This is a genomic window from Mucilaginibacter sp. RCC_168 (assembly GCF_041355315.1).
Lineage (GTDB): Bacteria > Bacteroidota > Bacteroidia > Sphingobacteriales > Sphingobacteriaceae > Mucilaginibacter.
In genome coordinates, this window is record NZ_JBFUPN010000029.1 from 1 (window position 1) to 57,671 (window position 57,671).

Sequence of the window (57,671 nt, forward strand, 5' to 3'; positions counted from 1 at the left end):
TTATGGTGGAGACCCTGACAAACCGCCTCCGAACGGCCATCATTCCCCTTTCTGGTAACTCTTCCCAACACCTGTGGTTTGCAACGAGTGCTTAACATGGGTTCGCGTTTAAAACGCAAGGGCGATGCAATCGCCTCTCCACAATAAGCACTCGTTGCAAACGAGCGCAAGGCTGAAAGAGGGGGCTGAAACAAAATAAAAAATATGTCATTGCGTAGCGTATCGTGGCAATCCCCTCGCGTTCTCATCGGCAAGAATAGCTACGAGATTGCTTCGTCGTACCTCGCAATGACATGAAGGGGATTTGGGGAGTATCGTACCTTAAAACGCCAGCAAAAGCCCGCCAGAGGCCTGTATTTTTACCTCTACCCCATTTCTGATATCATCGGTATTGAACTTTGCTTCGCTAAGCAAATCGGTAAATGCTGTTTTACCGCTTACGTTTAGTTTACCAAGCAGGTCATCGGGTAGTTTAACAACCAGTGTACGTTCGGCACGGTTAAAGTTGGCGATAACCAGTACACGTTGCTGGTCGGTGTAGCGCAGATAAATATATAATAATTGATCAAAGCCGGGCTGATGCTCATTGGCCATCATCAGTTCATAAAAAAGTCCGTTGCTTAAAGCCTCGTTACCGCTCACACTGACCAATAATTTTTGATAGAAACCGCGCAGGTTATTCTGGCTTTCGGAAAGGTTTGCGCCATCAAATGCCCCATTATGGAGCCATTTCTGATGCTCGGGCAGGCCGCAATAATCAAATATAGAGGTTCGACCGTCATCACCGCTGAAGCCCTGATTGCCCAGAGCCGGTTCGCCTACTTCCTGACCCGAATAGATCATGACCGGACCGGTGTTCATGGTAGCCGTTACGATCATACCTGGGACGGCCAGCCAGGCATCACCGGCAAAATAGCGGGAGGCGATGCGCTGCTCATCGTGGTTTTCCATAAAGCGCAGCATGTGCTGGTCGATACCATGACAATGGGTGTTCCATACGTTGTTGATCTCCCAGGTGCTGGCGCCGTAGTCGTTACAGGTTAAGCGCCGTATGGCATCGTACAAACCCACCTTATCATACAGGTAATCAAATCCGCCTCTGGAAATATAGTCGCCGTATTTATTTTTATCATAGGCTTCGCCGATGAATATGGTGCCGGGATAAGCCGCTTTTAACTTAGGAATAACCCAGGCCCAGAATTCGGTGGGTACCATCTCTACCATATCGCAACGGTAACCGTCAACACCTTTCCGGCTCCAGTACGTCAGGATATCATAGATCTTGTTCCACAACGGAGGTATAGGGTCGAAATGACCATAGCGGCCGTTCATATAGTCAACCCCGTAATTCAGTTTCATGGTCTCGAACCAATCGTTTATAGATGGCGTGGCGCTGAATACATCATTACCTGTAGCTTTTGCGGGATTCTCGTCAAAACGGCCATCTTTCAAGGGACTGTGGAATTCATCCCCGCCTGGGTTATAACCAGCCGGCACTACAAAAGGCTGACCGGGGATATAGTAAAAATCGTTCCGTGGATCAAAAGCTTTGCTCTTATCATCATCCTGCCCAAAATCGCGAACATCGGGTGGTTTTACATCCGAAGCGTAGGTACGGGCCACATGGTTGGGCACCAGGTCCATGATCACCTTTAATCCATTATTATGGGTTCGTTGGATCAAAGCCTCATATTCGGCCATACGGTTGTTCACGTCAACAGCCAGATCGGGTGCGATGTCATAATAATCCTTAATGGCGTAAGGTGATCCTGCCCTGCCCTTCACAATATCCGGATCGTCATTGGCAATACCATGGGCAGTATAATCTGTCATGGTAGCGTGCTCAATAACGCCGGTGTACCATACATGGGTAAAACCCATGGCCTTAATTTCCTGCAGGGCTTTGTCGTTGATATCGTTCAGTTTGCCAACACCGTTTTCTTCGATAGAACCATTGACTTTATTGCGCGTTTGTGTATTGCCAAACAGGCGGGGCAATAGTTGATATATGATGAGTTTGTTCATTTTTCTTTTAGTATCAGGTAGTTAGTATCAGGTATCAAGACTTTTTTCCGGGATTTTGTTTAAAATGATTGTTTTGTTGTTCGGCGTTTACTGTAGTTGCAAACTACAGGCATAGTCGTCCGAAGTCAGAGACTTCGGACAGTGCATGTATGATTTTATTTTCTTAGCTTATATCACTATGCCTGTAGTCTTCAGACTACAGGGTCAGAGACTTCGGACAGCGCATGTATTATTTTATTTTCTTAGCTTATATCATTAAAAGTCAGGCGCTGTTCGAAGTCTCTGACTTCGAACCACTATGCCCGTAGTCTTCAGACTACAGTATATTCAAATACAAACAATCTACGTCTATGATCTTGTCAACTTCAGCATAATTTGAGGCACTTGAATAAACATAATCTTCAGCCCGATAAACCAGGCCTGCTTTAACCGGATTCTGGTGAATGTAATCAATCTTTTGCTGCATAAAAGCCGGTGAACTCAGTTCAATAAAATGATTATCATGCTCCCATAGCTGATACCGTTCATTGCGGCTATGCCTCGAAGCATAATATTTAAACTGGTGCAACATCCATTCGCGACGACTCTCGCCATCATTTACTTCTATATCATCCAGGATACGTTTGGCCGTAAACTTTTTGCAATCTCTCACAAAATCACTTATGGTAAATTTCTCATCTACAGAAACTACAAGGTGCATATGATTCGACATGATTACGTAAGCATGTAAATGCAACCCTTTGTGCGTCTGACAGTATTTTAGTGATTCAATTATTATATCTCGGTATTGCTGCCTGGAAAAGACATCTATCCAACCAACTACCGTAAATGTCATATAATAAATGGCTTGTTGATCGTGAATGATATAGCCTTTTCGCGTCATATAGTTATAAGCTTTGTTTAAATATATCAAAGCATTACTGTAGTTGCAAACTACAGGCATAGTCGTCCGAAGTCAGAGACTTCGGACAGCGCTGAATTTTGTTTGGACAGCGTACTTTTTCTCATTTATATACGAATGGCACTGTTCGAAGTCTCTGACTTCGGACAGCCCATAATTTATTATCTAATATCAAAAAGTTGCTGTTCGAAGTCTCTGACTTCGAACGACTATGCCTGTAGTCTTCAGACTACAGTGACCAATCTACTTTTCAATCAACACCTCACTACCAGCTTCTACCACATGCTCCTTCCCATAAACCACCACACTTGTTTCCTTATCCGAGGCATTTTTAATCTGCACACCATCCTTACTTACCTTAATATTCAGCAATGCCCCACGGAAACCGATATGAAACGAGAACGACGACCACTTTGCTGGGATAAAAGGCTGGAATGACAACTTACCATCACGCACGCGCATGCCCCCAAAACCTTCCACTACCGACATCCAGGTGCCGGCCATCGACGTGATGTGGCAGCCATCTTCGGTATCATTATTATAATCGTCCAGATCCAGGCGGGCGGTGCGCAGGTAAAACTCATAGGCACGGGCTTCATCGCCCAGTTTGGCGGCTAATATGGCATGCACACAGGGTGACAACGATGACTCATGCACAGTACGCGGCTCATAAAAATCAAAGTTGCGGCGGATGGTTTCCAGATCATACCTGTCTTCAAAAAAGTAAATCCCCTGTAATACATCGGCCTGTTTGATATAGCACGACCGCAGGATCCTGTCCCAGCTCCATTTCTGGTTCAGCGGACGGTCGGCAGCTGGCAGATCTTTCACCAGGATCTGTTCTTTATCCAGGTAGCCGTCCTGCTGTAAAAACATCTGTAGCTTTTCGTCGTAACCGTAGTACATTTTTTCGATGATATGTTTGTACCTGGATGTTTCGGTAGCTTCGTCAAAATTGATCCTGGCAGCCAGAGCATCGTATTTGGCTTTATTGGCGGCTTTTACTTTTTCAATTACTTCTATAGTGTAGGTCATGCACCAGGTAGCCAGGGTACTGGTGTACCAGTTATTGTTGATGTTATTTTCGTACTCGTTTGGCCCGGTTACGCCCAGCATCACATATTGTTGCTTAGCCTGCGACCAGCTTACCCTTTGCGACCAGAAACGGGCAATGGCTATCAATACTTCCAGGCCATAATCGGCCAGGTAGGCTTCATCAGCAGTATAACGCACATAATTAAAAATGGCATAAGCGATAGCTCCGTTGCGGTGGATCTCTTCAAATGTGATCTCCCACTCATTATGGCATTCGGTGCCATCCATGGTGACCATGGGGTACAAAGCCGCGCCATCCTTAAAACCAAGCAGGGTGGCATTCTCAATAGCTTTACCCAATTGTTTATAGCGGTACAGGAGCAGGTTACGGGTTACCTTTTGATCGGCAGTGGCGAGGTAAAAGGGGACACAATAGGCTTCGGTATCCCAATAGGTAGAGCCGCCATATTTTTCGCCGGTAAAACCTTTAGGGCCGATGTTGAGGCGGTCGTCCTCACCTGTATAGGTTTGGTTGAGCTGGAATATATTAAAGCGGATGGCCTGTTGCGCCGATACATCGCCTTCGATAATGATATCGTTATGTTCCCATTTTTTGGCCCAGGCAGCGGCTTGTTCCGCCAGTAGGGTATCAAAGCCTTTGAAGGAAACCCGGTTAAGGGTATCGTTCAAATGGGTTACCAATTCCCCGGGTTTGTGATTTTGGGAGGATAGATTAGCCACATATTTTATGATACTGATGCTTTGCCCCTGCTGCGCCTGTATAGTTATCGCCGAAGCCACATATTTTTCTTTGGTGATGGCTTCTGCATTTGGTTGAATCAGCTGCTCATTCTGCAAAAGGCTGAACTTCATGCCTGTGGCAACCTCAAAGCCTGTTTTCTTGGTACGCATCACCACGTAGCCACCATCAGGTTGGTTGGCTTTGCTTACCTCGTCCCAAAACTTTTCGTCGTAGTTGGAGTCTTTGTTTACTACATCACCATCGATAGCAGGTGTCAGCGTAATGTTACCGCTAAAGTTTACGGGGGTAATGGTATATTTTATGGCCGCTGCCTCATCGTCAACCATACTGCAAAAGCGAATGGCTTCTACCTCTACCGCTTTGCCACCGGTTGTTTTGGCGCTGAAGTTTCTTTTCAGGTATCCCTCCTTCATATTCAGTTCCCGGCGAAAATTGCTTACTTCGCACTTAGCCAGGTCGAGTTGTTCGCCGTCGATGCTTACATCGATGATCGTCCAGTTGGCTGCGTTGAGCACTTTGGCAAAGTATTCGGGATAGCCATTTTTCCACCAGCCTACACGGGTTTTATCGGGATAATAAACCCCCGCTACATAGTTGCCCAATAATGATTGTCCGCTGTAAGCTTCTTCAAAATTAGCCCGCTGACCCATGCGGCCATTGCCCAGGCTAAATATACTCTCCGATATTTGATGATGCTGCGGGTCAAAGCCTTCTTCAATAATGCTCCACGCGTTAGGTTGTATGTAGTTTTTCATTTAAAATTTCTACTCTACCGTCATTGCGAGGTACGAAGCAATCTCTATGCTGTACAGAGCAGTTGTAAGTGACCTGCCTATGTAGAGATTGCTTCGTACCTCGCAATGACGCGTTTGGGGTTAGTATATAAAAGTTATAATTTATCTAAAGTCATCTCGTTAAGCCCACTCACCACCAGATCTGCCTCATACAACACCTTGGGGTCGCCTATACCGATGGCTTTCATCCCGCCTGCTTTGGCTGCCTCCACACCGGCAATGGCATCCTCAAAAACCACGCAGTATTTTGGTTCGATGCTCAGTGCTTCCGCTCCTTTTAAAAAAACCTCCGGATCAGGTTTGGCTTTGGTTACTTTGTTGCCATCGATAATGGCGTCAAACAGGTGTACTATCTGCAGCTTCTCCAAAATGGTCATGGAATTTTTACTGGCCGACCCAAGAGCGGTTTTGATGCCCGCGTCGCGACAGCTTTGCACAAACTCGCGTGCGCCGGGCAATATTTCGGCAGGCGTCATCTGGTTTACCATTTCCATGTACCAGGCATTCTTTTGCGCGGCTAATTGATCCTTTTCGGCATCAGTTTTTGTTATCCCTCCGGCTTGCAGCACAATCTCTAACGACCGCACCCGGCTTACACCTTTCAATTGTTCGTTCTGCTGTTCCGTAAAATCAAAACCCAGTGAATTGGCCAGGCGTCGCCAGGCTTTATAATGGTATATGGCTGTATCAACAATTACACCGTCAAGGTCAAAAATACAGGCTTTAATGTTGTTCATTTTATACTGAGTATGTGGACCCTAAAGTATTAAAAACTTTTTTGGAATAAGGATTTTTGGAGCAAGGAACAAAGATTCTTTTATTGTTCCTTGCTCCAAAAATCCTAAAGTCCAGCATCCGGCATCAGCTTTCCATATCCCTTTGAGCCTTGTTAATAAAAAATAGAGTGCTTTATTTGGATTAATTATAAATAATAATAATCTTTGTGCCCAGATATGATTACCACCATTACAACAAGCACTCCATGGACAGATGTTTTTAAAACATCGGCAGGGGCCATTTACCAATGCGACGCCGAGCGTTGCTGGTATGTTGATTTTGCGGGTAAGGTGGCCAAATTCGATTATCGTTGCCTGTTAAAGCTGCGCAAGTCGGTTTATCATATCGATATTGAGCAAGCCCTGCTCAATACTACTAAAGATCCCGATGTAGAGATCATCTTTATCTGCGCCTGCGATCATTGCTATGTATTATCACTCATACAAATCATAGCCCTGAAAGAATTATTGGAAGGCACTTTTGTGATGCTGGAGTTAAATCATATCCTGCACGAACGTCTCTGTAACATAGTTAGTTAACTATTTAGACTAATACTAAATTCATATTATCTTTAAATTATAGTTATATTAACATATAGCACTATTATTGCATCATAATACCTGCAACAAGCTATTAATTTAAAACTATGAAAGATCTGCTCCGCATAAAAAGCCTTATTTCAACAGAAATTGAAGCGCTTTTAAATCAACAGGTTAGAAAAGAAGCTTTGTCTTCATCTATATATTTATCTATGGCTTCCTGGTGTAACCGTAATGGCTATGATTTTTCGTCCGACTACTTTTTTAAACAGGCTGAAGAGGAAAGGGTTCACCAGTTAAAATTTTATAAATACATCCTGGATATGGGCGGCAACGCTATATCTCCGGAAGTTACCGGCATCAAACAGGAATATAACTCTTTTCGCGAGGTGTTTGAAGAAGCTTTGGACCAGGAGATCAGCGTTACACAATCTATCAAAAACATTTATGCCCGTTGCATGAAAGAGCAGGATTTTGTGACTATGGAGTTCCTGAACTGGTTTCTGAAAGAACAACGCGAAGAAGAATACAAAGCCCGTCGTGCCCTTGAACTGTTTGAAGTTATCGGCGAAGAAGGTACCGGCAGATGGCAGATCGACAAACACGTTGGTCAGATCAAATATGACAGCGAAGCGTAAAAAGCGCCCCCTAAATGGCGTAGTCCTCATGAACGCCAAAACAAATAATATTGTGAATAATCTGCCCCTAAAGGGTGAGACTTTTGATAAGCAAAATTGAAAATTAAAAGTCCCTTGCATTTAGCGAGGGGCTTTCTAATTATTAAACCCTTCCCCTTCAGGGGAGTAATAGCCCATGAAAAGCATAAGGCGCAAATTAAGCATCTATCGACTCACCCCGACATCGCTGCGCTCGTCACCCCTCTCTACGCTTCGCGCATAGAGGGGATTTTTAATTCTTTTTTCTTTACCCTCTTTGCGGCAAAGCCGCAGAGAGGGTGGTCCAGCGAAGCGTAGACCGGGTGAGTCGGCTATGCGACTTTGTTTTTAATCTTGCAGGTTTAAACCCCGCCTTCATGGGCTATTACTCTTCAGGGGAGGGTTCAATGTCATTCAGTAAGTAATTTTACAAACTCCATGGGGGTTAAAACTGTAGAAAAATTCGGTTACCATTCAGTGCCATCGGTACTGTACCCGGTTGTATACATTCGGCATGCTACATGATTGTTGTTTGTTTCCTATAAAGCTTTTACTCCTCCGGAGTATCCTTAACTTGCGGGAAGGATTGGATAGAGCCTATATCAGATCCATCAGCTTCAATACGTCCTTAGGATGATATTCTTTCAACCAGGTATTACCCGGCTGAATACTACAAACAGGGGCATATTTACACCTGTCGGTGCATTCTGTTTCTATCACTTCTATCTCTTCGGGTCCGTGATGATGTTTGGCGTATGATTTAGCCAGCTTAAACATATCCTTGCCACCCCTCTTGCCGCATTTGCTACCAACGCATACATACAGTACTTTGTCTGGTATGGTAAATTTACCCATCAGGATACTTAATTTATGGTTAACATTAAAGCAACAAAGATAAGCTAATAAAGTTCCACTTGAATAATCTACGGGTTATTCAAAACTTTTAAGATAGGCAGCAAGTGGCTCAAGACCAACCTCCTTACGAAGCTTATCAACAGATTTGGGGTATTTCAGAGGGAAGGGTGTGGCTTTATGCGTTTTCGGATCAACATTTACTTGAGTACCGTAAATTTGCTTTTGATGTTTACCAACAAGTACCCTATCGGTCAGTAAAGCATAATTTTCTTTGTCGGCGTTATTCTTATCTACCTCCTTCTTCATCAAAATAAGCACCTGTTCCTGGAAGGGGATATCATCATCGCAATGTTGTACAATGGCCCAAAAGCTATCGCTTGAACCGCCAACCAGGTCATAACCCGGATAGCCGTACTTTTTGATAATAGCCTTGGCTTTTAACTCGTTGATACGATCCGCTTCTTCCCATTTACTTTGGATAGTTTCATCACTATAGACTGATTTTTCCTTTCGCCGCGTTTTCACAAATTCTTTACGCCAGAACTGATCGGTCTTAAACATGGAGTCGATCTGTTTTATTAAGGCAGCATTCTTTTTAACAACCTGTGCTGAAGGGGCAACAGCAAGATACCCGCAGAGGAGCGAGATGATAAGCAGCGTTTTCATCAATAATATTTTCATGAGATATTTTATAACTAAAGATATAGTTATAAATTAACTTTTCAAATAAAATAAATTTCATTTGCGTAACTCAAAAGTTACTTATATATTTACGTAACCCAAAGGTTACACATAAATGAAAAGAGATCTTGTTATCAAGTGGCATTTTCCCCATGCTCCTGAAAAGGTTTGGGAATGCCTCACTAACCCCGAGCTGGTTAGCCAGTGGCTCATGAAGAATGATTTTAAGCCTGTAGTTGGTCATCAGTTTCAGTTTCATAGCAAACCACTGCCTAAAATGGGTTGGGATGGTATTGTTTATTGCGAGGTACTGGAAGTGATACTTAATCAAAGGCTGGTATATACCTGGAAAGGCGGTCCCCGGCCCGGTGTTATAGGTTTGGATACTTTACTTACCTGGACGTTAACCCCCGATGGCGATGGCACCCGTCTGGTATTGGAACATAGTGGCTTCAAAGGGCTTAAAAATATATTCTCCAGTATATTTATGGAATCCGGATGGAAAAAAGGTATTACCCGCAGAATGATTCAAATATTAAATGAAATGCCAGGAGCTTAGACATTAGCTTTTAAACACCAACATAAAACCAACTCAAATGAAAGCAATTGAAGTTATCTCTATCCCGGTTACCGACCAAACCAGGGCCAAGGAGTTTTATCAAAAACTGGGTTTCGAAATCTTAGTCGATGCCCCTTTTGCCCCGGATCAGCAATGGGTGCAGTTGGGTTTCCCTGGTTCGCCGGTTTCTATTACGCTGGTTACACGGTTCCCTGAAATGATACCCGGCTGCATCCGTGGCTTTGTGATTAAAACCGATAACCTGGATGCCGATATTAAAGATCTCACCGCCAAAGGCATTGAACTGGGTACAATTGATGAGACCCCATGGGGGAAGTTTTTGGCCGTAAAAGACCCGGATGGTAATGTGATGAGCCTGCATGCGGAATAAAGAGTATCTGAATCAAAATTTTGACAATCATGTAAACAGCGAAGCCCTCAACGAAGTTAATTCTGATTCAGACAAAAAATCTGCACATTTGAAAAATGTTCAAAAAGTATCACACCTGCCTTCTCATCTGTCTGTTCATACTATGGGGCTGTAACCCCAAGCCAGCTAATCAGTATAAAGTAGTTAAAATAAAAGATGGTGATACGCTGGGCCTGCTCAGCAACGAGAACCAGCAAATTACCGTTCGCCTGGCCGAAATTGATTGCCCCGAAAAGTCACAGGCCTTTGGTAAAGCGGCTAAAAAATTCACTTCCGATCTTTGCTTTGGCAAGGATGTTACCCTGATAGGCAATACTAAAGACCGCTATGGCCGCACCGTTGCTATGGTTATTTTGCCCGATGGCACCAATGTAAATTATCAGCTGGTAAAAAATGGTTTCGCATGGCAATACAAAGCCTATTCACAAAGCGCCGAATTAGCCAGCCTGGAGCAAAATGCCCGCGAAAATAAGCTGGGCCTATGGCAGGATGCCAATCCTACCCCACCCTGGGAGTACCGCAAAGAGGGCCGCTCATCCGGTTATGATAATAATCCCTACAAAAAACATTATAAGCATAAACCAAAGCTTGAGGATGTATATTAAAACATTAACTTTGGTTAAGTGGTGAGTAGTGAGTGGTGAGTAGTTAACATCATGATTATTAATAGTCATAATTTTCTACTCATTATTCACCAGTCCCCGCTCACTGCCCAACTACTTGATACTGAAACCACATGAAGTTTACAAAAGCGTTTTTATCCATCGCCTTTACCCTTGTATTGATTTGGGCATTGCAACATAAATTTGGCCCGGTACCACCATTCGGCGATTTTTTAAGTCCGGCGGATGGATTTTGGCAAAATGCCGAAAGCAAGAATATTTTATCAACCACCCATTTAATGCTTCCGGGCCTTACGGATAAGGTAACCATCAAATACGATGAGAACCGTATCCCGCATATTTTTGCCGATAACGAGCACGACCTGTATTATGCACAGGGCTATATAACTGCTACAGAACGCCTTTGGCAAATGGATATACAAACCCGGCAAGCGGCAGGCCGCCTGGCCGAGGTACTTGGCCCGCAACTACTGGAGGTCGACCGTTATCACCGCCGCATGGGTATGGTTTATGGTGCCGAAAAAACTTTAAAAGCCATGATGAGCGAACCGGCCGTACGCCAGATGATACTGGCTTATACCGATGGTATTAACGCTTACATCCATCGCCTGCATCCACGCCAGTATCCTATTGAATTTAAACTGCTGGATTATGCACCAGAAGACTGGAAACCGATCAACTGCGCCTTTTTGCTCAAACTCATGAGCGAAACCCTGGCCGGTGGCTCCAACGAGTTTGCCATGACCAATATTTTAAAACGCTTTGGGGCTAAAACCACTAATGATCTGTTTCCGGATTACCCCATGCACGAGGATCCTATCATTCCGGTGGGTACCAAATGGGATTTTAAACCGCTGCCCATTCCCAAACCGTCGGCAAATTTTATGGCTTTGATGAATGATAGTATTAAAAGCGTGATAAAGGAAGAAGGCATCGGCAGTAATAACTGGGCGGTATCTGGCAGTAAAACAGCCAATGGTTATCCTATTTTAGCCAACGACCCACACTTAAATCTTACTTTCCCATCCATATGGTATCAAATACAGCTTTCGGCGCCATCTGTAAATGTTTATGGGGTTTCGTTACCAGGTTCGCCCGCCGTTATATTAGGTTTTAACAATAATATTAGCTGGGGCATTACCAATGTAGATGCAGATGTGCTGGATTGGTACCAGGTAAAGTTCAGAGATAATAAAAAGGAAGAATATTGGTACAATAACCAATGGAACAAAACCAACAGGCGGGTAGAAGTGATCAACATCCGCGGGCAACAACCTTTATATGACACGGTTATATACACTCATCACGGGCCGGTGGTTTATGAAGATAAAACCAAAAAAACTTCAGACTCATATGATTTTGCACCTGTAGGCGCCGCGCTAAGATGGATTGCGCATGATGAATCGGACGAGCTAATGACCATGTATATTTTAAACAAGGGAAAAAATTATGCCGATTACCGTAAGGCGCTTACCTATTTTAACGCTCCTGCATCCAACTTTGTATTTGCCAGTAAGGATAACGACATCGCCATCACCCCTAACGGTAAATACCCTTTAAAATACCGCGACCAGGGTAAATTTATACTGGACGGCACCGATCCGGCCGATGACTGGCATGGCTGGATTCCCTTTGAACAGGATCCTACCGTCAAAAACCCGCCACGTGGTTTTGTAAGCTCGGCCAATCAATCCTCAACAGATCCAACCTATCCATATTATATCAACTGGTCGTTTGCTCAGTATGAGCGTGGCAAGCGCATTAATGACCGGCTTACCATAATGCAAAAAGCTACCGTTGATAGTATGCGGATCCTGCAAACCGATACTTACAGCATCCGTGCGCAGGATATTTTACCTGCTATGCTAAAATATATCGACGCCTCCAAACTTGATCAAACCCAGTCGGCAGCTCTCAGTATGATCAAAAGCTGGAACAAAGATTTTAGCATCAATTCAACCGGGGCCTCTATTTTTAATGCCTGGTGGATTAAAATGTACAAAATGATCTGGAGTGATGATTTTGCGGCTAAAGACCTGCAGGAAAACTATCCATCGGTTGACCGTACTGAGCAACTTTTACTAAAAGAGCCCAATTCCAAATGGTTTGATGATATCCGTACCCCAACAAAAGAAACCTGTACCGATATAGTAACCCTGGCCTTTAAAACCGCTATAAATGATCTAACTCATGAATACGGTAAACCGGGCGAAAAATGGCAATGGGGTTCGGTCAAAAAAATGGAGATCAAGCACCTCACCCGCCAGGAAGCATTCAGCTCTGGCAATTTTGCTACAGGCGGTACAGGCTCAACCATTAACGCGTTGAACAACGGGCACGGCCCATCGTGGCGCATGGTGGTACAAATGGGGCCAACAGTAAAAGGCTATGGCATTTTACCCGGCGGCGAATCGGGCAATCCAGGCAGCTTTTTTTATGACGATATGCTAAAAACCTGGCAAAAAGGCCAACTAAAAGAACTATTGTTCTTGCAGTCGCCCGATGAAATGTCAAACCGTATTAAAACAACACTAACAATAGGCAGTAAATAAAAAAAGTATCAAGTAGTTAGTATCAAGTATCACGACTTTTGAAAAACTATCAACAAATACAAGTATCTTGATACTTCATACTAACTACTTGATACCCAAAACTAAAAATAAAAGATTATGTTATTCCTCATCATACTCATACTATCATTTGCAAGCGGTTTCTTTTTGCCTTGGTGGGTAGTGGCTATAGCGGCATTTTCGGCAGCATTTTTTATTGGCAAAACATCAGGCCAGGCGTTTTGGTCGGGTTTTTTAGCGGTGTTTATTGTGTGGATAGTATTGGCACTATTTAAAAGCATCCCTAATGATCATATACTGGCTAAAAAAGTGGCTGTATTATTACATTTACCGGGCTGGGGTTATTTGCTGGTGATCACCGGGATAATCGGCGGGTTGGTGAGTGGCTTCGCAGCGCTCTCGGGCGTGCTGCTACAAAAAGCTTTCGGAAAAGAAGAACACTAATTACACTGATTACTTCGAATTTCACGAATTGAATAGTTCAATTTTTGTTGTGTAATTCGACGCAATTCGTGCAATTAGTGCACAATCTTAGAATGCGCTTACAGCCTCTTTCAACACAGCAACTCCATCTTTATCACTTTTTGATGAAGCAAAGATTTCCTGCGAAGTTGATTTATCGCCATAAAAATTAGCGATGGCATTTTTATCAATAGCCAGGTTTGAACCATTAATAGTTATACCGGCAAATAAACCGCGGCTGCGTGAATACGAGTAAACTTCGGCCTCCAGCTTATAATCGGTACTGGCAGATGAGCTTCGGCCAACCGGGCCTGCCGCCGCCGAAATGTCGCCACCAATGGTAAAGTCGCCATTTTCAACCTTAGTCAATACACCCTTGTGATGAAATACCAGGATCAGATCTACAGATTGTACACCAATCTGCAAACCAAAACTACCACCAGTTAAAGTTACAAACACCGGGTCGCTCCATTTGCCGCTTGCCAGTTTTACCATGGCAACGCCTCTGCCCCGTTTACCGCCAATGCCAAAACCGGCATTGATCATTTTAGGGATAACAACAATTCCTTCCGACTGCTCCATCAACTGATGCGGAATGGTTTCACTCATTTTGCTGAACTCTTTTAATACGTTGGCAGCATTATGTACGCGTTCCGTTTCCTTATCGCCTGCTTTGGCCGATATCAGGACAAAAAACAAGCTTAGGATCAATGGGAACTTCAAAAATTTCAATGTTTTCATGGGGGTAAAATTACAATTTGTACAATGTTATATTAATTACTAACCCCCAAAACGCATACTTGTTTACATAATTGTGCAAGCGCATGGTCATTTGTTTTTGTTGTCTGAATCAGAATTTACAGAATTGATGAATTCTCAGAATGCTTTTCAATCTGAAATCTGCACATCCACATATCTGCACATCAATATTCTTATCTTTGCTAACAATGAGCACACCGACTAAACAGCAGGTATTTTCTATCAACAGCACCGACGATTTTGATCAAACAGCCCTACAGATCTTTCGCCACCAGGCTAAAAATTGCAGCGTTTACCGGCAATTTATTTCGGGACTAAGGTTAAATGCAGATAAAATTACTTCGGTTGAGCAGATTCCATTTCTACCCATAGAATTTTTCAAATCGCACCAGATACTGAGTACCGGAGCCCCGGTTCAATTAATCTTTACCAGCTCTGGCACCACAGGCATGGTTACCAGCAGCCATTTGGTAAGCGATAAAACCTGGTACGAGAATAGTTTCCGCGATGCATTTCAATTGTTTTATGGCGATATCAGGAATTATACAATACTGGCCCTGCTACCATCTTACCTGGAGCGCGAAGGTTCATCGCTTATTTACATGGTTGATGATCTGATCAAACAATCCGAAAACCCCGACAGTGGTTTTTTTTTATATAACCACAACGAACTATACCAGCAACTACAAAAACAACAGGCAGCTAAACGTCCCACACTTTTAATCGGCGTTACCTTTGGCCTGCTTGATTTTATCGAAACCTATCAGATCAATTTCCCGGAATTGATTGTGATGGAAACCGGCGGCATGAAAGGCCGGCGTAAAGAGATGATTCGCGAGGAGCTGCATAATACTTTATGTAAAGGCTTCGGTGTAAGCCATATCCATTCAGAATATGGCATGACCGAACTGCTATCACAGGCCTATTCCAAAGGTGATGGTATTTTTGAATGCCCTCCCTGGATGAAAATTATCATTCGTGATACTAATGATCCCATCAGTACGTTAGCAAAGGGCAAAACAGGCGGTATCAATGTGATCGATCTGGCTAATATCAACTCCTGCTCATTTATTGCTACGCAGGATCTGGGCAAGATCAACAGCGATGGCGCATTTGAAGTATTAGGCAGGTTTGACCAGTCAGACATTCGCGGATGTAATTTGCTGATTGCTTAGTCCATTTTAGTATCAAGTAATTAGTATCGAGTATCACGACTTTCCCTTGTGACCAGATCGGTTTTCAAAAAATCTTGATACTTGATACTCAACACTAAAATCTTGTCTTTTGACAGGTATTATTATTATTTTTGCACGCATCATAAATGCTAAAAACATGATTGAGAAATTTTTAAACGAGGAACAAGATCCTAAAGCAGTTGAAAAAGTATACTCCCGCCTGGTGGATCTGCTATCTTCTGGCGAAGAGATCATTTATATAGCGGTTCAAAAAAAGCCATTAGTAAACTTATTTCCGGATTGCATTGCCATTACCAACAAACGTGTATTGTTTTTTACCCCGGCCAACCTGGGTTTATCTATCAAGTTTGTTGATTTTGTTTGGAAGGATATTGTTGATGTACATACCAAGGAAGAAATCATTGGTGCTGTATTCAGTGTAAAAACAACCAACGGCGCCGAAATGGCTGTTGATTACCTGCCAAAGATCCAGGGTCGTAAATTATATCAATACGCACAGGAACGTAAGGAAATTGAGCGTGAAGCCCGCCGCCAACGCGATCTGGAACAAAAACGTGCCGAGTCAGGTTCTATCCAGTTTGATAATCCTGCTGCTGCGCATGCTGCTACAGCACAACAAACTTATACTGCACCAGCTCCAGTAGTAACGCAACAACCAGCTCCCGCTGCGCCGCCAGCGCCAGCACCGGCCCCTGTTGTGCACGAAGTGCCAAAGCCGGATGAGCTTACCGAAAAACTAAAAAAATTAAAAACATTGTTTGATAACGGCCTGATATCCCAGGAAGAGTACAATCACAAAAAACTCGACCTGTTGAGCGATTTGTAATTATCATTAAAGCATAACAGAAAAGGCGATGGATTAAAATCCATCGCCTTTTCTGTTATAAATAATTTGAGCTATTCTCAATTTAAAAGCCGGTCATCAAAACTAAAAGATTCTTTATTAACTATTTTGATATTCCTGGCTTCGGGGTGCAAAGGGTTAAGGATGTAGTTAACCTCTGCCGGTACAATGGCCGATGGCACCCGCATGGCCAGGTATTCTTGTTTTTTCAAAAACTCGTCGCCCAATTTTCTTAATGCTACCGGCCCCGAAACATCCTGCCAGTTATCGGGTAGCAAAGCGTGGTTTAATTGTGTGATACTATAATCTGGCACATCAATTTGCGCAATGCAAAAATTGGCCGGGACAATCAGGGGATCCAAATGCACCAGTACTTCCAAAATCGCCAGCGACCTCGATGATGCCAGGTAAAGCATCGGCTTGCCCTCACTATTCCAGCGGCCGCCATACAAACGGGCACCCGTTCCACTCAGGTCATCGGCATAATGGCATTTTGCAATACGATATAAAACCATCAGGCAAAAATACCATGTTCAATACGCCCCAACTCCCTGAAAACCATATCAAAACCGGCGGAAGTATCCAGGATAGTTACTGGTGCCTCGCCTTTAAACACATAACCCGGCGTTTTTACCCAAATTTTAAATTTATCCATGGAACCAAAAACTTCCTCGCCGCGGGTATACAGACGGGCAAGCTCAACGGCCTTTTCGGCGTACTCTGTTTTAATGATGGCGTTATCATCATAACGCTGTAAGGTGCGCTCCGAGATATGTAATATATTGGCCAGCTCCTGTATATTGAGAGATATTTTTTTGGCTAATGAAAGTAAAACGCTTTTTGGGAAACCTTTACGTGCCAGATTAATGATATCAAAATCTGTAGAAAATTTGACAGACCTTGCCCCTTCCAGTAAATGGTAAAATGAAGGAACCGGAGCCTGAACAACGTACGCTGCCATGGGCTCATTTACCTCATTTTTTTTGCTATCAATTTTTGTTTTATACGACATATATACAAATATATGTACCATTTGTCGTATTTCAAAATTTATAACAACAAAAAAAGCGATGAGTGCAAAACCCATCGCTTCCAGATTATTGATCTAATACCTTCTTATTCAGCAATAATCAAAAAGTAATTCTTTTTACCTTTTTGTACCACCAGGAATTTATTATTGATCAATGCATCAGCAGTATAAATATCATCGGCGGTACCTATTTTAACTTTATTAATTGCCGAACCTCCACCTTGTATCATTTTTTTAGCTTCACCCTTTGATGAGAATATAGCTGTTTTAACAGCCAGCAGATCGCTAACATTGATACCTTGTTGTAACTCCCTTAAATCTACGGTAAAATTAGGCACACCGGCAAACAGGCCTAACACCTCATTTTCATTCAACTCATTTAAAAACTCGATACCTACGTTACCAAATAAAAATTCAGACGATTTAATGGCTTTTTCATACTCAGCTTCGCCATGTACACGTATGGTGATATCTTTTGCCAGTGCTTTTTGTAATATCCGGGTATGCGGCGCTGCATCGTGCTCCGCTTCCAAAGCTTCAATTACATTACGTTCAAACAGGGTGAATATGCGGATATATGCCTTCGCATCAACATCGGTAGTATTTAACCAGAACTGGTAAAACTGATATGGCGATGTGCGCTCGGCATCCAGCCAAACAGCGCCGCTTTCGGTTTTGCCAAATTTGGTACCATCGGCCTTTTTGATCAGGTTGGTAGTTAAGGCAAATGCCTCGCCGCTATCTTTACGACGGATGAGCTCGGTACCGGTAACAATATTACCCCACTGGTCGCTGCCTCCCATCTGGATACTACAGTTATGATGTTTCCACAGGTAATAAAAATCGTATCCCTGCACCAACTGATAGGTAAACTCGGTGAATGACATCCCGGTATCACCTTCCAGCCGTTTTTTTACCGAGTCTTTGGCCATCATATAATTAACGGTAATATGCTTACCCACATCGCGGATAAAATCAAGGAAAGTAAAGTTCTTGAACCAGTCGTAATTGTTCACCATTTCGGCGCTATTGGCACCGCTGTTAAAATCCAGAAAACGGGTCAATTGCTTTTTAACCGACTCCAGGTTATGTTGCAAAACATCTTCCGACAATAAATTACGCTCCTGCGATTTACCCGACGGATCGCCAACCATCCCGGTAGCGCCGCCCACCAAAGCATAAGGTTTATGACCAGCCCGCTGAAAATGGATCAGCGTCATGATCTGGGTTAAGTGGCCCACATGCAATGAATCGGCAGTTGGATCAAATCCTATATATCCCGAGGTCATGCCTTTATTCAGCTTTTCTTCGGTACCCGGCATTTCGGTATGCAGCATACCGCGCCAGCGTAATTCTTCAACAAAGTTCATATTCAATATTTCAAAGGCTGCAAATATAAGAGAATAATTGGCTGAGCCGAATAGCTATATTATGCCAAAGCAGGGTTAACTAAAGGTAAAATCCATTTCAAATAATTACTTATTTTTTGTACCTTGAGCAAAAGCCACTATTTTGCACAGCAGCGCCTATGAATTTTTTATCGCATTATTACTTTGATCGTGATATAAACAACTGTTACCATATATTAGGTATCGTTTTACCCGATCTTTTAAAAAATGCCGATAAAAACATCATTCTTCATCCAGAAAAACTGCACCATACCGATAAAAACATCAATTCCATCATAGCCGGCTGGAATAAACACCTCGCGGTCGACCGTTATTTTCACTCCTCCGATTTTTTCACCATCCATTCGCACCAGTTAAAAAAACTATTATTACCTGCCATTGAAGGTTCGCCGGTAAAGCCGTTTTTCCTGGGGCATGTAGCGTTAGAACTGATCATTGATAACTTACTGCTCACCACCGGCAAAATACAGGTTGATGATTTTTATGCGCACCTGGCTGGCTGTAAAACATCGGTGATAGACGAGTTTTTAACCTTTTCGGGATTACCGGACAGCACTGTTTTCTTAAATTTTTTTGACGATTTTAAAAGCAGTCAGTACCTGCATACCTACGCCGAAACACACCAGATAGCCTACGCCTTAAAACGCATTTGCATGCGCATATGGCAAAACCCATTTACCCCGGAGCATGAGGCTCAAATGAACGAGGTATTGAATGATTACCGCGACTATCTGCTCCCCGATTTCATGTCGATATTTGAAGAGATAGCTAATAAGCTGATCGCTATTTAAGAGAATTCATCTACCTGAAGGCATTGATCAAGGCCGCAAAGTCTTCTTTTAAAAGCAAATCGTAAAGCTTTTCAACCTCCGCCCAGTTTTTAGCCTGATAATTTAATTGCTCCCCGTTTATAACACAGATCATTTTTAATGCCTTATCTGTTTCCAAAATATACTCTTCTTCTTCTGTCCCAACCCAAAATGCGCCATGTTCATCATCCATTTCTTTGGTTTCAGCAATAGCAATCCGCACATCTTTAATACTAATATCATCTTCACTATCTGACCATGCTCGTTGTAAATATTTCTTCATAATCTGTTCATTTAACAGTCCATATCGGCAAATCAACTTCAGGCGACAAGTTATCCGGGCATCATAAAATTGCATTTTTTTAATGAATAGCCACCCACCAGGCAGTAAAATATTTAAAAACCACCTAATTATCAGCAATTAACATTTAAAAATTCTTTTATTTAATAAAATTATATACCTACCTTTGCAGTCCCAATTAACAAATTGGGAAAAGGAGAAAAATTATTTAATGGCAAAAAAACAAGAAGCAGAAAAAGAATTAAAAGCGAAAGAAGCTGAACTGGACACAGTTACCGCATCTGGCGAAAAAGAAACCATTGAATCAGAAGCTGATTCAATATCTATCGAAGAGATCAAATCAAAAATTGCAGCTACTCCAAGTGCGGATTTCGACTGGGATGCAGATGACAAAAAATTTGGTAACTATACCGATAGCGACCGTGAGAAATTCGAGAAAATGTATGATGGAACTTTCAGCTCTATCACCAAAGGCGAAATCATCACCGGTACTGTTGTTAATGTTAACAACAAAGATGTGGTATTGAACGTAGGGTTTAAATCAGACGGTTTAGTTTCAGTATCAGAATTCCGTGATACACCTGATCTGAAGATCGGTGACAAAGTTGACGTATTTGTAGAGTCACAGGAAGATGCTAACGGTCAGTTAGTACTTTCACGTAAACGTGCAAAAACTCAAAAATCATGGGAGCGCATTAATTCGGCCCTTGACAATGATGAGATCATCACTGGTTTTGTGAAGAGCAGAACTAAAGGTGGTTTAATTGTTGACATCATGGGTGTTGAAGCCTTCTTACCTGGCTCACAAATCGATATCAAACCTATCCGTGATTACGATGTGTACGTAGGTAAAACAATGGAATTCAAAGTTGTCAAGATCAACCACGAGTTTAAAAACGTAGTGGTATCGCACAAAGTGCTGATCGAAGACGATTTGGAAAACCAAAAAACAGAAATTGTTGCACGCCTTGAAAAAGGACAGGTATTGGAAGGTACCGTTAAAAACATTACCGACTTTGGTGTATTTATTGACCTTGGTGGTGTTGACGGCTTACTGCACATTACTGATATATCTTGGGGCCGTATCGAGCATCCACGCGAAATTCTGGCATTGGATCAAAAAATCAACGTTGTTGTGCTTGACTTTGATGACGAGAAAAAACGTATTGCTCTGGGCTTAAAACAATTAACACCTCACCCTTGGCAAAGCCTTTCTGAAGATATTCAGGTTGGTTCAAAAGTTAAAGGTAAAATTGTTACCGTTGCTGATTACGGCGCATTCCTTGAAATCATCCCTGGTGTTGAAGGTTTGATCCACGTATCAGAAATGTCATGGTCACAAAACCTGCGCAACCCTCAGGAATTCCTGAAAGTTGGTGACGAGATCGAAGCACAAGTGTTAACACTTGACCGCGAAGAACGCAAAATGTCATTAGGTGTTAAACAATTAACTCCTGATCCATGGCAAAATGCTGGCGAGAAATACGCTATCGGCACTCAGCACATCGCTACAGTTAAAAACATGACCAACTTTGGTGTGTTTGTTGAACTGGAAGATGGCATCGACGGCTTAATCCACATCTCTGATCTTTCTTGGTCTAAAAAAGTAAATCACCCTAACGAATTCACTAAAGTTGGTGAAAAATTAGACGTGGTTGTTTTAGAGCTTGATATTGAGAACCGTAAATTAAGCTTAGGTCACAAACAGCTGGAAGAAAACCCTTGGGATACTTTCGAAACCGTATTTACCATTGATTCAATTCATGAAGGTACCGTACTGAAAGTAACTGACAAAGGTGCTATCGTAGCTTTACCTTACGGTGTTGAAGGCTTCGCGCCAACCAAACACCTGGTTAAAGAAGATGGTAAATCAGTAAAAGCTGAAGAAACCGCTGAATTCAAGATCATTGAATTTAACAAAGAGAACAAACGTATCGTTATTTCACACTCACGTATCTGGGAAGAAGCTCGCGCTGACGCTCGTGTACAGGAATTTGAAAACCGCAAAAAAGAAGCAAAATCTGCAAGTAACGCGGTGAAAAAAGTGAAAGAATCAGTTGAAAAATCAACCTTAGGCGATCTTAGCGTATTAGCTCAGTTAAAAGAGCAAATGGAAGGTGCTGAAAACAAAGCCCGCAAGGCTGCACCAGCCGCTAAAAAAGCTGAAGGATCTGAAGAAGAAGCATAAGCTTTAACTGAAGCAATATTCTCACAAAGCTCTTCCGTTTATTCGGAAGGGCTTTTTTGTTGCCTCTTTAAAACAGGTTGTTATGCTGAGCATCGTCGAAGTATGGTGGGCCGGCCTCTGCGCTCTACTCTTCTACGGAGCTCAGGGTGACACCCTTTTTGGGACAGCAGTTATCCCCATAGATCATTAATCTCCAAAGCAAGCATTCTTTAATTTCTATATTTACACCATGACCGGCGAAACCAACCTCACTACCTTACTCAAAAACATGACACCCGTATTAAACGAAGGCGATTATGTTTATTGTACTGTATCATCCCTCCAATCCATCGATCCTGCTGATATTTTAGGTCTTTTTAAAGAGGCGGAAGGGTTTACCTTTATTCTGAAAAAAGAGATCGCCGATCAGCTTCAACTGGAGTATAGTTATATTGCTGCCTGGATCACACTTACTATACATTCCTCATTAGAGGCTACCGGGTTAACCGCTGCATTTTCAACAACATTAGCACAGGAAGGGATCAGTTGTAATGTGATTGCAGCCTATTATCATGACCATATTTTTGTGGCGAAAGCGGATGCAGCTAAAGCTATGGACGCGCTTAAAAAGCTATCAAATCAATAAAAGTCTCCTCTTTCGGGGGAGATTTAGAGGGGGCTTTTCAAAACTATTTACTATTTTTGCCCAAATCCACCCATACGATGCAAAATCTTACACTGCTCGACGGACAAAAGTTTCAGATCACCATACAACGTTTATGTCGCCAGTTGATTGAAAATCACGATGATTTTTCAGGATCGGTATTGATTGGTATTCAACCACGAGGTATATACCTGGCCAAACGTGTAGCCGAAGAACTAAGAAAAATATTACCCGGCAAAACCATTTTACAGGGCGATCTGGACATTACCTTTTACCGCGACGATTTTCGCAGGCGCGAATCGCAGCTGGTACCGAATCAAACCAAGATAGATTTTATTATTGAAGGCAAAAAAGTGATCATGATGGATGATGTGCTCTGGACAGGCAGAACCATTCGCGCCGCTATGGATGCCATGCAGGCTTTTGGCAGGCCGGAAAAGGTAGAGTTACTGGCCCTGGTTGATCGCCGTTATTCGCGCCATATACCGGTATCGGCAGATTATGTAGGTATAGAAGTGGATTCCATCGCATCGCAAAAAGTAGTAGTAAGCTGGAAAGATACCGACGGCGAAGATAAAATTGTGCTGGTATCGGAAGCGCAAGACTAATATTATTTCGGAATTCGGATGTTCGATTTCGGATTTATTAAAATTTGATTTTTGATTTAAAGGATTTGGATAAAGCAGAACTAAAACGAAGGACTCAAAGATTTGCTATAGATGTAATCAAATTTATAGAAAGTCTTCCACGTAAACATTCGCTTGATGTTTTATCAAATCAATTAATCAGATGCGCAACATCAATTGGAGCAAACTACCGGTCGGCATGTCGGGGTAAATCAACTGCCGATTTTATAAATAAAATAATTATAGTTGAAGAAGAGGCCGATGAATCTATTTACTGGTTAGAGTTGATGGAGGAGTCGGAGCTTGTTAACTCGGCAGATATAACCATATTAAAAAAAGAAGCCAATGAACTCACCGCCATATTTACCGCGATAGGTAAAACAGCAAGAGAAAAGCAGCGGCTCAATAAATTGGAAATAAAAAAATAAATTTCAGATCGAAATCAGAAAATAAAAAAATCCGAAATCGAACATCCGAATTCCGAAATACAAAAGAAATGGCAGGACTAAGCACAAGGCATTTATTAGGCATAAAAGATTTGAACCGGGCAGATATTGAACTGATATTTGAAACTGCCGATACTTTTAAATCGGTTTTGAACCGGCCGATCAAGAAAGTGCCTTCGTTGCGTGATGTGACCATTGCCAATATATTCTTTGAAAACTCCACTCGTACACGTCTGTCGTTTGAACTGGCCGAAAAACGCCTTTCGGCGGATGTGGTGAACTTTGCGGCATCATCCTCATCGGTAAGTAAAGGCGAAACACTGATAGATACGGTGAACAACATCCTGGCCATGAAGGTGGATATGGTGGTGATGCGCCATCCCTATGCAGGCGCGGGCATCTTCCTGTCAAAACATGTAAAGGCCCAGATTGTGAATGCCGGAGACGGTGCACATGAGCACCCAACGCAAGCCCTGCTGGATGCTTTCTCTATCCGTGAAAAATATGGCGATGTGGCCGGTAAAAAAGTGGTGATCGTGGGTGATATACTGCATTCGCGGGTAGCGCTTTCCAACATACTTTGTCTCAAACAACTGGGCGCCGAAGTAATGGTTTGCGGCCCTACTACGCTGATTCCGAAATACATCGGCTCCTTAGGTGTAAAAGTTGAGCATAACCTCATTAAAGCCCTTAACTGGTGCGACGTAGCCAATATGCTGCGCATACAACTGGAACGCCAGGACATTAAATATTTCCCTTCCCTGCGGGAGTATACCATGCTCTTCGGTCTCAATAAAACCATTCTGGATTCCTTGGATAAAGAGATCACCGTAATGCACCCCGGCCCTATCAACCGCGGTGTAGAGATCACCAGCGATGTGGCCGACAGCAAACAATCCATCATCCTTGACCAGGTAGAAAATGGCGTGGCTGTGCGTATGGCGGTGCTGTACTTGCTGGCGGGGCAAACACCTTAAAATCTCATTAAAAAGGCAGATTCAGTTTTCTTAGCCCAATTTATATAACAACGCTTGTTATCAGCGTTGATAATCAAAGTAAAATGATAAAGTTTAAGAATATTTGCTGCTTATCTCTTTTCATAGCGCTTATTTATTCAATGCCAACACTTGCCCAAAGCCGCCAGCAGGTAAAAACGGATTCGGTGTTCGCATTGGTTCAAAAATATTTTAATGCTCAAAAAGCCGATTCTCTTTATTCCCTCGGCGGCGAATTATTCAAAAGAACCTTAACGCCCGAAGGCTTCCGGTCGGTGGCCACTCAGCAGCTTTTCCCATTGGGCGATATTAAAGGCTCATCGCTGGTTAGTTTCGTCAATAATAAAGTAAGTACGTATAAACTGATATTTGGGGCAGTTACTTTACAACTGCAAATGAGCCTTGATCAGGACAATAAATTGGATCTTTTCCTGTTCCAACCATTTACCCAGGTAACCGCTGATAAATTGAGTCAGGTTGCCTCAACCAATAAGCTATTAACCTCCATGGACAAAGTGATCGAATCTGCTGTACGCCCCTACATCCAAAAAGCCAATACCGTAGGCTTAAGTGTAGGCGTTTTAAAAGATGGTAAAATAAGCACTTACAACTATGGCGAAACTACCAAAGGCAACAAGCAACTGCCTACACTCCATACCATTTTTGAGATAGGCTCCATCACCAAAACGTTTACTGCCACATTACTGGCTTATTATGTAAACGAAGGCAAAGTAAAACTAACTGATCCCGTTACCAAATATCTGCCGGATTCTGTCGCCAAAAACCCTGAATTAAAGCTGATCACGCTTCAGTCATTAAGCAATCATACCTCGGGTTTGGCCCGTATCCCCGACAACCTGGAGGCCAGCGCCACGAATGAGCTTAATCCTTATAAAGATTATACCAAACAACAGCTGTTTGCCTACCTGAAGACCTGTAAGCTTAACAACCCAACAGGCGAAAGATATGATTATTCCAATTTAGGCGTTGGGCTGCTTGGTACCATCCTGTCAAAAGTAAGCGGTAAAACATTTGAGCAAATGGTACTCGAGATCATCTGCCGTCCTTTAGTGATGTCGAGTACTACCCAGCAACTGAGTCCGGCAAGGCTAAACAACTTTGCAACAGTTTATAACGCTACCGGCAACGAGACCCCCGCCTGGGATTTCGACATTTTAGCCCCTTGCGGAGCTCTGCGTTCCTCTGTAAATGATCTGTTGGTATATGCAAAGGCCAATATGGCTCCGGCTCCTGACAAGCTCGGAAAAGCCCTTGAGCTAACCCACCAGATCACCTTCAGCAAAGATGCCAAAATGGGCCTGGCCTGGCATATTATTGTTGTTGATGGTGTGGAATATTACTTTCATAACGGGGGCACCTATGGCAGCAGCAGTTTCCTGGCTTTTAACGCGCAAAAAGGCCTGGCGGTAGTGATATTATCCAACGCGGCCGAAAATACAGATGCCATTGGTGTTAAAATGCTGCAAGCCTTGCAGAAATAAGATTAGGTTAAATACTTTATGTCTAACTTGTTTCAAAGGGGTGTTATGCTGAATCCGTCGAAGCATGGAGAGCAAGCCTCTGCGCTCTACCCTTCGACGGTGCTCAGGGTGACACATCGCTTTTTAAACATCGCTCCCTTTCGTTCCCTCAGGGTCTCCTGAAAGGGACCCTGAGGCTGCTTACATGCCGTATGTACATGACAGGATCAAACCTCAGGGTCCTCTGCGAGAGCCCCTGAGGGGACAAAATTTGAGGGGACAAAATTTCTCCTCGCCCACTCCCATTGCGCCTTTAGCGCAAGTCTTGTGCGGCTGTTAGCGCGTTGAAGACTTTTGCTTGTTTAAATCCCAAGTCAGCCATTGCTCACAAACCCACAACACAAGACTTGCGCCAAAAACCGATGTCATTTCGAACGAACAAGAGCGGGATCAAGCTTTGGGGTGAGGAGAAATCTTTTGCGCCATATATTACAGATTGGCGGGCATAAAAGATTTCTCCTCGCTCCGCTCTTTTTGCCACTGCTGTTCGTTCGAAATGGCATCGTTCAGACTATAGCATAAAAAAACATCCCACCTTGCTATAGCAAAGCGGGATGCAAACAAAAGTAATCAGTCAACCGAATTAACTCAATCTTTATCCTATCAACTAATTATTTATCTTTTACTGTTGATCCGTTCCTGATCTCGTCCGAAGCTACTTTCACCAGTTTATCATCAGGCTTAATGTCGCCGTAAACTTCCATCATATCGCCCGATGTTAAGCCTTTTTTAGCATCAACCCATATGGCTTTATGGTTTACCACCTTAATTACAAACACCTTTTCGGTTGAAGTGTAAACAGCCGTTTTGGGCACCACATAAGCGCTATCGCCACCTGGTAATGGTACGTTTACTTCGGCAAACATGTGGGGCAAAAGCTTTTTATCCTTATTGTAAACGTCCATTTCCAAACGCTCAGACCTTAGTTTTTCATCCAAAGCGCCGGCCAAACGTTTCACCTGTGCGGTAAATTTCTGGTTAGGTAATGCTTTCACTGTAAAATCCACTTCGCTTTTATTACTTAATGAGCCGGTAGAGCTTTCTGGTATCGATACCACCAAACGCAGTCTTTTCTGATCCTGCAAGGTAAACAGCGGATCGGCGCTTTTACCACCCGGACCTACATAAGCACCCAGATTTACATTACGACTGGTAATTACCCCATCAAACGGAGCGCGTATTTCCAAATAAGCCAGGTTAGCGGCTACTTCTTTATAGGAAGATTTTGCAGCTTCAACATTAGCCAGATCAGAATTCTTTTTGGCTTCGGCCTGCTCCAGGTCATTTTGTGATACGGTGCCGGGAGTTTTGCTGGTGCTTAGCAATCTGTCATAAGTAGCTTTGCTGGCATAATAGATGGCCTCCTGCTGTTTTATTCTGGATTGCGCCCCTGCTAATTGTGAGTTGATCTCCGGTGCTTCCAAAACAACCAGTAACTGCCCCTGGTGAACTTCGGAACCGATATCAACCAATAGTTTTTTCACATAACTGTTCACCTTGGCATACAGGTCAACCTGTTGATAAGGGATCAGTTCGCCGGGAATAGTAACCGAGCCGCTTAATTTTCCTTTTTTTACCGCAACCAGATCAACCGACGGTGTTTCTACCGCTTCCTGCTGTTGCTCTTCGGCGCTTTCTTTTTCTTTTTCCTCTGAATGGCAAGCACTCAGGAAACTTATGGCTACCGCTAATACGGCAAGCATAATGGTGGATCTATTTTTAAGCTTTTTCATGATGATGCAAAGGGACATAAAATTTACTTTCTTTATCTTCTGGGTCTAATGATACGGATTGTGTGCTGGCATTGCCTTGTACCCAGGCAAAAACCAATGGTAATATTAACAGGGCTGCAAATGTTGAAGCAATAAGCCCGCCAATAACCGCGCGGCCAAGTGGCGATGTTTGGTCGCCACCTTCACCCAGGCCTGATGCCATCGGGATCATACCTACAACCATCGCTAAACTGGTCATTAATATGGGGCGCAAACGCAAAGCTACAGCTTCACGGGCAGCTTTCAACGCGTCGCCGTTGTGTTTACGTAACTCTTCAGCGTTAGTGATTAACAACACCGCGTTGGATATGGATACACCTACCGACATGATCATACCCATGTAGGATTGCAGGTTGAGTGTTGCCCCGGTTATTTTCACTAAAAACAACGATCCGAACAATACCGCCGGTACCGTTGATAATACCACAAACGACATTTTGAACGACTGGAAGTTGGCTGCCAGCATCAGGAATATTACGATAATAGCTACTATCAAACCCGACTGTAAACTGTCCAGTGTATCGGTTAGTGTTTGACTCAGGCCGCGCATTTCTATCGTTAATCCATGCGGTAACTTACCAATGGATTCAATAGCTTTCTGCACGTCATGTGTAGCCGTACCCAGATCTTTTTTGTTGATGTTAGCCGTAACCGATAAGGTGGGTATAGCGCCGATGTTATCATTTTCGCCATTGGTTACGCCGGTTTTTACATCCGCAACATCACCTAATGTTGGCCGTGATTGATTGGCCAGTACAGGGATCTCCTTTACATCGTTCAGGCTGGCCATCTGATATTCGGGCACCTGCACCTGCACCAGGTAGCTCAGGCCGGCACGTTCATCTATCCAGTTATTTTTTTCGGTAAACCTTGATGATGAAGTAGAGGCGATCAGCGAGCGGGAAATATCGTTTAAACCCACACCCAGTTGTGCGGCCCTTTGTCTGTCGATAGTAATATCTAAGGACGGATAATTGAATGACTGGCCTATTTGTGCATCGCGTAAATATTTGATCTGTTTTAATTTATCCAGCACCTTAAAGGCATACTCCTGGTTTTGTTTTTTGTTTTTGCCGGTTAATGCGATCTCGATCGGTGTAGGTGATCCCTGGCTCAGGATCTTATCGGTCAATTCTATCGGCTCAAATGAGATCCGGATACCGGGCATTTTTTGAGCGATGGAATCCCTGAATTTTTCTTTCAGATCGTCCAGGTTCACTTTATAATCTTCTGTTAAGCTCACCTGCATCACCGCTTCCTGCGGACCAGCCATGAACATATATATTGGGTTGGTAGAGAACGACGAAGGGTGCGTGCCTACCATGGTTGAGGTAATAGCAATGTGGTTTTTACCCACAATGTTACCTAATATACGTTGTGCTTTTACCACCTCTATTTCGGTACGTTCCAAACGGGTACCGTCAGGTGCACGTAAACGAACCTGGAAAGTTCCGGAGTTTACTTTCGGCAATACGTCGCGACCAATAATGTTCAGGAGTATAAAAGCTAAACCGCAGGCAACAATTACATAAACCGTTACCAGGATCTTCCGATTGGGCAGCATCCTGTCCATCAGGCGCATAAAGCTATCCCTGAACCTGTCAAAACGGGTTACTTCCGCGCCGGTATGTTCCAAAGCCCTTTTCATGGCTTTTTCTTTTTGCTCCCATGGTTCCCCTTCATCCTCCAAAGCAAAACCGTCGGCATGGCTGTGATCTTCGTGTTTGTTCACCATGATCCAGTTGGCCATGATAGGTACAAAGGTTTGCGCCAGGAAGTAAGATACGATCATGGAGAAACCAATGGCCAATGCCAGCGGCAGGAACAACGCTCCAGGGATACCCTTCATGGTAAAGGCCGGTGCAAATACTGCCAGGATACAGAAAAGGATCAGCAATTTAGGGAAAGCGATCTCCTTACAGGCATCCCATATAGCCAGGGCTTTGGGTTTACCCATATCAAAGTGCTGGTGTATATTCTCAATCGTCACGGTCGACTCATCCACCAGGATACCAATAGCCAGCGACAAACCGCTCAGCGTCATGATATTGATGGTTTGCCCGAAAAGCGAAAGGAAAAATATAGCCGATATAATACAGGTTGGAATAGTTAATATTACGATGAGCGCCCCGCGTTTATCACCCAGGAACAGCAATACCATTAAGCCGGTGAGTACCGCGCCAATAGCGCCTTCTTCGGCCAAGCTCTTCACCGCGTTAATTACATAAACCGATTGGTCAAACACGAACGACAATTTCACGTCATCCGGAACGAGAGCCTGGAAACGGGGAAGCGCCTTTTTTAAATTCTGAACCACATCCCAGGTCGAAGCCGTAGCTGATTTGGTGATAGGCAGATAAACCGAACGTTTGCCGTTAATGAGCGCGTATCCGTTGGTGATATCTGCGCCGTCTTCTACAGTTGCTACATCATGTAAAAAAACGGTTTGTACACCATTTTTGTATAATGGGATATTACCAAAATCGGGGATCTTTTTAATGGTAGTGTTTGATGGTGCCAGGTAGTTATAGTCGCCTATACGTACGTTACCGGCCGGGGTGTTCTGGTTGTTTTCGCGCAAAGCGGCCACAATCTGGTCGGGCGTTAAGTTGTGCGAACGTAACAGTCCTGGATCAACCTTGATCACCACGGTACGCTGATTACCGCCAAAAGGAGCAGGCGCTACCAGACCGGGAACTGATGTAAATGCCGACCTGATGTAAACCAACGCGAAATCAAGCAATTCGTTGTTCGATCGGGTGGGGCTACTGAGTACCAGCTGACCAACGGGTAACGTGGAGGCATCAAACCTCAAAATAAACGGAGGCTGCGAGCCCTGCGGGAATGCCGACTGGGCCCTGTTGGTGAACGCCGTGACCTCCGCCGCGGCCTGTGCCATATTAGTACCTTCGTAAAAAGTAACTTTTATCAGTGTTAAACCCTGTACGTTTTTGGTTTCGATGGTTTTAACGCCCGAAACAAAAAGCAGCAAGTTCACATACTGCTTACCAAAATAAGCCTCCATCTGGTCGGGGGTAAAACCTCCGTAAGGGTGGGATATATAGATAACCGGCAGGTTCAAATCAGGAAAGATATCTATCTTGATAGTACGTACCGCATTGATCCCGAAAAAAAACAGTCCGGCAACTATAACCAATATGGTAATTGGTTTTTGTAGCGCCCCTTTGATCATTCCCATTATAAATGTGTATTACTGTTATTAAAAATTATTAATGAATATGCCAAAATCGCCGGTTGCAGCCGATTTAAACAGCAGCGCCTGCCATACATTGTTTAAGGCAATGTAGCGGTCAACCTCGGCACGGTTCAGGGTATAAAGGGCCTGAGTAAAATCTACAATATTGGCCAGTCCATTTTTATACAAGGTATATTTCTGCTTATAAGCATCGCTCGCGGCAGAAACCTCAACCGGTACCTCTCGGTAGTTTTTTAACGAGTTACCGATACGGGTTTGAGCCAATGCCAGCTGTGCTGTCAGTTGCTGCTCCACCAGGTCATAATCATTTTTAAACTGTTCCGAAGTATACTTTTGCGATTGTACCTGGTAATGCACCCGGAACGGACTGGTAATATTCCAAACCATAGCCACACCAAACAAGTAATTGTACCGCGTTGGGTTGGCACCGGCACCGTAACTGCTATTAATGCTGTTAGGGTTTGTGGTATAGTCATAGTTAAAGCCCGAGCCCCTGCCCTGGTACACACCAAACAAGGTAAATGTAGGGTAGCTAAAGGTTTTTAAATATTTTGCCTGTTCGTCGCTTACGCCGATGCGATTTTGCAAATAGCGTAATTGCGGGTGATCTGCCAGTTGTACAGAACTGGTGGCATCAAGCGTTGCAGGCAGCTTGGTAACAAAGGCGCTATCAAGCAAAAAATCCTGCGCCGGGATACCCAGGTAAACCGAAAGCTGGTTACTCTGATCCTGAACAGTTTGCTGCGTATTGGTCAGCGAAATTTTCGCGTTGGATACTTCCGCGTTGGCCAAAGCCGAGTCGACTCCCGGGTTCAGACCGTTCTTTACACGGGCAACTACCACCTTTTGCAGCTCCATAGCCCGGTTCAGATTATCCTGCTGGGCTTTTGCCAGTTGCTGGGCTGCCAGTAAATTCAGATACGTGCTGGCTACACGAACTTCGTGCTGAAATTGCTCCTGCGCCAGGTCGGTCTCTTCACGGTTAACGATGTTCTTTTGTACTTTGATGCGCTCATGTGATTTGCCAAAGCTGAAAAAGTCCCAGCTTACGTTGCTTAGATACAAGGAACCGAATGCCGCGTTCCAGTTTTGTTTGGCCTGGGCCGGGCCGGATGAGGCCACAGATAAACCCCGGTAACCATACAAAGGTCCGTTTTGACCGTTGGCCGTTCCGTAATCCTGTTGTGCCGAGATGCTTACATCTGGTAAATATTCTGTGCGTGTTTCTTTTAGAAATGCCTTAGCAGCGTTTAACTGGTTAGCTTTGGATTTGATGGTACCGTAGTTAGCGAGTGCCATTTGTTCAGCATCTTTAATATTTAAAACTTTTTGCTGAGCCTGAGCCTGGAAGACAAATAAAACACCTAAAAACAGAAGTAATTGTTTTGAAGGTAGCTTATACATAACGTGTATTTTATACACGGCAAAGGTAGGCCTATAGGATGTATGAAAAAAATGAATTAATTTTGTCATAATCATTAGTAAAATTCATAATGAATATAGCACTCCACCACTTCCGCTTAGTTGATACCATATCAAAAGAGGGTACTTTAACTAAAGCGGCCGAAACGCTGCACCTTACACAATCGGCCCTGAGCCACCAGTTAAAGGAGCTGGAAAAAGAGCTGGATATTGAAGTTTTTCATCGCGAAGGCAAAAAATTACATTTGTCTGAAATTGGCTACCGTTTTTTGCGCAGTTCTGAAAAGATCATTGCCGAAATACGTTCGATGGAAGAGGATATCCGCAACTATAAAAATGGCAAAACCGGTAAGCTCAATATCAGCATGCAGTGTTATACGGCCTACCATTGGCTGCCTGGTGTTATTAAGGATTTTAAAAGCCAATGGCCCGATATCCATATCAATATTGTGTCAGACGCTACCCGCCGTCCGCTGGAATATTTAATGCGCGGCGATCTGGATCTGGGCATTGTACGTACCCAAATGGTGAACACCAAAATAACCTATGAACCTATTTTTGAGGACCGCCTGAATGCTATTTTACCGGCAGACCACCCGCTGGCCAAAAAAGACGTGATCAACATTTGCGATTTTCAGGATCAGGACCTGATACTGGCCCTTTACGATCCCAGTTACCAGGACACCCCGTTGATTGAAACCCTGATCCAGGAGCAGCATGTAAAACCCAAAACGCTCAACCGCATCCACTACACCGATGCCACCATCGAAATGGTAAACGCCGGTTTAGGCATTAGCGTAATGGCCGATTGGATTGTGAAACCTTACCTGGCCAACAGAAATGTAGTAGCTAAACCCTTGCACCATAGTGTAGCCAAAAGAACCTGGTACGCCGCTACCTGCAAGGATAACCCCGTTATACAAAATTTCCTGACTTGCTTAAAAGTGTATTTTGCCGAGAACCAAATGTGTATGCAAGACGAACATTTTGAAGAATTACTGGAACAGGTGGTTTAATACAACACGCAGACGACTCACCCCGTCTGCGCTTCGCTGGACGACCCTCTCTCCCGCTTCGCGGCGTAGCGGGTTGGGAATTTGTCTGTTTTTCCTTTTTTCTACGATCATTCTCAAATCCCCTCTTTCCGCCGCAGGCGAAGAGAGGGTGACCGAGCGCAGCGATGGTCGGGTGAGTCGACCCTTTCCGCAGCATTATTCCTATACCAAAGGCACCATCAGGCCCAACCACCTGTCCCGGCAGCAACTGGACAAACAGGTGGGGGTATTTTATAACCAATGGAAAAAACGCTATGTAAAACCCGGCTGTACCCCTGGTCAGTATTACATCTGGTTTGAAAGAAAAGGCAAGGAATGTGTATCCGAAGGCCAGGGTTATGGTATGATCATCACCGTGCTGATGGCCGGTTACGACAAAAACGCACAGGATACGTTCAATGGTCTTTACCAATATTACAAGGCCCATCCCGCTAAAACATCCCCCTACTTGATGGCCTGGGCGCAGGTAAAAGGCTGCAAGGATCTGGACCGCAGCACCGCCGCCGACGGCGATATGGACATTGCTTATTCCCTGCTGCTGGCCGCCAGGCAATGGGGCAATACCGGGACAATCAATTACCTGCACGAAGCCCGCAATATCATAGCGGCCATCATGCAGCATGAGATCAACCAGAAAACCTATTCTGTTTTGCTGAGCGATGCCATTGAATACGATAGTGCCGATTACTTTGACATGCGCTCATCCGACTTTATGCCGAGCCATTTTAAGGCCTTTGAGGCAACTTTGCATAATGGCAAATGGAAATCAGTAACCGACAATACTTATCGCCTGTTTGCGGCTATGCAGGCCCAATACAGTCCCGATGCGGGCCTGGTGCCCGACTTTATCCGCGGCATCAATAAAACCCCTCACCCGGCACAGCGCAATTACCTCGAATCGCCCTACGATGGAGTTTATAACTACAATGCCTGCCGCGTACCCTGGCGCGTAGCCAGTGACTATCTTCTTTACGGCGATAAAAGGGCCAAGACTTTCGCCGATAAAATAAACCGCTGGATCCGGGAAACCGCCAATGGTAACCCCGATAATATTTCGGCGGGATACACACTGGCCGGTAATGATATTAAAGGGCGGTATTTTGAAGCGCTGAGCTTTATTGCCCCCTTTACCGTATCGGCCGCGGTTGATAAAAGCAACCAACAATGGCTCAATAAACTATGGGATTACCTTGTGGCTTTTAAATTGAAGGATTACGACTATTATGATAACAGCATTAAAATGCTGGACATGATCATCGTATCAGGCAATTACTGGAAAGCATCCTGATTTTGGATATCGGATGTTTGATTCCGGATTTAACGCATCGGTTTAGCTATTACTCTTTGGAGAGGGTTGGGTGACGCCTTAGTAGTAACCATCAATGCACCTGTGATATAATCATTCCCGCTACGCCCTTTCCACTTGTTAGCGCTGCCTCCACAGTTCCCATAGCCGTGCCTTCGTAAAGGTATTCGCCGGCGAAGAACAGGGTATTATCAACCGGGGCATTCAGCGTATGGCGACAGGCAGATGCATTAACCGTATCATAAGCGTATGAGCCCCGCGTAAATGGTTTGGCTGTCCAGTTCATTATCCGCCAGGTTTTAAGTCGTTGCTGCAATTCGTCTACCCCCAACTTAAAAATATTGGCCAGCGATTGTAGGCTTTGCTGCAATATGTCCTCATCGGTCATGTCCTTTTTGGCTTCGGCATCTGGGCCGCCTATCCAACCGGTAAATACGCTGGAGCGTTCAGGAAACTGTGTCCACCAGGTGGGTATCTCTTCCTGCGAAAGCAGATAGCCTATATTATCAAGACTCCGGCCAATATGTTCTTTGGTTTGTTCACTGTACCAGAAAGGCTCGTCAAACTTCAATAATATTTTGATCACCGCACCAAAACCCATCCGCTGTATAGCCTCTGCATGCGCTTTAAGCGGCGGATGAAAAGTTATCGCGCCGGTTTGCCCTTCGCTTGCTTTTAAAATGCCAAGCGGTACAGCCAGTATCAACTGTTGGGCGTGGTAGGTTGTTCCATCAGCGGTGATCGCGCTCACCTTCCCGGGTTCCCAATAAATGTCTTTTGCAATGCTATGCAACAATATTTCGCCATCATGAGCTTTGCATTCGGCAGCCAGGTAATTCATCAGGCTTACATACCCTCCTTCCACACGGTACTGGGCGCTGTCATCCTCATGTTGCCACTCCTTGCGCAGGGCAAAACAACTGGCCTTCTGCGGATCACCGGTATCATAACCCGATACAAATTGCCGTACCGAGGTGCGCATCCGGGCATACTTACCGCCTGGAAACTCCTTTAGCATAAACTCCCCGATACTGATATCCTGCTGCAAACTGTTCAATCTGTCGATGAGCAGATCCCAATGCTCAATAAATGATTCATCTTCCAAAAATGCGCCATTGGCATACTGCAGCATTTCTGCTGAAGCGGAACGGTATTTAATACCGGCTTCATTTAATAAACCGAGGGTAACCGGCAGGTCGCCATGTACAAACTCAGCCCCCAGCTCCATATATTTTCCTGTAATAGCATCATGTTCTGTATAGATCCTACCTCCTATACGGTTATCCGCTTCCAGTACTATTACTTTTTTGCCGGTGGTGGCCAGTTCGCGGGCAGCCATCAGACCTGCGGCGCCGGCGCCTATGATCAGTATATCAGCAGTGTTCATTCAATTATTTTACAGGCAAAGTTAGGCTTTGTATTGGTGATGGCAATACGCCGGTTTGGGTACTATCCCCATTTGCTTTTGACCATAAATTTTCGTACTTTTATATTAATACAACGGCCCGGTTTGCTCATAAAAAGAGCAAACCGGGCCGTTGTGCTAAGAGAAAACAAGGCCAAAACCTACCATTTTTCCCTTTTATTTGATAATCAATAAATTAATACTTTTTAAAGTTTTAAAAACGCTTCAAAGCGGGATCAAAATTTGTTAAAAAGTGTTAAAATCGATGGTTTCAAATAAATTTTCGAATGTTTTCAACCCATTTTTGGACAGAAAGTTGTTAAAATTTAAGGTTTAAAAAGTTTTTTACTTATACTTTGGCATCATACTGGTTCCGGCATTATTGTGCAGCACGATGAAAGGCTGGTAAAGGTCCCAACTGGGTTCCACATCTTTTTGTACCATCAGTCCCTTCGCCCCAAATGAAAAATTTCCCAGGATGATATCCGGGTAACCATCATGGTCGATATCATTTACATCCATGGCTATCCAGCGGCCATATTGGCTAATGGGTAAGGCATGAACCTTAAATTTTCCTGGGTTGGTTTGCTCATGATAGGTAAAACCTTCTTCGGGATGGTACTTAAAATCAGGAAAAAAAGCGATCACCGCAATGTCGAGGTCGCCATCATGGTCAAAATCAGTGGCAATGGCCCTTGAGCAGCCATTGATATGGTAAAAATAGGTTTGCTTAAATTTCCAGTTACCCTGGTTGGTAAAAATATACACGCCATGGTAAGGTTTAAATACCGGCGAAAAATCGTTGTTATCGCCACAAGTATATACAATATCCAGCAGGCCATCATGATTTATATCAATGAGCTGAAAACTACTGGAGCCATATACTGAGGGGAAACGCAGTAAATTCTGACTGGTAAAACCACCTTTTTTATCATTCAGGAACATCCAGATCCCTTCGTCGGCCTGGGCAAACAGGCAGGCGATATCGGACCAACCATCATGGTTAAAATCGCCGGTAAAAACCTGTGTAGCGCCGGGTAATGCTCGCAATATTTTTTTGCTGAATTTGCCCCCGGTCTGTTGTTGCATCACATACAAACCGCCACGATCGCGCCCGAAACCGCAGGATACATAGTCGGTAAGTCCATCCCGGTTAAAATCAGCATAAGCACTTTTTACAGGCCTGGGTAAACTATCGGTAATTAGGGTTGAGTCGTTTTTGGCAGGCTTGTCAAGGTTGATATTGATCAGCTTTCCTTTCAGGGCATCATTAGGCGGCAGTATACCAATGCAGGTAATAACAGCCCCGTTGGGTTGGTTCTTTGATTTAAAAAAATTGATATCCGTAACCGGCGATTGAAACCTTCTGACCAAGGTAGGTTGCAGATTGCTGTTCCATTTGTACAGGTTATTGCCTGCACCGCCTGTGTAAATGAAATCATCATTGGGATTATAAGCAACCATGGTTGTCATCGCCTGCAATCCTTTGCGATCTACGTTCTGGGATTGCCTGAGGCTAAATATGGCCCAATCCTTTACTGCATTAGGCTTGGGTATGACCAGTTTTTTGGGCGATGTATTTTTATAATACGCCAGTATCTTATACCAATCTTCCTTGGATATACTGGTATTTGCCGATACCAGGTAGTTACCCATAAAGCTTTTGAAACCAAATTTGGGGGCCATGGCGGGCATAATGCCTGTTTCCCAGGTTGTACTATCCAATAATGAGGGATCAGGGAGCTGGTGGCAACTTGCGCAATGCGTTGCGGCCAGCTTTTTCCCTTTGGCTAAGTATTCGTTATTACCTTGGGTGGTGGTATTGTTATTGTTCGAACAGCCGTTGGTTAGCAGCGTTAGGCATAGCATTATAGTTGGCAGTAAACACAATCTGTTTACCGGCATCCTGTAGTTTTTAGTCATGTACACATTTCCATTTTGGCAAACATAAGCAGGGTGCAGCTTTTATACTTATTTTTTGGTGTGATTTTCGAGCACTATCAAAGGTAACTTTTTATCCCATGTGGGTTTAAATCCTGGTATAAATAAAAATCCGCTCGAATAATTGCCCAATATAATGTCAGGCTTTCCGTCGTTATTCTGATCGGCTACTTCCATACACATCCAATGACCGTACTGGCTTACCGGAATGGCATGTGGTTTAAAATCAAAAGGTTTAACCTGTTCAAAATATATAAATTCTTCGGCAGGGGTATTCTTCATATCGGCGAAGAAGGCTATGGTGGCAATGTCCAGGTCGCCGTCACCATCAAAATCCGTAGCTATGGCTTTGGTACAACCATTGATAGGATAAAACCAGCGCTGTTTAAAATTCCAGTCGCCAGTATTAGTATAGATATACAGGCCATGAAAGGGTTTTATCCGCCGGGAGTCGCGATAGTTATAGCCACAGGTATAGATCAGGTCTGGATTGCCATCATGATCCATATCAGCCAGCTGAAAGCCGGATGATCCATATACAGGTGGAAAACGCAACAGGTTTCTTTTAGTAAAGCCCCCGTTATGATCGTTTAAAAACTGCCATAGGCCTTCATCACCGCTACCTATGAGTACAATAACATCGGGCCAGCCATCTTTATTAAAATCGCCTGCAATGGCCTGAATAGCCCCAGGTTTATCATAAATTTTCTCCTGATCATAAGTGTGATCTGCATTCTGTTTCAACAGAAATACACCACCTTTCAGCTTGCCTGCCCCACAAATTACCATATCGGTAAGCCCGTCCTTATTAAAATCGGCAAACGCGGTTTGCTGGGGCCGGGGTAAGTCCGACGCTACAAAGGTTTGATCGCTGTTTAATTCTTTGGCATCCAGATTTACTTTTACAATTTTACCGTTGGGGAAATCGGCTGGCTCCAACCGGCCGACACAGGTAAAGTACCCGGCATTGTTACCCGCTGTATCTTTTGTAAAATTCACACTTACCGCAGGTGACGGTAATGTACCCAGCGAATCTGGTTTTAAACTATTATCCCAGCTAAGTAGCTTATTGTTAGTAAAATCGGCGCTGTACAGTTTATGCGTGTAAGGATTTACCGCTACCATGGTGGTAAAGCTGTTATAATTTACAGGCTCTGGTTTTTTTAGCGCAAACCCTGCCCAATCACTGATCAATGGAGTGGGCTTTGGTGCAGAAACAACCGTATCAGGTGCGGCTTTTTTATAATAGGCTACCAAGGCCAGCCATTCCTGTAAGGATGCACCGGAAGTATCGGTCATATTCTGTTTAAAATAGGTTGACCCATAAATAGAAATATGCATAAAACTTGCCATATAAGGCAATACATGCCTTTCCCAAACATCTTTGCTCAAGGCATTGGCGGGTACCAAAGCATGACATCTTGTACATTTTGCCTGGGCCAGGTTTTGCCCATCTACCAGTACATTACCCGTTAATTGATAAGGCTGTTTGGTTTTATTTTTGCAGCTGTTTATTAGAGTTATACCAGACAACACTGCAATAAACAACACCATATAAAATGTTACACAATAGCTTTTTCTCATAGAATTGTCTGCCAGCTATTTTTTAAGTTTTAATTTTTTCCAGATGTATTCACCAACCTGACGGCCTTGCACCGCGCCCTGGTCAACACTGTAACGATAGTGTATGCCTCCATAAAAACGGCTGATTGAAGTTTCGTCAGAAGCTTTTAAAAACGAATCAAAATGGCGCTGCATACCAATATATCGCAAGTCGCTGGTATCCTGGTAAGCGAAGTTATCGCCAAAAATGTGGGTTAATATCACTGCCGATGCACCACTGATATCGCTATGCCCACTTGGGAATTCAGGGAACGGAGGCGTTTGCAGCATGGGTAACCAATTAGGATCGATTTTATCGTTAATAACAGTTACCGGTCTGATATAGTTAAGATCATATTTCACCTGCCAGCCACATATAAACGCGTCAAAAAGCGCTATGGACGTTAAAGCATAGGCCTGTGCTGTTTTCACTACATCGGCATGTGTTTGTTTACAGGCAATAGCGGTAATGCCTATCCAGTGGCCCCCGGGTGTAATTTTTTTATTGGCAAACATCACATGCCCGCTATGCTGAATTACGAAGGGATTATCGTCCCAAAACTTGGCTATATCGATCTGTTCTTTGGTCAGATTTTTACTTTGCTGATATACCTCTACATTCTGTTTAAAATAGGCGCTGTTTTTGTCCTCGCTAAATGGTGGTGGAGGCGGCAGCGGGAAATTGGTTGAGGTATCCACCGCAAAAGTGTGCATGGTGCCCCAGCAAAACTCTACCCCATCCAGGTAGTCTGGAGGAGTTGGGTGCCATTGGCCAGGGTTATCGTTGCCTAAAAAACGTGGTTTGCCGCGTGTTTGGGGGTAATTGTCAACAGAGGCCCGCTTTAATATGTATTTACCAATTTGCTCGCCAAATGCTATAGAACGCGCATAAGTGGAATCGTCAAGGTTGTCTTTGTAACTGGTAAATACCTTATTCTCATACTTTTTCAGTGTATCAACAGAAAAGGTAACCTTATGTGCTACCGTAAAAAATGCCTTTGTAGCGGCCAGGGTAAAATTGTACTTTTTATTCTTTTGTGGCTTAGGTGGTTCACCAAAACCTCTAAGTTGCGCGGTAATTGAGTTATAATCGGGGTTTTCATAACGTACAGCTTCATAAGCTGCAAGCGTAGTATAACCATAAATACGACTGGCTACCGGTGGGGTAAATACATCATATATGATTATTTGCGTTAACTGGTCAACGTTTTGATGTATTACATCGGCATCTTTCATTAACGCGGCTTTCTTTTTATCGCTGCAACTAAAAAGTAAAAAAATACCGGCTAAGACTGTAACTATTTTAAAGCACTTCATGTATGGTTAATTAAGCTGTATGTTTCTTTGGTGGCCATTGCTATCTGTTATAGTCACCGATGCCATATTGTTCTCAATATTAAAAAATCTGCCAGACTGCGACAAGAAAGAACTACCGTTGTAAAACTCCAGCCTGCTCATTTTGCCATTTTTGTATTTAATAACCGCATACATATCCAATGGCTGCAGGGTAACCGTTTTAACCGGTCGTTTTAATTCAAATAGTTTCATCACATCACGGTTTTGGGTGGCGGCCAGCAAATAATTACCCCTTGCCCCTTTTAGCTTTACCAATGCTTTGCCATTACCTGGTATGTAAAGACCGCTTTGCTGTAATGTAAGCGGTTTAAAGCCGCCTTTGCCATCACCTTTGAGTATCAAACCATTAAAGGCATCATAACGGCCGGTGGTAACCTCTGTGCCAAAATCATTACCGCTGATGGCCACATCCAGGTTACTATCACCATCAAAATCATCAACCGTAATACCACATAGTTCAGACATTTGGGCTTCCAGTGGTAACGGTATAAGCGTAAACTTACCATTACCATCATTACGCAAGTAGCATGACTGCAGGTAATTTGCTTTTACCCTTATAGCGCCCTTCCGCATTTCGGGGGTTATCACCGAATCCATTGTCGCTACTGCTAAAGATCTGTAGTTCTGATACCGGATACGCATGCTGATCATTTGTTTTACAATATCATCGCGCCCGTTAACCGGAAATTCTTTCATTTCTCCCTGCTGATCTTTCAGAAAAACGGATGGAAAAGCATCGTAACTGCCGTTATTATCAAAGTCCTTCGCGGTAATAAATACAGGATACTGATCCGTAGCCTTATAAAAAGTATTTAAGCCTGTATTACCCACTATATAATCGATATCACCATCATGATCAAAATCGCCGGCAGCAATGGTGTTCCACCAACCCAGTTTATTTTCAACCCCGGTATTATTGGTTACATTTTTGAAAGTGCCATGATCGTTTTTCAAGAAAGTGACGGGCATCCATTCTCCAGTAAGTATCAAATCTGGCCAGCCATCATTATTAAAGTCGGTAAAGGTGGCATCGCATACCAAACCAACGTTTTTTAATGCCTGGGCAACTGTTGCCGATACATCTGTAAATTTTATAGCGCCTTTTTTACTGTCGTTACGTAAAACAAAACTTGAAACAGGTTTGGGATAGTTCCAGGGATCAACACGACCGGATACAAAAAGATCAAGTTTGCCATCTCTATTAAAATCAGCAGCTTTAACACATAATTTGCTGGTGAAGTTTTTTGGCAGCGCATCTGGCTGCAGTTTGAAATTTCCTTTACCATCGTTCAGATACACCCTGTCCTGGTAATTTACCGACCCGGGTTCACTTTCAAAACCTCCGCTGGCAATATATAAATCGGGGTGACCATCTCCATCGGCGTCAAAAAGCAGGATCCCTTCATCCCTAACCCTAACCTTTTGCGATAAAAAGTCGTTATGAGCCGAGATTGAATTGACAGTTAACGGCACATCCATTGTTCGCGGCAGCAGATCACGCTGTATAAATTTGCCATTGGCCTGCTGCAATAATACCTGGGCCGGATATTGGGTTGTGCCTCCAATCACCATATCGTCAAAACCATTGCCATCTACATCGCCAACTGCCACTGCGGGTGTGTATTCTGATAACTTATGAGGTATCAGCTTCTGGACGTTAAAATCTACATAGTCCTTATCCTGATGCTTGTAGGTGATACCCGCGGATGTAGTTACCTCCTTAAACAAAGATGATTTATTGATGACCGGATGGTTATAATTATAGTTCTCTTTAGCATCGGCAATGTTTACCTTCAATGTTTGATCGGCTTTTACATTTAACAATACCTGCTTTTTGCCATTATCCCATCTGATCACAACCGAATCGAGCCCGGTTATCTTACCCAAACCAAAATGAGCGATATTTTGTATGGTTGACAAATAACCCCGGTAAGGTATATTTTCATACACCTGCTGTTTACCATGATCATAATAAATATTGGCTTTGGCTCCTATACCACCCAGGTTTTGACTACCGCCATGAAACTGTATGTGTAAATAGTGATTATTGCTTTTATCTTTTTCACGTGCGGTGTTTTTATAGATGAATGCCTCATCGTCAATGTTATTGATGATCATATCCATGGTGCCGTCATTATCAAGATCGGCATAGGCCGCTCCGTTTGAAAATGACGGGAGATCCAAACCCCAGCTTTTGGTTACATCTTCAAACTGTAAGCCATTAGTATTTTTAAATGCGTAATTAGGTATTTTAACGATGGGTATTTGATCAAGTACTTGTTTGGTTGATGCTACGGAATAGGCCTGCTGCCTGAATACAATAAAATCGTGATCGGTTACATCACGTGGATAACCATTTGTTATCACCAAATCACGATAGCCATCGTTATCAAAATCTGTAAGCATGGGTCCCCAGCTCCAGTCTGTTTGTCCTACACCACTAAGAAAGGCCGTTTCACTAAAAATAGGATCACCAATAGAGTCATTTTGTCCTAACCGTGATCCCTGATTGATTTGTAAGGTATTGCGTGTATATTGATACTGGTATTTATACCGGTCGAAGTTTTGAAATATCTGGTAATTATTTGGCGGCATGAACATCTTTTTCCGGTAATTATCTTCGGGGTTCATATCAACCTCAAACACATCGGGCAGCCCATCATTATTTACATCTTCAATATCCTGGCCCATCGAACTGAAAGAAGTATGTTTAAAGTATTCCTTCGTTTTATCGGTAAAGGTGCCATCGTGATTATTGATGTATAATATGTTATTGGGTAAAAAATCGTTGGTTACGTAAATGTCTTTCCAGCCATCGTTATTAATATCGGCTATGCTTGCGGCATGTCCATAGCCTTCAATTGTGATACCCGCCTGTTTGGATACGTTGGTAAATACACCGTGCTTTAATACCGGGTTCCAATCATTGCGATAAAGCCTGCCGGTACTGCGATGACTACCATCTGTTATAATTGGCCTGAAAGTGCTCTGGTTATCACTGGCTACGGCTTCATTAACGGTAAGATACATATCCAGGTCGCCATCATTATCATAATCAAAAAATGAGGCCATGGTGGAGTGTATATTAATATCCAGGCCGTACTCTTTGGCCATCTCTTTAAACCGGGGTATACCGTCGGTACCAACTCCCTGGTTTACATATAAAAGGTTGGTTCTTTTAACAGAGTCATCCAATAAAGTATTGCATACATAGATATCGGGCAGTCCGTCATTGTTTATATCCACAACAGCAACACCACGCCCCCAGCCGCCTTTGCCGCCTACCCCTGCTTTTACAGTAACATCCTCAAATTTCATATTACCTTTATTGAGGTATAAACGGTTAGGCACGGCATTACCTATAAAATAAATATCCGGGAGACCATCGTTGTTAAAATCGCCTATGCCTACGCCGCCACCATTATAAATATTAAGCATGGTGAGGGGGTTTATTTTCTCGTTTTCAACTATGGTATTACTAAAGGTGATCCCGGAATATGATGAGGGTATTTTTTCAAATAGAGTTGGCTTTTTACAGGCCATAAACGCACAAAGGAAAAGACATAAAAATGGGGCGCTGTACTTCATGAAATTTTACGATCAGGCTATAAAAAAGGTGGAGATAAATATCTCCACCTAAAATTACAATTATAAATTTATAACAGGTTTAAGTTAATAACCTTTATTTTGAACCAATACACCTTTACCGCCGGCTAATGATTTTGACAAGTCAATCTGCGACTGAGGGATAAAATAGTATTCATTTACCCCTTTGGTAAATTTAGCTCCCTGTAATTGTGAGTTAATTCTCACGTCATAAGTAAAAAATGCATTGATCTCGGCAGCCATGCTACCGTCGCCCGTAGCTGCACCGTTAGGCAGGGCAACAGAAGTGCCATCCCAGCGTTGTAAATCAAAGAAACGCATGCCTTCCATAGCCAGTTCAATTTTTCTTTCAAAACGGATGGCTTTACGGGCATAAGCTTTATCAGCAAAAGCACCTGCCGGATATGGGCTAACTTTATACTTATCAGCAGGCGTACCATTCACCGTATAGGTTGATGTCCCTGGTGCATAAGTTGAATTTTTATAAACCCAACCGGCTGGGTTGGCAGCTCTTGTTCTAACCTGGTTAACATCATCTAATGCAGTGGCCGGGTTTCCGCCTGTAGTAGCTTCAATTTCAGCTTCGGCTGCCATTAAAAGGATGTCTGAATAACGCATCAGGTTAATATTATTTGATGTTAACTGTACGTTGTTCCATACACCCGGAGTATTATCTGAGTTAGATCCTTTTTCAGATTGTGAATAAACATTCTTACGCGGATTAAACACACCATCTGTAGGGTCACGGATCCATCCCGGAGCTGGGTTGCCCCAATCAAGGAAAGGAATACCAGGACGGCCAACAGTGATATCTAAACGAGGGTCAACATTCCCGGTCCATGGTGTTGAACCATTACTTACATCCTGGCCCACTGTATCAAAGGTGTCAAATAAAGGCAAACCATTGGCATCGGTTTTAAATGAATTACCTAATGATTGTGAAGGGTTAAACCAACCGCAGCAACCACCAGGGCCACCGTATGGAAAGTTCAGATCATCACCTGCATTACCATTTTGACCGTTTGAGCCATCATTTACAGAGTTTTGAGCAGCAAATACTGACTCTGCACTGTTTTTTTGCGAGCCTTCCGGACTAAAGTTTGTCTGAAAAATTGGGTTTAACGCATATTTTTGACCACGTGCTGTCACGCCGCTTGAAATCAACTGGTGAAACAATGGTAACGCATCGTCATATTTATGCTCAAACATGTAAGTTTTTGCTAAATATGCCATGGCAGCCCAACTATTCGCACGGCCTTTTTGCGGTTGAGTAGCAGGCAGATCAGCCATTGCTGCTTTAAAATCGGCTTCTATTTTTGGCCAGATTTCGGCAGTATTGGGCAAATTGTAATCGGTTGTTGTTTCATCCGCATAAGGTACCTGACCATACATTTTTCTCAATTCCAGATAATAAAAACCACGGAGGAACTTAGCCTCTGCTGCTATAGTTTTAGCATCAGAAGCAGCCAAATCCTTAGCCAGAGGAATAGTGCGCAACACGTCATTTGATCTGGCAACACCGTCAAACAGTAAAGTATATCTGTCTCTTACATAAACATTGGAGGTATTTGCTGTAAAATTACCTACAGGTAATGCATCCTGACCACCATCTGATGGTTGTGAACCTTTATAGGCGTCTCCTGCAGCTATACTACCGAACATCCAGTTTGAGCCGGAAGCGTTTGAACCACCTCCTATACCACCTACACCATCTAATAAGGAGTAAGCCCCAATTAAAATACCGTTTACACCCGCAGCATTTGAAATTTGGGCCGGTAGTAATTGCCCCTGTGGTGTTTGACTTAATAGATTCTTTTTACAACTATATGCTAAGCATAGCGCCACTAAAACCAGAGGTACTATGACTTTTAAATGTATTTTTTTCATAATTTCTTTTCGCTAAAAACATTAAACATTAAAACGTCGCCTGTACACCTATACTGTATCTCTTTTCGTTTGCCGGATAATTTCCGAAGTCGATACCAAAACTGGTGTTATCACCTGCAGTACTGTTGTTAAGAGCTGAATTCTGTAATTCAGGATCCAAACCAGTATACTTGGTAATTGTAAAAAGATTATTTCCTAATACGAACACCCGTACCTTGGATAAACCAATTTTTCTTAATGCTTCAGGAGATAGGGTGTAGCCAATTTGTAATGATTTTAACCTAAGGAACGAACCATTTTCAATATAAAATGAGTTAAACGCACCAGTGTTACCAATATTAGCGGCCCTGGTTAGAACCGGGATAGTGGCTTTACTGTTATCAGCACCCGCATGCCATGAATCAGTCAAGATGTTGGCACTTACGTTACCATCAAATACGGCCGGGAAGCTGGTCCAGTATTTAACATAGTTAGCTACTTTATTACCGTAAACACCGTAGAAGAAGGCGCTAAAATCAAACCCTTTATAGCTGGCGCCTAAGTTTAAGCCTCCTGTAAATTTAGGGTTTGGATTTCCAATAAATGTACGATCATCCTGGTTTACTTTTCCATCGCCATTAACATCTTTTAATTTGAATAAACCAGGTTTAGCACCGCTATATCCAGGAGAATTATCAACATCGGCCTGACTTTGATATAATCCTAATACCTGATAGCCAAAAAATTCCCCAACCGGTTGACCTGGCTGCAAGCGTACAAAATTTTGCAAACGGGTTGAGCCTGCACTATTAACATCAAGATAAGGCACACCTGAATTTAGCGACTTCACTAAATTACTGTAATGGCTAAAATTAAGCCCAACCGTAAATTTGAGCTGGTCAATATTACCATGATAATTTACACTGGCATCAAAACCTTTGTTTACTAAATTTCCAGCATTGATATAAGGAGGATTTGGAATACCGGCAGGGGCAGGTTTTTGTGATCTAAATAATAACCCTGAAGTTGTTTTTTTATAATACTCAAATGAAAAATCAATCGCATTATTCAGGATTGTTCCATCAATACCAATATTTAACTCTTTATCAGTTTCCCAGGTAGTTTGTTTATTACCTTTTTGTGTAAGTGAGTATCCTAAATTTGCGATGTTACCTGTACCATTAATATCATAATATTGTGTACCCGGCCCTGCTGTATATAGATCGTATGCATTATAAGGCTGCGTTGCCACTCCGCTCAGTGACCCTAATGAACCATAACCACCGCGTAATTTCAGATCATTTATCCAACTAACACCTTTCAGGAAATCTTCTTTTGAAATTCTCCAGCCTAAAGTTACTGAAGGGAAAGTTCCGTATCTGTAACCCGGAGCGAAATAAGACGAACCATCTCGTCTTATTGTGCTACTTAACAAATACTTATCATCAAATGCATAATCTAACCTTGCAAAATATGATTGGATAGTATTGGAGAAAAACACGTTATAATCCAGGAAATTATTGGTATTTGTTTGCCCGGAAGGCGAACCTGTATTTAATTGTATATAATCCGGATCGATTATATTGTAATTACCCCGGCCAGCCTGTACCTGACGGCCATAGTTATTGATCGACTCCTCTCCTAATAATACCTTTAAGCTATGTTTGCCAAATTGTTGGTTATAATTTAAAGTATTAGTCCAGGTGTAGCTGCTACGGTACCCTGAAATTTCCTGGTATGAATTTGCTCCTGTATTACCTTCAGCATTTTCATACGGTGTTGGGTTAAAATAACGATTATAATAGTTATCAACAGTACCGCCAAATTGTGTACGGGCAGTAAAATGCTTAGCTATGTCTACCTCTGCAAAAAGATTACCCTGTATTTGCCAGTCTTGGTTATTACCTCTCAACTTGCTATTGGCCAGGCTACGCTGAGCAATAGCAACAGGATTTGAAGAGTTACTTAACCCGGTTGATCTTGACCCTGCATAATTACCTTTAATATCATAAACCGGGATTATAGGTGGTTCACGATAAATATAAGAAACCAGGTTACCTTCATTCTGGTTAGCAGTACCCATTGTAGGGTTGTTCTTGTTAAACAAATAAGCATTTTCGCCTACACGTACGCGATCTCCAAGGTTAAAGTTGGTATTGATCCTTGTAGAGTAACGTTTTTCGTATGTACCAATCAATGTACCCTGTTGGTTTAAATAACCAACAGACATTAAATAGGTTGATTTATCATTACCTCCACTGGCTGTAATATTATGTATAGTGGTTGGAGCAGGTTTAAATACTTCATGAAACCAGTCGGTGCCTTGTTTATTAGCCATAGTTACCTGGTTACCTACGCCGGTTAAAGGGTTTAAGGTATAATCTGCCGCCGTAGTACCTGGATCACCTATTTTGGCACCTGCAGGAGAAATAAAGTCAGGAATAGTCCATGTACCTGTTCCCTGTGGATCAAATTGGGCGCTCGGATTGCCTTTCGGCCCACCACCTATTTTTCCATCATTTCTGTACGACTCAAACTCGGCCTCCATGTAGGTTTTGGTATCCGCCAGTTTAAAACCATCTTTTAGTGGTCTGGTGGTACCATAAAAACCGTCATAAGTAATGGTAGCCTTACCTGATTTACCTTTTTTTGTTGTAACAACAATTACACCATTTGAACCACGTACACCATAGATAGATGCCGAACCTGCATCTTTTAACACTTGTAAAGATTCGATATCGTTTACGTTGATATCATCTAATTTACCAGGCGTACCGTCAATAATAACTAATGGTGCTGTGCTAAAAATTGAGCCCACACCACGAATATTTACCGAGGTTGCAGCGCCCGGCTGACCAGAGTTGGTAACCGTTACACCTGATGCCTGCCCTTGCAATAAAGAAGATGTATTACCTGCAGGCACCGATTTCATGGTGGCCACGTTAACAATAGCTACCGAACCGGTGATATCCTTTTTACGTTGAGAGCCGTAACCGGTAACCACAACTTCGTTCAGTGAGTTGCTGCCCGCTTGCAGCGTGATCCTGATATTAGCATCAGTACCCACTTTTACTTCGGTTGTTTGATAACCGATGTATGAAATTACCAGCGTATTGCCCGGGCTTAGGCTTAGCGTAAATTCGCCGTTAACGTCTGTTACAGAACCTGTAGTAGTACCTTTGATGCGTACCGACGCACCTACTACGGGTAGTTTATCGTCGCTGCCGATAACCTTACCCTTGTACTTTGTTTGTGCTGTAACTACCAACGAAGAAACCAGGCAGCATAACAGCACACCAAGGAATCTTCCTTTTAGGAGTAAACTTTTAAACATGAGATTGAGATTTAGTTGATTAATATATTTGATTTAAGATTGTAAGTCGATAAATGAAGTTTTAAGTTAATAATGGGACTATAAAATATTCTGGGATGAATTGCTGGCCGGAAACAGAAAACCTAGTAATGTGGCTTTTAAAATAGCGACAACTAAATTTTAAAGATTCGAAAAATAATGAGTGTAAAAGTTTTATCATATGATCTTCCCGTAATAAATTTTAAACTTATTCCCCGCTATCATCCACTTTTGCTCGCCCTTGTGGGTTGAGTTATTTAAGACTAAAATGTTATAATAATATTAGATTCAGTGTGATTTCTGATACCTCAGAAATTTATATTGGCTATTCATCTAATGTAATGAGAGTGTATTGTTTACACAAGTGAAAAATACAGATTTGCAAATTAATTATTAGTAAATCATTATAGCAGTAAAACATGATGATTTGAGATACCTTTATTAACAAATCATCAACAAAATACCTATTTCTATAAAAATATAACAATGTAAAATTGTTGCTACTAACGATTCTATACCTCCAAAAATTGATGAAGAACAATAATTATTAATAGACGAGTATAAAAACTATATTTTTTTCGGCGCTGAGCCATCTGGTTTTTCACGCAATCGATTTCATTTTTAAGTGTTAAAAATATCCTTAAAATCCCCAATAATGTCATTATTACATTTATAAAAAATTATATATAACTGTTATACAAACATTTACAACTTTTTACAATTTTATATAATTGTCAATAAAACAATTATCAGCATTTAAAATCCTTATTCCATAAAACCACAAAGAGCGGAGATATTATAATATCTCCGCTCTTTGTGGTTCATTAAAATGCTTAATTCATTACTTATTCCATTGTACTGAAGCATTGTGTGTATCACTGGAATTTGTACCTATCTGGATAACGAATTTACCCGCTTCCCAATCATATTTAAGCTGGCTGTTATAAAACTTAAGCTCATCTGGAGTAACCGTAAATGACACTTCTTTTTGTTCTCCTGGCCGCAGGCTTATCTTTTTAAAATCTTTCAATTCTTTTACCGACCGGCTAATGCTGGCTACAGGGTCGCTGATATAAAGCTGAACTACTTCTTCGCCTGCATATTTACCTGTATTAGTAACGGTAACGGTTGCTGTGAGGCTCTCATTACCCTTTAGTATTGTTTTGCTAAGTTTAACATCGCTGTATCCAAAAGTGGTGTAGCTTAAACCATACCCAAAGGGATAAAGCGGGTCGTTTGAAATGTCAAGATAATTTGATTTGAATTTCGATGGGCCGCCGGTGTATGGTCTGCCCGTGTTTTTGTGGTTATAATAAATAGGTATCTGACCTACGCTGCGCGGAAAGGTAGCTGTGATTTTCCCGGCAGGGTTATAATCACCGAACAATACATCGGCTACTGCATTGCCCGCCTCGGTTCCCGGAGCCCAAACATCAAGTATGGCACTGGCGTGTTTATCCTCCCAGGTTAAAGTAAGAGGACGGCCATTAAATAATACAATAACCAACGGCTTACCCAGCTTAGCCAGTTCTTTCAGCATATTTTTTTGACTTTCGGGAATATCGATATCCGAGCGGCTTGATGATTCGCCCGACATACTTTGTGATTCACCAACCACAGCCACGATCACATCTGATTTTTTAGCGGCTTCAATTGCTTCTTTCAGCAGTTCATCTGCAGGCTTAGGATCAACCGCTACCATTTGCTGGCCAAAAAAATTCAGTCGCTGTATAAATAAGCTATCTTCTGTGATGTTGGCTCCTTTAGCATAGTTAATTGTAACGCCATCACCTACTACATTTTTAATACCCTGCATTACACTGATTGATTTTTGCCAGTCGCCGGCAACTACCCAGGTACCCAACATATCTCGCTGGTTATTGGCCAGCGGGCCAACTAAGGCAATTGAACCTGTTTTTTTAAGGGGCAGAGTTTGATTACTGTTTTTTAACAGCACAAATGAACGCCTGGTGATATTGCGTGCTTCTGTACGGTTTTCTGTTGTCAGCACATCTTTGGTTTCGCGGCTTGCATCAATTGATTTATAAGGATTGTCAAATAATCCTAATTTGTATTTGGCTTCCAGCACACGGCGGCAAGCCAGGTCAATTTCCTGCTGAGTTACTTTACCAGCGGTTAGTGACTTTTTCAGCGTGGTTAAAAAGCCTTCGCCTACCATATCCATATCCAGGCCGGCTTTAAGAGCCAGTGCCGATACGGTTTGCAGGTCGCCCAATCCATGCGCGGTCATTTCATTAACAGCGGTATAATCAGATACCACAAAACCTTTAAAACCCCATTGTTTACGCAATACATCGGTTAACAACCATTGGTTACCGGTAGCCGGCACCCCATCAACGGTATTAAATGAGCTCATAAAACTACCTGCACCTGCATCAACCGCGGCCTTATATGGCGGCAGATAATCCTGGTACATTTTTATACGGCTCATATCAACAGTATTGTATTCACGACCAGCTTCGGCGCCGCCGTATAAGGCAAAGTGTTTTACGCAGGCCATTACCGCATCAGCATTTTTCATGCTGCTACCCTGGTAGCCCTGTACCATAGCCTTAGCCACCTGCGAACCATACCACGGATCCTCACCCGAGCCCTCTGAGATACGGCCCCAGCGTGGATCACGCGCGATATCAACCATGGGGGAATATACCCAATTTAAACCTTCGGCAGTAGCCTCCTTGGCTGCAATTTGTGCAGAACGCTTGATCAAGCCCATATCCCAGGTAGCTGAAAGCCCTAATGGAATAGGGAAAATGGTACGGTGCCCGTGAATTACATCCAATCCAAAAATAAGCGGGATATGAAGCCTGGTGCTTTTTACCGCCAGGTCCTGGATCTGTTTTACCTGATCGGCCCCCCATATACCGAACACCCCGCCAATTGCGCCATTTTTTATCTTTTCTTCAACACCTTTATTTACTACCGAACCTGTAGTTGCCGCGCCTATAGTTACCAGATTAAGCTGCCCGATTTTTTCATCAAGGGTCATCTTACTCATCAAACCGGTAACATAAGTATTCATTTTAGCATCTTCGGTTTTGGTTTGGGCAGATGCTTTATAAAAGGAGATCAACGCCACAAAACAAAGCGGAATAACCTTATTGGTGATTCGGGCTGAAAAACACTTTTTCATTTTTTTAATTTAGATATAAGAGAATTGGATAAACAAATATCAACAAAATAAAAGCCATTGTAACCGAATACTAATTGCTTATTTCAATAAACAGTTACAGATAAAAATTGGTTGCAATAAAACAAAAACAATGGTGTATAAAGTACACAATTGTAATTATTATAATTAAATAATCAAACTTTATTTGTACAATAGCACAAATGTTAACTAAAGAACAACTTTTTGAATATAGCGAAGAAGCACGTAAAAATTATCTCGGTAATATTTCTATCGATTGCGTTGTTTTTGGTTTTCATGAAGGGCAAATGAAGGTATTACTGCTGCAACCCCATGATGAAACTAAGTGGTTATTGCCCGGTGGTTTTGTGCAAAAACAAGAACCTATTGAAATGGCCGCAAATCGTATATTGAAAGAACGTACCGGTCTTGATAAAATATTTTTGCAACAGTTTCACGTTTTTGGCGATCCTGATCGCGCAAAATTCCATCACGACCTGTACAGAGATACCCTACCCGATGAGCAAAACTGGTTTGCCAACCGTTTTTTATCGATTGGTTATTATGCCCTGGTTGATTTTTTTGGTGTGGTGCCACAAGCCGATGAGTTTTCTGAACTTTGTACCTGGCGTGATCTGGACGATATGCCTGCACTTCTGCTTGATCACGAACTCATATTTAAAACCGCCCTGGATACACTACGGCTTCAGCTAAATTACCAGCCTATAGGTTATAACCTAATGCCGGGAGAGTTTACTATGCCCGAATTGCAGAAACTATATGAAACCATACTGGACAAAAAGTTGGACCGACGCAACTTTCAGCGCCGTATATTAGGTTTTGGCATTCTGAACCGGGCCGAGCAACCCCGCAAAGGAGGAGCCCATAAAGCTCCATACCTGTATTCATTTGATCTGGAGAAATACCAAAATGCCTTAACGGAGGGCTTTAAAGGCGGATGGTAGTTTTAAGGGGAAGTCTTAAGCTCTAAGCTTTAAGTCAAAAAAACACTTGAGGCCTTGAACTCCCGACTTGAGACTTAAGACTCAATTTTATACTCCATTTTTACCTGTATATTTAAATCTTCGTGCATTTTAGCAAATTGGCGTGGGTTACGTGTAAAATCAGGATCGGTATCCATATACATATTAATAATTTTCACCTCCTCTGGATGTTTGTCCGTACCTATATTATAGGTAAGGCCTTCGCCACTTTCCAGCTTTTGCTTTAGTTCCAGGTATTGCTTACCTGTTATCATAATCATTTTTTCTGCGGTCATTGGTTTGTTTATATAGAGTATAAGGGTGGTATTGAGTTGTTAATCTTAAACATGCTAAAATCACTTATTTGCCTGATGTACATTGCTGCCTGTTGAGTTTATTATATTTACCTTCAAATATAACTGATATAATTTCGCTTAATGCTTAACCTCAAAAAATTACTCACGATAGCACTACTATCCGCCAGTACAATCTCTTATGCGCAGGTTAACCTGCCTATCGCTGCAAATCTGCAAAATACATATACCAAAGGTACGCGTACTAAAGCGGGCGCCCCCGGTAAAAATTACTGGCAAAATACCGCCGACTATCACATTAAAATAAGTTTTAATCCTCAAAATCGCAATCTTACTGGCACAGTAACCATTGACTATACTAACAACAGTCCGGATACGCTTAACACGATATTATTTAAGCTTTACCCTAATTTATATAAAAAAGGCGCCATTCGCGATATGCCTGTATCTGCAAATGACCTGACCGATGGCGTACACATCAGATCAATCAGTGTTAATAATCAATTACAGGACAGTGCCAAACACCATATAGAAGGTACTAACATGACATTGGCTGTTCCTTTATCACCCGGGCAAAAAGCTCATTTTGATATCGAATACGCTTATACGCTCAATCAAACATCGCACATACGTACCGGGCAAATCGACACTGGTGCTTTCTTTGTAGCTTATTTTTTCCCGAGGATAGCCGTTTATGACGATATTGACGGTTGGAACGAATTACCTTATCTCGGTTCGCAGGAATTCTACAATGATTTTTGCCATTTCAATGCAGAGATCACCGTGCCTGGCAATTACCAGGTTTGGGCCACGGGGAACTTAAAAAACCCAGAACAGGTTTATAACCCCAAATACGTAAAACTGATCAACCAGGCCGGCATCAGCGATAAGGTAACCGATATTATTACCAAAGCCGATATTGAGGCAGCCGATATCACCAGGAGCAACCCTACCAATACCTGGAAATTTGAGGCCGACAGCGTTACCGATCTTGTTTTTGCCACCAGCAACCATTACATCTGGAAGGCATCAAGTTTAGTGGTCGATCCCAAAACCAATCGCCGTACGCGCGTTGATGCCGTTTTTAATCCCGCGCATAAGGACTATCTGGAGGTAATCAATTATGCTCGTAAAACGGTAGAAACCATGAGCTATCAATTCCCTAAATGGCCGTATCCTTACCCACATGAAACCGTATTTGACGGGCTCGACCAGATGGAATACCCCATGATGGTGAACGATAACCCGCTCGAAAATACAACTGATGCCATTGAACTCACCGACCACGAAATATTTCATACCATGTTCCCTTTCTATATGGGCGTTAACGAAACCAAGTACGGCTGGATGGATGAAGGCTGGGCTACCATTGGCGAATGGCTCATCAGTCCGGTTATAGATCCCAGTATTGTGGACCCGTATGGCGTATCTGCAACCGAGAACGCCGCCGGCATCGAGCAGGATGTACCTATCATGACCCTTACCCCGCAGCTTATCGGCGTGGCTAAATTTATTGATACCTACCCTAAACCTGCCCTGGGCTATTTATACGTAAAAGACATGCTGGGCGATGAGCTGTTTACCAAAGCATTACACTACTACATTAGCCAATGGCATGGTAAACACCCAATGCCTTATGACTTTTTCAACTGTATCAATAACGGCTCGGGCATCAACCTCAATTGGTTTTGGAAGAGCTGGTTTTTTGATAACGGGCAGCCAAACCTGGCTATTGGCAAGGTAAGCCATCAGTTGCAAAAATATAGTGTGACCATCAACAGTATTGGCAACAAGCCTGTACCCATAAACCTCACCGTATATTACAAAGATGGCAGCTCGCAATTGCTGCATCAAAGTATTGCCTGCTGGGCCAAAGGCAACAAAACCACCAATGTTACCTTCGTGGCCAAAAAACCGGTGAAGCAATTGGTGTTAGGCTCAACTCATGATCCGGATACTGATAAGAAAGATAACAGCTGGAAACCCTAATCAAAAAACTTTTTAAAGCTTAAATTTTAACACTTTCCTGGCCAAAAAGAGGGCAAAAACAAATGAAAAACGTTTGAAAAACTCTCGTTTTAACACTTTTTAACAAATTTAAACACGGTTTTTGAGCTGTTTTTAAAACTTTAAAAAGTATTAATTTTCTGATTGTCAAACAAAACATACCAAGCGATCGGTTTTTTGGGTCTTGTTTTGGTATTAACAAAACAGCCCGGTTTTCCTAAAAAAGGAACCGGGCTGTTGATTGATATAAATATACGAAAAATTACAATAATGTCTGCTGGCATAGTTTTGTAGCAATTAGCATATCGCTTTCAAAATATCTCTCCTTATACCTTGTTCGGGATGACGATCACTTTTTGATATTATAAAAGCGGCCCATGAAATTTAGATTTTAACTTGCAGGGTAAATAAATTTTGCAGACTTTTATAAAAAATTACTATGTACATACATAATTACATATTAATTACGTTTTACATTTATAAACCAAGCATAAAAATTTAACGGATGGACTTCTTAAACGCTGTATGGCATCAATTCACCGGCTTCTTTGGCTTTAACCATTTGCTGCAGATCCTTAAATCGGGCGATTATGATAAACTGCTTACTTACGAGGGTTTTACCGCTTTGCTGGTTCCTGTTATGCCTTTTTTACTGGTGATCGAAATTATCCGCGCGGCGTTTTACAAGCGTTTTAAGGTGATCAGTTATAAGCTAACTTTTTTCTCGTATGTGTTCAACGCTTTTGTTGGCCGGGTAATATCCATTGCCATGGTAGGTATTTGTATTGGCCTGTTTGAAAAGTACGCTATTTTTAAACTATCATTTACCTGGTATTGGTTTATTTATGGTTATATTGTG

General features: G+C 42.7%; 44 protein-coding genes (1 of these 44 running past the window's edge). 21 read left to right on the top strand and 23 right to left on the bottom strand.

Annotation, left to right across the window (positions count from 1 at the left end; translation table 11 throughout):
* Positions 1-321: 321 nt before the first annotated feature.
* The 4 genes from AB6735_RS23880 to pgmB form a co-directional block, all read right to left on the bottom strand.
* A complete protein-coding gene (locus AB6735_RS23880) occupies positions 322-2,025 on the bottom strand; it encodes an alpha-amylase family glycosyl hydrolase (RefSeq protein WP_370998642.1) in 1,704 nt (567 codons plus the stop codon).
* Between the two features lie 316 nt (positions 2,026-2,341).
* Positions 2,342-2,968 (bottom strand): transposase, encoded by a 627-nt coding sequence (locus tag AB6735_RS23885; protein ID WP_370998643.1) that lies wholly within the window; start codon positions 2,966-2,968, stop codon positions 2,342-2,344.
* Between the two features lie 201 nt (positions 2,969-3,169).
* The gene (locus tag AB6735_RS23890) at positions 3,170-5,479 is read right to left on the bottom strand and encodes a glycoside hydrolase family 65 protein (RefSeq protein WP_370998645.1); all 2,310 of its coding nucleotides are present in this window, start codon (positions 5,477-5,479) and stop codon (positions 3,170-3,172) included.
* 134 nt (positions 5,480-5,613) lie between these two features.
* Positions 5,614-6,255, bottom strand: a complete 642-nt coding sequence (gene pgmB / locus AB6735_RS23895) for a beta-phosphoglucomutase (protein ID WP_370998646.1) — start codon at positions 6,253-6,255, stop codon at positions 5,614-5,616.
* A 216-nt stretch (positions 6,256-6,471) separates the two neighbouring features.
* Here pgmB and AB6735_RS23900 point away from each other — a divergent pair, with 216 nt between their 5' ends.
* Together AB6735_RS23900 and AB6735_RS23905 are read left to right on the top strand one after the other, a co-directional pair.
* The gene (locus AB6735_RS23900; protein ID WP_370998648.1) at positions 6,472-6,834 is read left to right on the top strand and encodes a hypothetical protein; all 363 of its coding nucleotides are present in this window, start codon (positions 6,472-6,474) and stop codon (positions 6,832-6,834) included.
* 107 nt (positions 6,835-6,941) lie between these two features.
* Positions 6,942-7,472 (top strand): ferritin, encoded by a 531-nt coding sequence (locus AB6735_RS23905; protein WP_370998649.1) that lies wholly within the window; start codon positions 6,942-6,944, stop codon positions 7,470-7,472.
* Between the two features lie 615 nt (positions 7,473-8,087).
* On the opposite strand, the gene AB6735_RS23910 is transcribed toward AB6735_RS23905, so the two are convergent.
* Both AB6735_RS23910 and AB6735_RS23915 read right to left on the bottom strand, forming a co-directional pair.
* Entirely contained in the window at positions 8,088-8,345 is a 258-nt protein-coding gene (locus AB6735_RS23910) for a (2Fe-2S) ferredoxin domain-containing protein (protein WP_370998650.1), read from the bottom strand.
* A gap of 75 nt (positions 8,346-8,420) precedes the next feature.
* Positions 8,421-9,026, bottom strand: coding sequence for a DUF6624 domain-containing protein (locus AB6735_RS23915; RefSeq protein WP_370998651.1), 606 nt, complete (start codon positions 9,024-9,026; stop codon positions 8,421-8,423).
* A 115-nt stretch (positions 9,027-9,141) separates the two neighbouring features.
* On the opposite strand from AB6735_RS23915, the gene AB6735_RS23920 reads away from it, so the two are divergent.
* The 5 genes from AB6735_RS23920 to AB6735_RS23940 all read left to right on the top strand — a co-directional run bounded on the left by AB6735_RS23920 (position 9,142) and on the right by AB6735_RS23940 (position 13,652).
* Positions 9,142-9,585, top strand: coding sequence for an SRPBCC domain-containing protein (locus AB6735_RS23920; protein ID WP_370998653.1), 444 nt, complete (start codon positions 9,142-9,144; stop codon positions 9,583-9,585).
* A gap of 37 nt (positions 9,586-9,622) precedes the next feature.
* The gene (locus tag AB6735_RS23925) at positions 9,623-9,976 is read left to right on the top strand and encodes a VOC family protein (RefSeq protein WP_370998655.1); all 354 of its coding nucleotides are present in this window, start codon (positions 9,623-9,625) and stop codon (positions 9,974-9,976) included.
* 95 nt (positions 9,977-10,071) lie between these two features.
* Positions 10,072-10,620 (top strand): thermonuclease family protein, encoded by a 549-nt coding sequence (locus AB6735_RS23930; protein ID WP_370998656.1) that lies wholly within the window; start codon positions 10,072-10,074, stop codon positions 10,618-10,620.
* A 131-nt stretch (positions 10,621-10,751) separates the two neighbouring features.
* Entirely contained in the window at positions 10,752-13,190 is a 2,439-nt protein-coding gene (locus AB6735_RS23935) for a penicillin acylase family protein (protein ID WP_370998658.1), read from the top strand.
* Positions 13,191-13,307: 117 nt separating this feature from the next.
* Entirely contained in the window at positions 13,308-13,652 is a 345-nt protein-coding gene (locus AB6735_RS23940) for a hypothetical protein (protein ID WP_370998660.1), read from the top strand.
* 87 nt (positions 13,653-13,739) lie between these two features.
* Here AB6735_RS23940 and AB6735_RS23945 read toward each other — a convergent pair whose 3' ends face one another.
* The gene (locus AB6735_RS23945) at positions 13,740-14,411 is read right to left on the bottom strand and encodes a lipid-binding SYLF domain-containing protein (protein ID WP_370998662.1); all 672 of its coding nucleotides are present in this window, start codon (positions 14,409-14,411) and stop codon (positions 13,740-13,742) included.
* 206 nt (positions 14,412-14,617) lie between these two features.
* Between AB6735_RS23945 and AB6735_RS23950 the strand changes: the two genes are divergently transcribed.
* Positions 14,618-15,604: an acyl transferase gene (locus AB6735_RS23950; protein ID WP_370998663.1), complete on the top strand. Its 987-nt coding sequence runs from the start codon at positions 14,618-14,620 to the stop codon at positions 15,602-15,604.
* 157 nt (positions 15,605-15,761) lie between these two features.
* Positions 15,762-16,451 (top strand): PH domain-containing protein, encoded by a 690-nt coding sequence (locus tag AB6735_RS23955; RefSeq protein WP_370998665.1) that lies wholly within the window; start codon positions 15,762-15,764, stop codon positions 16,449-16,451.
* A gap of 77 nt (positions 16,452-16,528) precedes the next feature.
* On the opposite strand, the gene AB6735_RS23960 is transcribed toward AB6735_RS23955, so the two are convergent.
* The 3 genes from AB6735_RS23960 to tyrS form a co-directional block, all read right to left on the bottom strand.
* Entirely contained in the window at positions 16,529-16,984 is a 456-nt protein-coding gene (locus tag AB6735_RS23960) for an RES family NAD+ phosphorylase (RefSeq protein WP_370998666.1), read from the bottom strand.
* Positions 16,984-17,481 carry an antitoxin Xre-like helix-turn-helix domain-containing protein gene (locus tag AB6735_RS23965; RefSeq protein WP_090467709.1) on the bottom strand — a complete coding sequence of 166 codons (498 nt, stop codon included), beginning with the start codon at positions 17,479-17,481 and terminating at the stop codon, positions 16,984-16,986. Before AB6735_RS23965 ends, AB6735_RS23960 begins: the two co-directional genes overlap by 1 nt.
* 104 nt (positions 17,482-17,585) lie before the next feature.
* On the bottom strand, positions 17,586-18,869 hold the full coding sequence (tyrS, locus tag AB6735_RS23970) for a tyrosine--tRNA ligase (protein ID WP_370998667.1): 1,284 nt from the start codon (positions 18,867-18,869) through the stop codon (positions 17,586-17,588).
* A gap of 158 nt (positions 18,870-19,027) precedes the next feature.
* Between tyrS and AB6735_RS23975 the strand changes: the two genes are divergently transcribed.
* The gene (locus AB6735_RS23975) at positions 19,028-19,699 is read left to right on the top strand and encodes a hypothetical protein (RefSeq protein WP_370998668.1); all 672 of its coding nucleotides are present in this window, start codon (positions 19,028-19,030) and stop codon (positions 19,697-19,699) included.
* 10 nt (positions 19,700-19,709) lie between these two features.
* Here the strand turns inward: AB6735_RS23975 and AB6735_RS23980 are convergent, their stop codons facing one another.
* The gene (locus AB6735_RS23980; protein ID WP_370998669.1) at positions 19,710-20,000 is read right to left on the bottom strand and encodes a hypothetical protein; all 291 of its coding nucleotides are present in this window, start codon (positions 19,998-20,000) and stop codon (positions 19,710-19,712) included.
* 229 nt (positions 20,001-20,229) lie between these two features.
* Between AB6735_RS23980 and rpsA the strand changes: the two genes are divergently transcribed.
* From rpsA to AB6735_RS24010, 6 genes are all read left to right on the top strand, one after another.
* A complete protein-coding gene (gene rpsA / locus AB6735_RS23985) occupies positions 20,230-22,206 on the top strand; it encodes a 30S ribosomal protein S1 (RefSeq protein ID WP_370998670.1) in 1,977 nt (658 codons plus the stop codon).
* Between the two features lie 229 nt (positions 22,207-22,435).
* Positions 22,436-22,831, top strand: coding sequence for an ACT domain-containing protein (locus AB6735_RS23990; protein ID WP_370998671.1), 396 nt, complete (start codon positions 22,436-22,438; stop codon positions 22,829-22,831).
* A gap of 77 nt (positions 22,832-22,908) precedes the next feature.
* Positions 22,909-23,457 carry a bifunctional pyr operon transcriptional regulator/uracil phosphoribosyltransferase PyrR gene (pyrR, locus tag AB6735_RS23995; protein WP_090467167.1) on the top strand — a complete coding sequence of 183 codons (549 nt, stop codon included), beginning with the start codon at positions 22,909-22,911 and terminating at the stop codon, positions 23,455-23,457.
* 65 nt (positions 23,458-23,522) lie between these two features.
* On the top strand, positions 23,523-23,903 hold the full coding sequence (locus tag AB6735_RS24000) for a four helix bundle protein (protein WP_370998672.1): 381 nt from the start codon (positions 23,523-23,525) through the stop codon (positions 23,901-23,903).
* A gap of 68 nt (positions 23,904-23,971) precedes the next feature.
* Complete coding sequence (locus AB6735_RS24005; RefSeq protein WP_090467170.1) at positions 23,972-24,898, top strand: aspartate carbamoyltransferase catalytic subunit; 927 nt, start codon at positions 23,972-23,974, stop codon at positions 24,896-24,898.
* Between the two features lie 140 nt (positions 24,899-25,038).
* Complete coding sequence (locus AB6735_RS24010; protein ID WP_370998673.1) at positions 25,039-26,418, top strand: serine hydrolase domain-containing protein; 1,380 nt, start codon at positions 25,039-25,041, stop codon at positions 26,416-26,418.
* 650 nt (positions 26,419-27,068) lie between these two features.
* Here AB6735_RS24010 and AB6735_RS24015 read toward each other — a convergent pair.
* The 3 genes from AB6735_RS24015 to AB6735_RS24025 are packed head-to-tail and all read right to left on the bottom strand — an operon-like array spanning position 27,069 to position 32,850.
* The gene (locus tag AB6735_RS24015) at positions 27,069-28,190 is read right to left on the bottom strand and encodes an efflux RND transporter periplasmic adaptor subunit (protein ID WP_370998674.1); all 1,122 of its coding nucleotides are present in this window, start codon (positions 28,188-28,190) and stop codon (positions 27,069-27,071) included.
* Positions 28,177-31,428, bottom strand: a complete 3,252-nt coding sequence (locus AB6735_RS24020) for an efflux RND transporter permease subunit (RefSeq protein ID WP_370998675.1) — start codon at positions 31,426-31,428, stop codon at positions 28,177-28,179. The genes AB6735_RS24015 and AB6735_RS24020 overlap by 14 nt, the downstream gene beginning before the upstream one ends.
* Positions 31,429-31,449: 21 nt before the next feature.
* Positions 31,450-32,850 (bottom strand): TolC family protein, encoded by a 1,401-nt coding sequence (locus AB6735_RS24025; protein ID WP_370998676.1) that lies wholly within the window; start codon positions 32,848-32,850, stop codon positions 31,450-31,452.
* 89 nt (positions 32,851-32,939) lie between these two features.
* Between AB6735_RS24025 and AB6735_RS24030 the strand changes: the two genes are divergently transcribed.
* Positions 32,940-33,884: a LysR family transcriptional regulator gene (locus tag AB6735_RS24030; RefSeq protein ID WP_370998677.1), complete on the top strand. Its 945-nt coding sequence runs from the start codon at positions 32,940-32,942 to the stop codon at positions 33,882-33,884.
* On the top strand, positions 33,856-35,211 hold the full coding sequence (locus AB6735_RS24035) for a glycosyl hydrolase family 8 (protein WP_370998678.1): 1,356 nt from the start codon (positions 33,856-33,858) through the stop codon (positions 35,209-35,211). The genes AB6735_RS24030 and AB6735_RS24035 overlap by 29 nt, the downstream gene beginning before the upstream one ends.
* A gap of 91 nt (positions 35,212-35,302) precedes the next feature.
* On the opposite strand, the gene AB6735_RS24040 is transcribed toward AB6735_RS24035, so the two are convergent.
* The 8 genes from AB6735_RS24040 to bglX form a co-directional block, all read right to left on the bottom strand.
* Complete coding sequence (locus tag AB6735_RS24040) at positions 35,303-36,616, bottom strand: flavin monoamine oxidase family protein (protein ID WP_370998679.1); 1,314 nt, start codon at positions 36,614-36,616, stop codon at positions 35,303-35,305.
* Between the two features lie 363 nt (positions 36,617-36,979).
* Positions 36,980-38,557 (bottom strand): FG-GAP-like repeat-containing protein, encoded by a 1,578-nt coding sequence (locus AB6735_RS24045; RefSeq protein WP_370998680.1) that lies wholly within the window; start codon positions 38,555-38,557, stop codon positions 36,980-36,982.
* Positions 38,558-38,605: 48 nt separating this feature from the next.
* Positions 38,606-40,159, bottom strand: coding sequence for an FG-GAP repeat domain-containing protein (locus AB6735_RS24050; RefSeq protein ID WP_370998681.1), 1,554 nt, complete (start codon positions 40,157-40,159; stop codon positions 38,606-38,608).
* Between the two features lie 15 nt (positions 40,160-40,174).
* Positions 40,175-41,494 carry a vanadium-dependent haloperoxidase gene (locus AB6735_RS24055; protein WP_370998682.1) on the bottom strand — a complete coding sequence of 440 codons (1,320 nt, stop codon included), beginning with the start codon at positions 41,492-41,494 and terminating at the stop codon, positions 40,175-40,177.
* A gap of 6 nt (positions 41,495-41,500) precedes the next feature.
* On the bottom strand, positions 41,501-45,121 hold the full coding sequence (locus AB6735_RS24060) for a VCBS repeat-containing protein (RefSeq protein ID WP_370998683.1): 3,621 nt from the start codon (positions 45,119-45,121) through the stop codon (positions 41,501-41,503).
* Positions 45,122-45,205: 84 nt separating this feature from the next.
* Positions 45,206-47,026, bottom strand: a complete 1,821-nt coding sequence (locus AB6735_RS24065; RefSeq protein ID WP_370998684.1) for a RagB/SusD family nutrient uptake outer membrane protein — start codon at positions 47,024-47,026, stop codon at positions 45,206-45,208.
* 28 nt (positions 47,027-47,054) lie between these two features.
* The gene (locus AB6735_RS24070) at positions 47,055-50,339 is read right to left on the bottom strand and encodes a SusC/RagA family TonB-linked outer membrane protein (protein WP_370998685.1); all 3,285 of its coding nucleotides are present in this window, start codon (positions 50,337-50,339) and stop codon (positions 47,055-47,057) included.
* Between the two features lie 859 nt (positions 50,340-51,198).
* Positions 51,199-53,511: a beta-glucosidase BglX gene (gene bglX, locus AB6735_RS24075; protein ID WP_370998686.1), complete on the bottom strand. Its 2,313-nt coding sequence runs from the start codon at positions 53,509-53,511 to the stop codon at positions 51,199-51,201.
* A 200-nt stretch (positions 53,512-53,711) separates the two neighbouring features.
* Between bglX and AB6735_RS24080 the strand changes: the two genes are divergently transcribed.
* Positions 53,712-54,473: an NUDIX domain-containing protein gene (locus tag AB6735_RS24080; protein WP_370998687.1), complete on the top strand. Its 762-nt coding sequence runs from the start codon at positions 53,712-53,714 to the stop codon at positions 54,471-54,473.
* Positions 54,474-54,547: 74 nt separating this feature from the next.
* Here AB6735_RS24080 and AB6735_RS24085 read toward each other — a convergent pair whose 3' ends face one another.
* Complete coding sequence (locus AB6735_RS24085) at positions 54,548-54,787, bottom strand: hypothetical protein (RefSeq protein WP_370998688.1); 240 nt, start codon at positions 54,785-54,787, stop codon at positions 54,548-54,550.
* A gap of 141 nt (positions 54,788-54,928) precedes the next feature.
* Between AB6735_RS24085 and AB6735_RS24090 the strand changes: the two genes are divergently transcribed.
* Both AB6735_RS24090 and AB6735_RS24095 read left to right on the top strand, forming a co-directional pair.
* Positions 54,929-56,794, top strand: a complete 1,866-nt coding sequence (locus AB6735_RS24090; RefSeq protein ID WP_370998689.1) for a M1 family metallopeptidase — start codon at positions 54,929-54,931, stop codon at positions 56,792-56,794.
* A 523-nt stretch (positions 56,795-57,317) separates the two neighbouring features.
* Positions 57,318-57,671 carry the start of a sterol desaturase family protein gene (locus tag AB6735_RS24095; protein ID WP_370998690.1) on the top strand. 705 nt of this gene lie beyond the right edge of the window, so 354 of the gene's 1,059 nt are visible here — the first part of the coding sequence; the start codon lies at positions 57,318-57,320; its stop codon lies beyond the right edge, outside the window.

Excerpts from the sequence above, each read along its gene's own strand:
- AB6735_RS23905 (WP_370998649.1), top strand. The coding sequence starts at position 6,942 with ATGAAAGATCTGCTCCGCATAAAAAGCCTTATTTCAACAGAAATTGAA.
- AB6735_RS24025 (WP_370998676.1), bottom strand. The coding sequence starts at position 32,850 with ATGTATAAGCTACCTTCAAAACAATTACTTCTGTTTTTAGGTGTTTTA.
- AB6735_RS23890 (WP_370998645.1), bottom strand. The coding sequence starts at position 5,479 with ATGAAAAACTACATACAACCTAACGCGTGGAGCATTATTGAAGAAGGC.
- AB6735_RS24030 (WP_370998677.1), top strand. The coding sequence starts at position 32,940 with ATGAATATAGCACTCCACCACTTCCGCTTAGTTGATACCATATCAAAA.
- AB6735_RS23935 (WP_370998658.1), top strand. The coding sequence starts at position 10,752 with ATGAAGTTTACAAAAGCGTTTTTATCCATCGCCTTTACCCTTGTATTG.
- rpsA (WP_370998670.1), top strand. The coding sequence starts at position 20,230 with ATGGCAAAAAAACAAGAAGCAGAAAAAGAATTAAAAGCGAAAGAAGCT.
- AB6735_RS23910 (WP_370998650.1), bottom strand. The coding sequence starts at position 8,345 with ATGGGTAAATTTACCATACCAGACAAAGTACTGTATGTATGCGTTGGT.
- AB6735_RS23980 (WP_370998669.1), bottom strand. The coding sequence starts at position 20,000 with ATGAAGAAATATTTACAACGAGCATGGTCAGATAGTGAAGATGATATT.
- AB6735_RS24020 (WP_370998675.1), bottom strand. The coding sequence starts at position 31,428 with ATGGGAATGATCAAAGGGGCGCTACAAAAACCAATTACCATATTGGTT.
- AB6735_RS24010 (WP_370998673.1), top strand. The coding sequence starts at position 25,039 with ATGCCAACACTTGCCCAAAGCCGCCAGCAGGTAAAAACGGATTCGGTG.
- AB6735_RS23945 (WP_370998662.1), bottom strand. The coding sequence starts at position 14,411 with ATGAAAACATTGAAATTTTTGAAGTTCCCATTGATCCTAAGCTTGTTT.
- AB6735_RS24060 (WP_370998683.1), bottom strand. The coding sequence starts at position 45,121 with ATGAAGTACAGCGCCCCATTTTTATGTCTTTTCCTTTGTGCGTTTATG.
- AB6735_RS23915 (WP_370998651.1), bottom strand. The coding sequence starts at position 9,026 with ATGAAAATATTATTGATGAAAACGCTGCTTATCATCTCGCTCCTCTGC.
- AB6735_RS24065 (WP_370998684.1), bottom strand. The coding sequence starts at position 47,026 with ATGAAAAAAATACATTTAAAAGTCATAGTACCTCTGGTTTTAGTGGCG.
- AB6735_RS23925 (WP_370998655.1), top strand. The coding sequence starts at position 9,623 with ATGAAAGCAATTGAAGTTATCTCTATCCCGGTTACCGACCAAACCAGG.
- AB6735_RS23900 (WP_370998648.1), top strand. The coding sequence starts at position 6,472 with ATGATTACCACCATTACAACAAGCACTCCATGGACAGATGTTTTTAAA.
- AB6735_RS24015 (WP_370998674.1), bottom strand. The coding sequence starts at position 28,190 with ATGAAAAAGCTTAAAAATAGATCCACCATTATGCTTGCCGTATTAGCG.
- AB6735_RS23955 (WP_370998665.1), top strand. The coding sequence starts at position 15,762 with ATGATTGAGAAATTTTTAAACGAGGAACAAGATCCTAAAGCAGTTGAA.
- tyrS (WP_370998667.1), bottom strand. The coding sequence starts at position 18,869 with ATGAACTTTGTTGAAGAATTACGCTGGCGCGGTATGCTGCATACCGAA.
- AB6735_RS23990 (WP_370998671.1), top strand. The coding sequence starts at position 22,436 with ATGACCGGCGAAACCAACCTCACTACCTTACTCAAAAACATGACACCC.
- AB6735_RS23940 (WP_370998660.1), top strand. The coding sequence starts at position 13,308 with ATGTTATTCCTCATCATACTCATACTATCATTTGCAAGCGGTTTCTTT.
- AB6735_RS23960 (WP_370998666.1), bottom strand. The coding sequence starts at position 16,984 with ATGGTTTTATATCGTATTGCAAAATGCCATTATGCCGATGACCTGAGT.
- pyrR (WP_090467167.1), top strand. The coding sequence starts at position 22,909 with ATGCAAAATCTTACACTGCTCGACGGACAAAAGTTTCAGATCACCATA.
- AB6735_RS24080 (WP_370998687.1), top strand. The coding sequence starts at position 53,712 with ATGTTAACTAAAGAACAACTTTTTGAATATAGCGAAGAAGCACGTAAA.
- AB6735_RS24040 (WP_370998679.1), bottom strand. The coding sequence starts at position 36,616 with ATGAACACTGCTGATATACTGATCATAGGCGCCGGCGCCGCAGGTCTG.
- AB6735_RS24055 (WP_370998682.1), bottom strand. The coding sequence starts at position 41,494 with ATGAAGTGCTTTAAAATAGTTACAGTCTTAGCCGGTATTTTTTTACTT.
- pgmB (WP_370998646.1), bottom strand. The coding sequence starts at position 6,255 with ATGAACAACATTAAAGCCTGTATTTTTGACCTTGACGGTGTAATTGTT.
- AB6735_RS23920 (WP_370998653.1), top strand. The coding sequence starts at position 9,142 with ATGAAAAGAGATCTTGTTATCAAGTGGCATTTTCCCCATGCTCCTGAA.
- AB6735_RS24085 (WP_370998688.1), bottom strand. The coding sequence starts at position 54,787 with ATGACCGCAGAAAAAATGATTATGATAACAGGTAAGCAATACCTGGAA.
- AB6735_RS23950 (WP_370998663.1), top strand. The coding sequence starts at position 14,618 with ATGAGCACACCGACTAAACAGCAGGTATTTTCTATCAACAGCACCGAC.
- AB6735_RS23885 (WP_370998643.1), bottom strand. The coding sequence starts at position 2,968 with ATGCCTGTAGTTTGCAACTACAGTAATGCTTTGATATATTTAAACAAA.
- AB6735_RS23880 (WP_370998642.1), bottom strand. The coding sequence starts at position 2,025 with ATGAACAAACTCATCATATATCAACTATTGCCCCGCCTGTTTGGCAAT.
- AB6735_RS24050 (WP_370998681.1), bottom strand. The coding sequence starts at position 40,159 with ATGAGAAAAAGCTATTGTGTAACATTTTATATGGTGTTGTTTATTGCA.
- AB6735_RS23965 (WP_090467709.1), bottom strand. The coding sequence starts at position 17,481 with ATGTCGTATAAAACAAAAATTGATAGCAAAAAAAATGAGGTAAATGAG.
- AB6735_RS24070 (WP_370998685.1), bottom strand. The coding sequence starts at position 50,339 with ATGTTTAAAAGTTTACTCCTAAAAGGAAGATTCCTTGGTGTGCTGTTA.
- AB6735_RS23930 (WP_370998656.1), top strand. The coding sequence starts at position 10,072 with ATGTTCAAAAAGTATCACACCTGCCTTCTCATCTGTCTGTTCATACTA.
- AB6735_RS24090 (WP_370998689.1), top strand. The coding sequence starts at position 54,929 with ATGCTTAACCTCAAAAAATTACTCACGATAGCACTACTATCCGCCAGT.
- AB6735_RS23975 (WP_370998668.1), top strand. The coding sequence starts at position 19,028 with ATGAATTTTTTATCGCATTATTACTTTGATCGTGATATAAACAACTGT.
- AB6735_RS24005 (WP_090467170.1), top strand. The coding sequence starts at position 23,972 with ATGGCAGGACTAAGCACAAGGCATTTATTAGGCATAAAAGATTTGAAC.
- AB6735_RS24045 (WP_370998680.1), bottom strand. The coding sequence starts at position 38,557 with ATGACTAAAAACTACAGGATGCCGGTAAACAGATTGTGTTTACTGCCA.
- bglX (WP_370998686.1), bottom strand. The coding sequence starts at position 53,511 with ATGAAAAAGTGTTTTTCAGCCCGAATCACCAATAAGGTTATTCCGCTT.